The sequence below is a fragment of the Streptococcus sp. SCPM-O-B-15294 (M123) genome (genome assembly GCF_058200455.1).
Genome location: NZ_JBYQGU010000015.1, coordinates 1 through 42356, shown reverse-complemented (window position 1 = coordinate 42356; position 42356 = coordinate 1). Strand labels below are relative to the sequence as shown.

Genomic DNA, 42356 nt, shown 5'->3' with positions numbered 1-42356 from the left:
CAAGTAAAACTTTACAACCCATTCGGCTCGCAGCAAGGGAGGCTTCTACCCCAGCATGCCCCGCTCCGATTACAATAATATCGTATTCTTCTATAAAATTATAAGTCATTTTTTCTCCTATTCTTTAAGATGGATGTGTCGTAATTGTCCGTCCCAATCTGGTAAGGCGGTTTTTAAAAATGACGGCTTCAGATTAACAGTATGTAGATCATCTAAAGCAAGCCACCGGCAAGGTAAGGGCTTCGCATCTTCTTGCATGGTTAACGGTGCATCTTCCAGTAAGTCTACTAAATAATGGAACTCGATATTATGATAGTGGACCCCAGCTTGTTCAAATCGATTTTCAACAATGAAAGCTAACTGAATAGCTCTAGATGCGACCCCAAGTTCCTCTTTTACTTCTCGAACTACGGCATCCTCAGTAGCTTCATCCACTTGAATGGCACCTCCGATTGTATAAAAACCATCCTCATCTTCAACGACTAACAAACGATTGTCTTTTACAATCAAAGCAGTCGCTCTCACACCAAAAACCATTTGGTTTAACTTTGTCCGAAAATCCTTTTCTTGCATGTAACTTCCTTTCGAAACGACACAAAAATAGTCAAAACTCTGAGAAGTGCAGGACAAAAAAGCCTGCAACATCCATGAGCTTTGACCATCATTTCTATTGCTTTTATTATTGTAGCAAATTGAGAAAATTTGTCAATTTAAATATACTGACAAACTTTTCCATCCCGATAAGCATTGTCAATCAAGCCACCGCCTAGACACTCTTCACCGTCGTAAAAGACAACAGCTTGTCCTGGTGTAATGGCTCGTTGAGGTTCTGCGAAAATCACTTCTGCCTTGTCACCTTTAACGTGTACAGTCACCTTGGAGTCAGGCTGACGATAGCGGAATTTAGCTGTACACTCTAATGTAAACTCTTCTGGCATATCTCGTGTAAAGTGAACTTGACTAGCCTGTAAACTTGTTGACATGAGTGCTTCATGATAGAATCCTTGACCGACATACAGAATATTTTGACTCAGATCTTTACCAACGACAAACCAAGGAGCATTGTCCCCACCTTGTTGGCCACCGATTCCAAGTCCACCCCGCTGACCGATCGTATAATACATCAAACCGGCATGCTCACCCATATCCCGTCCATCTACGGTCATCATTCGGCCTGGTTGGGCAGGGAGGTAATTCCCTAGAAACTCTTTGAAATTCTTTTCTCCAATAAAGCAGATCCCAGTGGAGTCTTTCTTTTTAGCTGTTGCCAATCCAGCCTCTTCTGCCAACCGGCGAACCTCAGGCTTTTCCAAATTTCCCAATGGGAACATGGTTTTTTGAAGTTGTTCTTGTGACAGCTGGCTTAAGAAATAAGTTTGGTCCTTCCCGTTGTCAACGCCGCGTAACATATGAACAATGCCATCTTCATCACGCGCCACACGCGCATAGTGCCCTGTCGCTACATAATCTGCACCGAGTGTCATAGCATAATCTAAAAAGGCCTTAAATTTGATTTCCTTATTACACATGACATCCGGATTTGGTGTTCGACCAGCTCGGTATTCGGCAAGGAAATATTCAAAGACACGATCCCAGTATTCTTTCTCAAAGTTGACAGAATAGTAAGGAATGCCAATTTGGTCTGCAACCGCTGCTACATCTTTGTAATCTTCTGTAGCTGTACAGACGCCATTTTCGTCTGTGTCGTCCCAGTTTTTCATGAAGATGCCGATGACATCGTAACCTTGTTGCTTTAATAATAAAGCTGTTACAGATGAATCCACACCACCACTCATACCAACAACAACACGTGTTTTCGAGTTATCACTCATAGATTTCTCCCATCTTTTCGTTTCTCACGATTGAAGGTCGTGGTTTGCTTCAACGATTGAAGGTCGTTTTGAGCATTATCAATTGTAACACGCTTTATAGTAGAAAACAAGCATCTTGCCATCCTTCTTATTGGCTATTGTATCTATATGTTTACAAGTCTGTAAATCAAAAAAGAGTCCAATTGCTGAACTCTTTCATCTACTTTAATACCAGCCATTGGCCAACCAGAAGTTTTTAGCCGCCGACCATGATCCATATCGGTTGACAACATATTGATTGGCTACTTTTTCCTGGTTTTCTGCCGACAAGTCACCGTTTAAATAAGAAAGGGATAACTGGTAACGACCATAGTATTGGCCATTTTGTGCTGTATAACTGCCATTTGATTCTTTCTGGGCAATCCATTCTTTAGCTGCTGCATCTTCGGCACTCAAGCCATCAGAAGCAGATGCCGTAGTTGTTGCTTGTGTAGTGGTAGCTTGCTCTGTTGTATTAGTTGTTGACTTCTCATCTTCAATCTCTAAAACTTGACCGACTGTAATGAGGTTGACATTGCTAATCTTATTTTTCTTAGCAATCGAATCAACCGTTGTATTCTTCTCTTTAGCAATAGCTGATAAGGTATCACCCAACTTTACAGTGTAAGATTCTGCACTGGCAAGGACGGGAATAAACATTCCTGATAATAAGCTCAATCCGATTACACGTTTTACAAAGATTTTTTTATTCATGGTTTTACACTCCTTTTCTGTATGTTCTTTATCTTACAGAAGAAATGTTTCAGAAACTTTATGAAATCACGTCAAATGTTTCAATAATATGTTAGCAAGAATAAAAAACACCTCAAATAAACTGGTTTTAAGTATCTTTTAAGGTTAAAACAAAATTTCCCTCTTAAAATAGAAGAAAACATGCCTTAGATTTGTTATAATGAAAGAAAAGAAACCCTAAGGAGCTGACTGATGAATTCGCTTAAATTCCAATCCGTATTTGATATTATTGGACCGGTTATGATTGGACCTTCTAGTAGCCATACTGCTGGAGCTGTTCGTATTGGAAAAATTGTCTCTTCTATTTTTGGAGAGGATCCGACAGAAGTTGAATTTCAGTTGTTTAATTCCTTTGCCAAAACCTATCGAGGTCATGGGACAGACTTGGCGCTTGTAGCTGGTATTTTGGGTATGGACACAGATGATCCAAGAATCCCCAATAGTCTTGAAATTGCTCATGAAAGAGGAATTCGAATCGTCTGGTCTATTCAAAAAGAGAGCAATGCACCTCATCCAAATACGACGACTATCACGGTGAAAAATGAGCACAAAACCATCTCCGTCACAGGAATTTCCATTGGTGGGGGAAACATACAAGTTACCGAGTTAAATGGCTTTGCAATTTCTCTAAACATGAACACCCCAACTATTATTATTGTTCACCAAGACGTTCCTGGGATGATTGCCCATGTGACAGAAGCCCTTTCCCGGTATGATATCAATATCGCCCAAATGAACGTAACCCGTGAAAAAGCCGGTGAAAAGGCTATTATGATTATTGAAGTGGATTCTCGTAATTGTGACGAAGCTATTGAGTTAATCCGTCAAATTCCCCATTTACACAATGTGAATTTCTTTCAATAAGGAGACCCCATGTTTTATTCCATTACCGAACTAGTTGAGCAAGCGACCCTCCACTATGAAGGAAATGTCGCAGAATTAATGATTGCAACTGAGTTTGAACTAACTGGTCGCGAGCGCGAAGAAGTTCTGACTCTTATGACACGAAACCTTGAGGTGATGAAAGAATCCGTTCATCTTGGACTCAATGACCAACTTTCTCGAAGTGGCTTGACCGGAGGAGATGCTGCAAAATTGGATCGCTATATTCGATCTGGAAAAGCCCTCTCCGACTATACTGTCCTAACCGCAGCCAAAAATGCTATCGCTGTCAACGAACACAATGCAAAAATGGGCTTAGTCTGTGCTACTCCCACTGCTGGATCGGCCGGTTGCTTACCTGCTGTTCTTACTTCAGCCATCGAGAAACTCCATTTAGATGAGCACCAACAATTGGAGTTCTTATTGGCCGCAGGAGCCTTTGGCCTGGTTATTGCCAACAATGCATCGATTTCAGGAGCTGAAGGAGGCTGTCAAGCCGAGGTGGGTTCCGCGGCAGCCATGAGTGCAGCTGCCTTGACGTTGGCTGCTGGGGGAAGTCCTTACCAAGCTAGCCAAGCCATTTGTTTCGTCATCAAAAATATGTTAGGCTTAATTTGTGATCCCGTTGCAGGACTGGTAGAGGTCCCATGTGTCAAACGAAATGCTATGGGTGCAAGCTATGCCTATATTGCAGCGGATATGGCTCTAGCAGGAATTGAATCCAAAATCCCTGTCGATGAGGTCATTGACGCCATGTATCAAGTTGGATCTAGCCTACCAACTGCCTTTAGAGAAACGGCTGAAGGTGGTCTAGCAGCGACTCCAACTGGGAAACGACTACAGCAAGAAATATTTGGAGACTAACCTATGAAGTACATATTTTTCGACTTGGATGGGACTTTAGTCGATAGTTCCGAAGGAATTGAAACCACCTTTCTACACACTTTCAAGGTGCTAGGAGTTCCTGCTCCTGATAAAGAGACTATTCGAACCTTTATGGGCCCTCCACTCGAAGTTACATTTACAAACCATCTTCCAAAAGAACTTGTCACAAAAGCTGTAGAAATCTATCGCGCTTATTACAAAGAAACTGGCCAACAACAAACCTATCTCTACCCAGGTATCAAAGAACTCCTTCAACAATTGAAGGAATTGGGTTATCACTTATTCATCACCACCTCTAAGAATCAGGAAGTGAGTCTCGAAATAGCCCATTCACTAGGAATAAGTGATTGCTTTGAAGGGATTTATGGTTCTATCCCGGGATCTATGCACAAAGCTGATATCATTCAGCGTGTACTAGTGGACCATCAAATTCCAAAAGAGAAAGCTTGCATCGTTGGGGATACTAAATTTGATATCATTGGGGGAAAAACCATTGGTATTCACACAATTGCAGTCAGTTGGGGATTTGCACCTTTAGACCAATTAAAAGAACAATTGCCTGATACCATCCTAGACTCTCCTCTAGAGTTAATCGCTTATTTAAATTCATAAAAGAGGTTTACAATTTTGTAAACCTCTTTTATGTATGAAATCACTCATGGGTAAGAGTATCCATGGTTCACCAAGGTTGACTGACACAGTCATTTTTCTTTACAAGTCTTTACAATCCTTATCAAGGTAAGAAACAAAATAAAAAGAGGGTTTCCCCTCTTTTTTAGTATCCCCAAGCTGAAAGTCCTTGGTTTGAATAGGCATTATAAGCTGATTGGATTTGATCATCAACTGTAGCAGTTGAACCCCAACCTGGCATTGTTTGGAAAAGACCACTAGCTCCAGATGGATTTGCTGCGTTCACTTGACCATTTGATTCGCGGGCAATAATGGCTTCCCAAGTTGATGCAGGAACACCTGTCATTTCAGCCATTCGAGCCGCTGCATAGGATCCAGTTTCTCCAGCAGTATTCCCATTAGCAAGTACAATCCCATTTCCTGAATTTGTAACAACTGGTGCTGCATTATAAGTAGCATTAGCAGTAGTTGTTGATGTTTCAGCCGCTACTTGATTTGTAGAAGCTTCAACTCCTGGTTCCTGACTTGCTGTAGCAGTATTCACTTTGTTAATCAATGAGTTTGAACGTTCACCCAACTCAATAATTTGACCTGCGTGGATTAAATCTTGATTGCTGATTTGATTCAATTCAACAAGCTTTTCGATAGTAGTGTTATTCTTAATCGCGATTTCTGATAAAGTATCACCATTTTTCACTTCGTATGTTTCAGCATTCACTACCACACCAGAAACAAAAAGTGAAAGAGCTGAGATAATAGAAGTTAATGTCCATTGGACTTTTTTTGTGTTCATCAATACATTCTCCTTTCGAACATAATACTATCTTACACATTAAATGTTACAGTTAGTTATAATTTATGTTACAAAGGTTACAAAATCATGTATTTTTCATGCAAAAAACGCTATAAATAGCGTTTTTCTTCATTTTTTTAGAAAAATTCCCCTACATGTAGTGGTGGTATTCTAATATTTCAACCAAAAAATGATAGCACCAACTGCTACTACAGACAGAATAGCTACACTATCTAAAACTTGCCATTTTAACCGCCTATAACGGCTTCTTCCCTCTCCACTTTTATAACCTCTTGCCTCCATAGCAATTGCAAGAGCATCTGCACGTTTAAAACTTGATGCAAACAAGGGAATTAAAATTGGTATAAAAGAGCGGATCTTCTGAAGGAGATTCCCTTCTCCAAAATCAACCCCTCTAGCTCTCTGTGCATTCATAATGCGAATCGTATCATCCATTAGAGTGGGAACGAAACGAAGGCTCATAGACAACATGAGTCCAATTTCATGAGCAGGAACTTTGATGATTTTAAATGGAGTTAACAACTTTTCTACGGCATCTGCTAAGCTTAAGGGCGTTGTTGTCAGTGTTAAAATCGTTGAAAATACAACAATGAGAATAAAACGACAAAAGATCACACCAGCTTGAGCAAGTCCTTTATCCGTTACAGTCAAAAAATAAAATTGAAATAAGGTCTTACCGCCAGTCGTCGCAAACAACTGAAAGAGTGTGGTGAAAGCAATGATAAAGACCATAGATTTCAGGCCATTAATAAAAAAACGGAAGGGGATCTTGGCACTCAAAATCAACGCAAAGGCCAATAAAAATAACAGGACATTCGTCATCACATTATTGGCCCAAAACAAAATAACAATTAACAAGAAAAGTCCTAGTAACTTTGCTCTTGGATCCATACGATGGAGAATGGAGTTACCTGGTACATATCGTCCTAAAATCATACTATTCATGTCCAATTAACTCCTTAAACTCCTGTAAAGTGATTGGTAAATTTGGTAAAGATAGTCCTTTTTGACGTAAGCGCCAAGCAAATTTCGTCACTTTCGGTACACCTAAATGTATGTTTTCTAGTCCTTCTACATCCTGAAATACATCCCTTGGATGCCCAGACCTCACAATTCGACCTTTTTCTAAAACATAAACAAGATTTGCGTATTCAGCCACATCTTCCATAGAATGACTGACAAGAACGATGGTCATCCCAGCTTGATGCAGTGAAGCAAATAGCTTCATTAATTCCCGTCTGCCTGACGGATCCAAACCAGCTGTTGGCTCATCCAAGACCAAAATTTCAGGTTCCATCGCTAAAATGCCTGCAATAGCAACCCGTCTCATTTGCCCTCCAGACAATTCAAAGGGACTCCGTTCAAACAACTCTTCAGAAAGACCGACTAAGCATAATTTTTCCTTGGCAATGTTCTCAGCTGACTCTTGGTCTACTCCAAAATTTTGAGGCCCAAATGCGACATCTTTTACAACAGTCTCAGCAAAGAGTTGACTTTCTGGAAATTGAAAGACGAGACCCACTTTTTTCCGAAGATCCTTTAGCTCTTTTTGAGAAGACTCAGAACTAATGCGCATATCATTCATTTGCACTTCCCCTCGACTGGGCAAAAGCAAACCATTTAATAATTGGAGGATGGTTGATTTTCCACTTCCAGTATGCCCAATTAGAGCTGTATAAGAACCGCTTGGGATTTCTATATTCACATCAAAAAGAGCCGCTCCTTCAAAAGGAGTACCTTCTTGATAGGTATAACTAAGCTGTTTTAAAGCAATTCCCATAATAGTTTCTCTAGCTCTCCTTCAGTCTGATAGGTTTCTCCAACTGGAAAACCTTTTTGATGTAACATGCTACGCAATCGATTGGCGAAAGGTTCTTCTAGTCCTATTTCATCCAGATCATCTCGAGAAAAGAGTTCTCTTGGAGTCAGATCCAAGGTCGCTTTTCCTTTTTCAAAAAGAATAACCCGATCACTTAGGGAAACTTCTTCTAAATCATGGGTAATAGAAATAACGGTTAACCCATATCGTTCTTTGACTTCTCGAACTGTCCGAATTAGTTCTAGACGCCCTTCAGGATCCAACATACTGGTTGCTTCATCTAAAATGATGATTTTAGGTCGTAAAGCGATAATCCCAGCAATGGCCACTCGTTGTTTTTGTCCACCGGATAACCTAGCGGGTTCTCGATCTTTGAACTCATCCATGCGGACCATCTTCAAAGCTTCATCTACTCGTTGCACCATTTCGTCTCTTGGAATTCCTTGGTTCTCCAACCCAAACGCCACATCATCTTCAACTGTAGCCCCAACAAACTGGTTATCTGGATTCTGGAAAACCATCCCAATCTCACTACGTTTATCCCAAACATTTTCAGGAGTTAACAAATCTCCGGAAATATAGATTTGACCAGATTCCGGTTCCAACAAGCCATCAATCAAGCGGACCACTGTTGATTTACCACTTCCGTTATGTCCAATAATGGATAACCATTCACCATGTTTCACGTGAAACGATATATCATTTAACTGATGGTTCTCATCTGTTTTTTGGTATTTAAATGTAAGATTTCGAACTTCTATAATATTATTCATTTATCTAAAGGTATCTTTAAAGAGGTAGGCACTGCCTTTAAAGTATTCATATCCAGAGTAGACTGTAAAGATTAGCGCAACATAAAGCGTAATTTGACCCAATAAGTCCCAATGGAAGAGAAGGAAGATAATAGCAAACATTTGTGAGAAGGTTTTAATTTTTCCAGGCATAGCTGCTGGCAAAACAACTCCTCCTGTTTCAACCAATAACAGACGGAGGCCAGTTACGGCTAATTCACGGCAAATTATAACTGCAGTAATCCAAGCCGGAACCATCTTTAATTCAATCATCATGATAAAGGCAGACATGACAAGGAGCTTATCAGCCATAGGATCCGCAAATTTTCCAAAGTTACTAACAACTTTCCATTTACGAGCTAAATAACCGTCCAAATAATCGGTGATACTAGCAACTGCAAAGACAATAGCTGCTGCTACATGCCAACCATAACCTTTACCAAATATTAGCATCAAAATAAAAATAGGAATAAACACAATTCGAACCAGTGTTAAGGCATTTGGGATATTTTCTTTTTTCATTCTAGTCTCCTTACTAGTTTACATGATCATTTACATCTAATTGACAAAATCAACGTCGATTTAATTCGACAAAAACATCATTCCACTATTATCCCGTTATTTAGGGAAAATGATAAAGTCCGTCATATCACAAGCATTGACAAAATCTCGCCCAACCTTTACAACATCTTGTAAAGAAATACTCTGTAAAATTTTTGGAAGATCAAATAAGTTTTCACCTGTCTCAATTGGATTAAATTGAGTCGCAATATAATCCAAGGAATTCAAACCGTGTAGAAAATCTCCAAACATTTCACTTTTAATCGTATCCAAATGCTCTTGAGTCACATCAGGATCTTTCTCAAAATTCTTAACGGCCGTTCTGAACTGATGGGATATACTGACAGGTTCCGAGGTGTCCATCGTTAACATCACAAAGTGAAAAGAAGACTCTACTTCAATTTCTAGCGTCAAGGAGTTGTCAAGTTTACCAACTTCATAAAGTGACTGAAATCGTTTAGATGTCCATCCAAACATCATTGCAAACAATAATTTGAGGATAATCTTATAGCGATACTGGTAAAGAGGAGGAATCTGATTTCTTCCACGAATTCCAATTGCTAATTTCGGTGAGGCAACTTCCATCCGACTTGTCTCATTTTGAACAACTGGATTTAAGTCCACGGGTGAGATATGAGGAAGAGGATTTGAAGAGGTCTTCATCTCAAATTCAGAAACAAGGTTAACAAGACTGTCAAGGTCAAAATTTCCGACAACCACTAGCTGCATATTGGATGGTTGGTAGAAATAATCGAAATTATCCTGTAAACTTTTTTCATCAATTTGGGAGAGAGAAGATACAGTACCTGCAATATCTTGGGCTAAAGGTGTTTCTGGATAGAGATTTGCCAACGCCCTAAAGAATAATTGGTAGTCAGGACTATCTTGGTACATTTCGATTTCTTGTTGAATAATCAATTGTTCCTTCTTTAGAGAATCCTTTGAGAGATGAAGAGATTGTGTCATCTCCAGTAACAATCTCAGATTTTCATTGACATTCGAGGTGGTCGAAAAGAGATAGCTAGTTTGTGTAAAGCTAGTAAAGGCATTACTTTCAGCTCCCAGCTTTACAAAATGCTGTAAATAATCTTGACCGTCTTGATCTTCAAATAATTTATGTTCAAGAAAATGTGCAATCCCTGCTGGAAATTCTTTTATTCCCTCTACTCCATCCACTGTAAATCTTGTGTCAATAGAACCGAATTTAGTAGAAATGATTGCATAGCTTTCATTAAAATCCGCTTTTGGAATTAAATATAACTTCAATCCATTTTGGAGACTTGTCTGATAAACACATTCTCCAACAGCTGGATAATCTATTTTCTCCAAATCTTTCTTTATCATTCTCTTCCTTCCATAAAATAGACCGCTTGTAATTTGAGTGATTTGGCAACAGCCATAATTTCTTCTTTCGTCACCAGTTGAATAGCTTGGATCCAATCATCAATTGACAAGAACTGTTTTCCTAAAGTAGATTGTAGATAAGCTCTTTCAATCAAGGTACCAGGTCGATCCTGCGACAATTTTGCAGCATTTATAATCATTTCTTTTGTCAAGCGCAGCTCTTCACTTGTAAACTTCCCTCTCTTCAAGTCACTTACTTGACGACTCATTAGAGTCATGGTCCGGGTTCTATTTTTTCGATCAATCCCTGCATAGATCCGCATAAAATGAGAAAAAATATCAAAATGGCTAGAGATAGTATAAGCCAATCCTTCTTTTTCTCGAATGACTGTAAACAATTTTGAGTGAGAGAAAGCACCCAGTAAACCATTTAAAACAATCAAAGCAAAATGCTCTTTTTCTCCATACTGAACAGGAAAATGATAACCTAACTCTAAAATAGATTGATGAGTTTCTCTTTGCTCAAGTCCTTCTCTGACAACATTTGAAAAAGATTGGGCATAAAATAGATTGACATGAGATTTACGAGGTTGTAAACCAAATTCACTAATCTTTTCAATGACCGCTAGTTCATTGAAATCACCCATAAAGAAAAAGTCAATCAGATTTGTTTGAAGCATTTCTTGAAATGCTTGATAAGTTGACCCTTCATCCTCATTCTGAATCTGCTGGACACTTCCATACTTGCTCAGTTTCATATCAGCTTGATCATAATACAACCGATTCAATTGTTGGTGGGCATAATAATAATGATTTTCAATTTCTGCTTCTAGTTCTGTAATGAGATTTTTTTTCTCTACTGAAAAAGTTTCTGAATGAAAGCACCCGTTTTCGGCAAGAGGAGCATTAAGAGATACCTTTAATAAATCCAACATCTGGTCTGTCAGGACATTTTTCTTGCTCAAAAAAGAATCACGGACATAAGATAAATTAATATCAATGTAGTGCATTTGACCGCGTTTTGAAACAGAAGTAGAGAAATTGGCCCCATACAAGTTCGCCAACTGCTCTCTAAATTGCTGTGAAGTTGGGTAAAGTTGATTGGCTGTTTCGATCATGCGTGAGGCTAGAACCCGTCCTGCTATTGTTTCTTCAGAAAGAGGGGCTGAGAACCGCACTTTTATCTCATTGGTCTTAAATTTTTCTGATTTCATAAAATGGATTCGAACACCAGTAACTAATTCCATCGTCATCCTCGTTCTAACAAATATTACTCTTCATTATATCATGAAATCCCAGTAAAATCTTTCCCAGACAGATTAAAAAACGTTTACACTGACTCGCCCTATTTTAGGTTTTTCATCCTTTTGTGGTATAATAACTATCATTGAGGTGAACTATGAACTATAAACTTTTTGATGAATTTATCACACTACAAGCCCTATTTAAAGAACTGGGTATCATCCAAAGCGGTGGAGCTATCAAAGCCTTTTTACACGAAAATCAAGTAGAGGTCAATGGAGAAGTGGAAACCAGAAGAGGACGTAAGTTACGAGTCGGAGATACAATCGAAGTAATTGGTGAGAAGGAAGTCATAACACTGACAGAACCTAGTCCAGAAGAGATTGAAGACTATCAAGCGGACAAGCTGGAAAAAGAACGCGTTGCTCAATTGGTAAAGAAATTAAACAAAGAACAAAAACAAAAAAAAGATTCTAAACCTAAAAAAGAAGAGAATAAGCGGAAGCCTGTTCGTTTCCCAGGAACATAATATGTGGCTTAAATCCATACACATTCAGAAATTTCGAAATTATAAAGAAGTAGATCTTCAATTCCACTCTCGTTTGAATATTTTCTTAGGCCAAAATGCTCAAGGAAAAACCAATCTCCTCGAATCCATCTACTTTTTAGCCTTGACCCGCAGCCATCGGACCCGTTCCGATAAAGATCTAATTCATTTTCAAGAGGAACAATTTACTGTTTCAGGGGTCCTAGAAAAAAAGACCGGCTCAATCCCTTTAGAAATTTCCTTATCCTCAAAAGGACGAGTCACTAAAGTAAACCACTTAAAACAAAGCAAGTTATCAACCTATATCGGTAACATGAATGTGGTTCTCTTTGCTCCAGAGGATTTACAACTTGTTAAAGGCTCACCCGCTCTTCGCCGCAAGTTTATTGATATTGATTTAGGCCAGATGAAACCTGTCTATCTATCGGATTTAACAGCCTATCATCATGTTTTAAAGCAGAGAAACAGTTACTTAAAAACGGCAACTACCGTAGACCCAACCTTTTTAGATGTTTTGGATGAGCAATTAGCAGATTATGGTAGCCGGGTCTGTATCCATCGGAAAGATTTTCTTAAAAAATTAGAAGACTTTGGACAAGAGAAACATTTTGAAATTTCGAATCAAACTGAAAAACTATCTATTCGGTATGATTCCTCCATTCCTTTTCAAGATGAGGAGACACTTCGCCAAACCTTTATCACCTTGCTTCGAGAAAATCGGACAAGAGATCTCATCAAAAAAACAACCAGTGTTGGTCCTCACCGAGATGACATTAGCTTTTACATCAATGATATGAATGCGACTTTTGGTAGCCAAGGGCAGCACCGCAGTGTTGTTCTTTCCTTAAAATTAGCAGAGATTTCATTAATTGAATCCTTGACAAATGAAAAGCCGATTTTACTCTTAGACGATGTCATGAGTGAACTTGACAACAATCGTCAACTACATTTGCTAGAAGTTATCTCTCGTGACATCCAAACGTTTATTACAACTACAACCCTAGATCACCTAAAAGACTTGCCAGAAGACTTAAAAATCTTCAATATTCAATCAGGTCAAGTTGACGAATAATTAACAATGTTGTCAATCTTGATTGACAACATTTTGACACAATAAAAGTGTGAAATCATAAGATTTCACACTTTTATTTTTTATTGAACTGAGTAGTTTGGTGCTTCATTGGTAATTTGAACATCGTGTGGGTGGCTTTCTTTCAAACCTGCCCCAGACATTTCAACAAATTGTGCATTTTCGTGCAATTCTTGAAGGTTGGCAGCTCCAACATAGCCCATACCAGAACGGATACCACCAATCATTTGGAAGACGATATCGGCTGCTGAACCCTTATAAGCAACCCGACCTTCGATTCCTTCTGGAACCAATTTGTTGGCTTCATTAACAGAACCTTGGAAGTAGCGGTCGCTTGAACCTTTCTTCATTGCTGCAATAGACCCCATACCACGATAAGTCTTGAACTTACGTCCTTGGAAGATTTCAGTTTCACCTGGTGCTTCATCTGTTCCTGCAAACATAGATCCAAGCATGACTGCATGACCACCAGCTGCAAGGGCTTTTACAATATCTCCAGAATACTTGATCCCACCGTCAGCAATGATTGTTTTTCCATATTCACGCGCAACAGCTGCTGCGTCATAGATCGCTGTAACTTGAGGAACCCCAACACCTGCAATCACACGAGTTGTACAGATAGAACCTGGCCCAATCCCAACCTTAACAACATCAACACCTGCATCATAGAGAGCACGCGCTCCCTCAGCTGTAGCAATATTACCTGCAATCAAGGTGCGATCTGGGAAATGAGCACGAATTTCAGCAATTTTACGAAGAACCCCTGCAGAATGACCATGGGCTGTATCGATGACAATGGCATCCGCACCAGCTTCAAATAATGCTTCCGCACGCTCAAAAGTGTCAGATGTAACTCCGACAGCACCTGCTACTAAAAGACGACCAAATTCATCTTTCGCTGCATTTGGAAACTCAATAACTTTTTCGATATCTTTAATGGTAATCAAACCTGACAAACGACCATTCTCATCTACCAACGGCAATTTTTCAATGCGGTGTTCTTGGAGAATCCGTTCAGCGGTCTCTAAATCAGTACCGACTGGTGCAGTTACTAGATTCTCGCTAGTCATATGATTTGAAATTGGTTGATCATAATCAGAAATAAAACGTAAGTCGCGGTTGGTCAAAATCCCAACTAGTTTACGATTTTCCAAGGTTTCAACCACAGGAACACCACTGATACGGTACCGTCCCATGAGTTCATCGGCTTCAGCAATGGTATGCTCAGGTGTTAAGAAAAATGGGTCAATGATAACGCCGTTTTCAGAGCGTTTTACTTTACGAACTTCATCTGCTTGTTGGGCAATGGACATATTTTTATGAATAACCCCAAGTCCTCCAGCACGGGCAATGGCAATAGCCATTTGGCTTTCAGTGACTGTATCCATCGCAGCTGTGATGATTGGGATATTCAACACAAGGTTATCCGCCAATTTTGTACGAAGATCTGCATCGTTTGGTAATACATGACTTTCAGCTGGAATGAGCAATACATCATCGAAGGTATAACCTTTTTTCAAAAATTTAGTGTCCCAATTTGACATTCCCATTTTCCTCTTTTCTTTCTTTTTGAGCCAAGCTCGTCTTTTTTGATTGATAATATCATACCATTCTAAGATAATTTGTCAATCATTTGTACAATATTTCAAAAAGAGGTGTTGGTACCTCTTTTGAATCATTTATTTTATTGAATCATCTCAATATCAAGCACTTACTTGAAATAGTTTAATCCCATGGCAGACTTGACTTGATCAAGCGTTTCTGCTGCAACCGAACGGGCTACTTCACTACCCTTTTGAAGCATATCATAAACTTGACCCATATCTTTAGCAAATTCAATCCGCCGTTCGCGAATAGGACCCAACTCTCTCTCAAGAATTTCTAACAAATAGCGTTTGGTTTTAACATCACCTAAACCACCCCGTTGGTAATGGTCTTTCATGTTTTGAATGGTCGCCTGATCTTCTTCTTTGCCAAAAACATCCAAATAATGGAAAACCATATTTCCTTCAATTTTCCCTGGATCTTCGACACGAATATGCTCAGGATCTGTATACATACTCATGACCTTTTTCTTCAAGGTGTCCATATCATCCGCTAAATAGATACCATTGCCAAGAGATTTGGACATTTTGGCATTCCCATCCAAGCCAGGCAAACGACCCGCGGCCTCATTTTCTGGGAAAATTCCTTCCGGTTCAACCAAGACATCGCAATGATACGCATGATTAAAGGAACGAACAATTTCACGAGTTTGTTCAATCATGGGCTTTTGGTCAGTTCCAACAGGCACGAGATTGGCTTTAAAAGCGGTAATGTCTGCAGCTTGGGAAACAGGATAAACCAAAAAACCAGATGGAATAGACTCACCGAACCCTTTTTGGGAAATTTCTGTCTTAACGGTTGGGTTTCGTTCCAAACGTGAAACAGAGACCAAATTCATATAATACATGGTCAATTCCGCTAGCTCAGGGATTTGACTTTGAATAAAAATAGTTGATTTCTTTGGATCTAAGCCAGCTGCTAAATAATCTAGAGCAACATTTCCAATAGATTCAACAATGGTTTGCGGATCTTTAGCATGATCCGTTAGGGCTTGCTGATCGGCTAAAAAGACAAACATCTGATACTTGTCTTCATTTTGCATAAGAACTCGATTCTTCAACGAACCGACATAGTGTCCAATATGGAGCTTCCCAGTCGGGCGATCTCCAGTTAAAATAATCGGCTTGGTCATTTTTCTTCCTCCCTGAAGTACAAAATAAAAGCCCACGCATAGCAAAAACTATGCGAGGGCGTCTGAGACACGGTGCCACCTCACTTAGAACAGCATATGCTGTTCTCTCTGACTCATCACAAATGAGCTGCACATAAGGCCTGCTAGCCGAATCTCTATTGGTTAAGATTCTATTTGAACATCAGTCCATTTCATTCTGTTTCGTTGCTTATTTTCAGCAACCATAAGCTCTCTAAAAAACGAATACAGATTACTCTTCTGATTGCTTTTCATTATATAATGACATCAAAGGAAAGTCAAGTTCTTCACCCTTTTCTATAGACTAAATGACTTCCTCCAATGCATAAGGGTATTCATTGAAAAATCAAGCATTTTCTAGTAAAATAGGCTTATATAGACAGAAAAAGAGGAGAACTATACGTGCTAACAGTTACAGACGTCTCACTACGTTTTAGTGATCGTAAACTTTTTGATGATGTCAACATCAAATTTACAGAAGGAAATACATATGGTTTGATTGGGGCCAATGGTGCTGGAAAATCAACCTTTTTAAAAATCTTAGCTGGGGATATTGAACCGACAACTGGTCATATTTCTCTTGGACCAGACGAACGTCTTTCTGTTCTTCGTCAAAATCACTTTGACTACGAAGATGAGCGTGCCATTGATGTCGTTATCATGGGAAATGAAAAACTTTATAGCATCATGAAGGAAAAAGATGCTATCTATATGAAGGAAGATTTTTCAGATGAAGACGGTGTACGCGCAGCAGAACTCGAAGGAGAATTCGCTGAACTAGGTGGTTGGGAAGCGGAAAGTGAAGCTTCACAACTCCTCCAAAATCTGAATATTCCAGAAGAGCTCCACTACCAAAATATGAGTGAACTAGCAAATGGGGATAAAGTAAAAGTCCTCCTAGCAAAAGCTCTCTTTGGTAAACCAGACGTCCTTCTTTTGGACGAGCCAACCAACGGTCTTGATATTCAATCCATTACCTGGTTAGAAGACTTCTTGATTGATTTCGAGAATACCGTTATCGTTGTATCCCACGACCGTCACTTCTTGAATAAAGTCTGTACCCACATGGCCGACCTAGACTTTGGAAAAATCAAACTCTATGTTGGTAACTATGATTTCTGGAAAGAATCATCTGAACTGGCTGCCAAGTTGTTAGCAGACCGTAATGCTAAAGCAGAAGAAAAAATCAAACAATTACAAGAATTTGTGGCTCGTTTCTCTGCCAATGCGTCAAAATCGAAACAGGCAACGTCACGTAAAAAGATGCTTGACAAGATTCAGTTAGAAGAAATTGTCCCATCTAGTCGTAAATACCCATTTATCAGCTTTAAAGCGGAACGAGAAATTGGGAATGATCTGTTGACAGTAGAGAACTTATCTGTAAAGATTGATGGTGAAACTATTCTTGACAACATCAGCTTCATCTTACGACCAGGTGATAAGACAGCTCTTATCGGACAAAACGACATCCAAACAACTGCCTTGATCCGCGCTATTATGGGTGAAATCGAATATGAAGGAACTGTCAAGTGGGGAGTTACAACTAGCCGCTCTTACTTACCAAAAGACAATTCAGCTGACTTTGCAGGTGGCGAGTCAATTCTTGACTGGCTCCGTCAATTCGCAAGTAAAGAAGAAGATGACAATACCTTCCTTCGTGGATTCCTCGGACGCATGCTCTTCTCTGGAGATGAGGTTAACAAGCCTGTCAACGTCTTGTCAGGGGGAGAAAAAGTGCGCGTGATGCTTTCAAAACTCATGCTTTTGAAGTCAAACGTTCTTGTACTTGACGATCCTACAAATCACTTGGACTTGGAATCAATTTCAAGCTTGAACGATGGATTGAAAAACTTCAAAGAATCGATCATCTTTGCCAGTCACGACCATGAGTTTATTCAAACTCTTGCCAACCATATCATTGTTCTTTCAAAAAATGGTGTCATTGACCGGATTGATGAAACCTATGATGAATTCTTAGAAAACCAAGAAGTTCAAGCAAAAGTTAAAGAACTTTGGAAAGACTAAAAATCACTCCAAATGATCAAAAACCCTGGAACCTTTGTTTCAGGGTCTTTCAATAGACTATATGAAATTTAAAAAATATCTATCACACCCCATCATTGTTTACTTTACAGCTTTTTTACTTCCCTTTACAATCTTATTTTTCGTCTACCTCAGTCAGGGCATTTACTGGGGGAGTGAAACTTCTCCTTTATTAGGTGATGGCTTTCATCAATACGTTATTTTCGACGTTACTTTACGAAATATTTTACACGGAACCGACAGCTTCCTTTACAGTTTTACAAGTGGGCTCGGCTTAAATTTCTACGCTCTTTCCAGCTATTACTTAGGAAGCTTTCTATCTCCCTTTGTCTTCTTTTTTGACAGTTTATCCATGGTTGATTCCGTCTATCTCTTTACACTAATAAAAATAGGCTTGATTGGGTTGTCAACTTATTATTCCATTAAGGAAATCTATCCTAAACTCCAACAATTCTTAATTCTTTCACTGTCAACTTTATTTGCGTTAATGAGTTTCTCCATAAGTCAGATTGAAATCAAAACCTGGCTCGATGTCTTCATTTTGGCTCCGCTCATTCTCTTAGGTTTACACCGTTTAATGACTCAAAAGAAGCGAGTTCTCTACTTTATAAATCTGACCATCCTCTTCATCCAAAATTATTATTTTGGTTTTATGATGGCTCTCTTCTTAACTTTATGGTATTTTACTCAGCTTTCCTGGGACTTTAAAGAAAGAAAATCTTCTTTCTTTGACTTTACAATTGTGTCAATTTTAGCAGGGGTCACTAGCTTGATCATGATTTACCCCACCATATTGGATTTACGAACTCATGGGGAAAACTTTACCAAGATTACAAGAACCTTTACAGAAAATAGTTGGTACTTAGACGTTTTTGCAAAGAACTTGATTGGTAGCTTTGATACAACAAAATATGGGGCTATCCCTATGATCTATGTTGGTCTGTTCCCATTTTTACTTGCCTTTCTATTTTTCTTTGTCAAATCGATTCGGTTTCACGTGAAACTAGCATATTTGACCTTATTAGTCATTCTTATTGCAAGTTTCTATTTACAAGCTTTGGATTTATTCTGGCAGGGCATGCATGCTCCTAATATGTTTCTTCACCGTTATGCCTGGCTCTTTTCATTGACTATTTTGTTCATTGCAGCAGAAGTCCTCAATCGGTTAAAAGAAATTAATTGGCAACGACTCTGCCTAGCTTTCAGTTTGCTTAGCATTGGATTTATCCTTACCTTTCTCTATCGCAAGCACTATCCTTTCTTGACAAGCAGTCATTTTGTCTTGACACTAGAATTCCTTCTTGTATTCTTTACTGTGACACTTGCCTTTACAGTTCGTAAACTTTCTTATCCAATTTTTTCTGCTGTTATTCTTTTCTTCTGTCTATTTGAAATTGGTATAAATAGCTATTATCAAATGGATGGGATTGCAAATGAATGGGTATTTGCAGCTCGTTCTTCTTACCAAGGAAAGATTCCAGCAATTGATAAATTGACATCAAGTTTACAGAATGATCAAAATTTTTACCGAACAGAGATTCTCCAACCTCAAACAGGTAATGATAGTATGAAATACAATTTTAGAGGGATCTCCCAATTTTCATCTGTCAGAAATACAGATACCAGTTCGACCCTAGACAAACTAGGTTTTAAATCAGATGGAACCAACTTGAACTTGCGCTATCAAAACAATACATTACTAATGGATAGTCTGTTCGGGATCAAATACAATATTTCAGATAGGAATCCCCAAAAGTTTGCTTTTCATAAATTGGAAACGCAAGGAAATCAGACCTTGTATCAAAATGAAAAAGCTCTTTCACTAGCATTTCTAACAGCAAGTCCCTACAAGGATATCCCATTTTCTAATCTAACCTTAGATAACCAAAAGAACTTTCTCAATCATCTAACGGGTCAATCGTTGACTTACTATCAGCGATTACATCCACTGAAAACTGGTGCAGACGATCCTTCTCAAGGACCTCAAAAGGCTAAAGTTGAAGCAGATAGTTTTCTGACTTATGCCAGCATCGAATATGAGCTCTATGTTCAAAACGATAGTCAACTTTATGTAAACCTTCCTTCTTTAGAATTTGAGAATGAAGATTATACCGATGTGGAGATCATTACGAATGGCCAAGTCAACCGCTATACAACAGACAATGTCTTTCCATTCTTCACCATTGGTCACTTTACAGCAGGAGAAACTGTTAAGGTTCGAATTGCCTTCCCTGAAAATTCTACAGTAACCTTCCAAACTCCAGAATTTTTTGCTTTGAACCTTCAAGCCTACCAGGAAGCCTTTGAAAGGTTGCACCAACAAGAAGTTCATGTGCAAACCAAAGGAAATACCGTTACTGCAGATTTTTCAGCAGACCACCATACAAGTCTATTTTTCACCCTTCCTTATGATAAAGGATGGACAGCGACGATCAATAATCAACCTGTCCCTATTCGAAGGGCTCAAAAAGGATTTATGGCTGTTGATGTCCCTAAAGGAAAAGGACAAGTTGTTCTACAGTTCGTTCCACATGGGTTAAAAGAAGGAACCATCGCTTTCCTACTCGGAATTCTTTCCTTCGCTTGCTACAATGCTATTCGAAATAAATCTCAATCCTCAAAAAATCAGTAAATTTGCATCATAAAGAGCCCCTTCAGTTGGAAGGGGCTCTTATTTTATACAAAAAAAGCATCCCTTAGGATGCTAGTTTAGCTCCGCCAGTAGGACTCGAACCTACGACATCATGATTAACAGTCATGCGCTACTACCAACTGAGCTATGGCGGAATGAGATATAGTCCGTACGGGATTCGAACCCGTGTTACCGCCGTGAAAAGGCGGTGTCTTAACCCCTTGACCAACGGACCATGTCATTAACAGAACATATCCCATTATACCATCGATTCAAAAATTGTCAAGCCTTTTTCTGTATTTTATTTAATAATTCTTCGACCCTTTTCACCTGTGTACGAGAAACAGGGCAAGTCGTCTCCTCTTCTAACATCAAGAGTCTCTTGCGACGATCAAAATTGACAATCATTCTTTGATTCACTAGATAAGACTGATTAGGACTGAAGAAATGATTGTCTACATCTTTTTCAAGTATATCCTTGATAGTCCCTAAAAATTCCTTTTGAAAATTCTTTCCAACAAGTCGCAATTTGTGGGAAACTCCAGTTGTTTCAATGTACAATATATCTCGATATGGAACTCGAATTTCCATATTTTTGAAACTATACTCAAAGAAATCAACGATATTTTTATTTTCAATCACATTCTTCTTCAAGTAAAGAATGCATTCTCGAATTTTTTCTTTAAATAAGTTTTCATTCAAGGTTTTTTCAATAAATTCAAGAGCTGATACCTTGTAACGATAGGTAATGGTAGCAAATTCCGATTTCGTCGTGATAAAGGCAATAATCGCAAAAGGATTGACCTCACGAATCATTTGAGCTGCCTTGATACCAGCTTTTTCATCCCCTTTGATATCAATATCAAGGAAGAAAAGCTGATGAAAATCACCATTGGTTAGATATTCCTTTAGTTCAGTTATTTTACTGGTGGAAACAATATTTAATCGTAGACCTTCCTCCTCAGCGATAGCTTTCACATGTTTCTCTACTCGAACTTGTTGAGAAATTTCGTCCTCTAGCAATACAATATTCATCTATCTTCCTTTCTCTCCAATAACTAAGCTTTGCGTAAATCTTCCATTGATCAACTCTGTCTCTAGAAAAATAGCAGCATATTCTCCAATAAGCTCTTTTACAATCGCAAGGCCCATTCCTCTACGATCCCCTTTAGTTGAAAATCCCTTTTCATAGAGCTTATTCCAATTAATCGGTTCATCAGAAATAGAGTTTTTTATAATCAGATGCACTCCATTTGGCATATTAAAAACCGCTATTTGAACTTCTTTTTCTTGACTCATTTTAGCAGCTTCAATAGCATTATTGACTAAAATTCCAACGGTTCGTACGAGATCCAACAATCTCATTGGAACCTTTTCAATAATATCTTCTGTTTCAAAGGTTAGTTTGACACCCATTTCCTCTGCATAGATCCATCCCCTACTTAGGATACTTCTCAAAGCAGAATCTCGAATATTTCCTAGGTCAAATCCTGTATATTCTTCTTTTTGGAGTTGACCGTAGCATTCTTCAAGAACATCTCTTTGAATTCGTTTAATATCCTCAATATTTTCTTCCTCAATCGCTAAATTTAAGGAAGTGATAATATTGCCAAAATCATGACGAAAACCTTTTAATTCTAAATAGAGGCCTTGAATTTTATTCATATACTGCTCCATTTGGCGTTGTTCGAACCTCTTTTGCTTCAACTCCATTTTCTTTTCATAACGATCTCGAACCGTCTTCATTTGAACTAAGGTTCCGATAAACATCAAGAAACAAATCGTTGCTACCATGCTACCAAAACTATTGAAATGAGCAATATCACTTATCCAATGAGAAGCATTCAATACTAAGGTTAAAATAAGATAACTAACAATCAATTGTTGGACAAATTTCTTAAAAACCCGCTCTTTAAAATAGAGAAGATTCACTTCGAGAATAGAAATAATTCTCGTAATGATAGCAATCGATAAAATTGAAATAAGAGTAACAAAAAATATAGAATAATAAGTTGCTATGTAATCTCCAGTTATAGACGATAAAATTACTGATAAAAAAGTATCTGTTGTTTCAAAAGCTAGATAAATAAACAGAGAATATAAAATGGCAAAATAATGATCATATCTACAAAAGAATCTATAGTATGAGTAGAAAAATATAGGATAAGCTAAAATAAAGAAAGCATATAATAAATCTAAGTCAAAATATCCTAAAATAAAAGATATCACATGAAGTAAAGTAGAAATAATTAAAATTAAATAGAATTTTGAATGCTTATGTTTTAACTGTCTATCAATTAATGGATAAGATAAAATCAAGGGTAATCCAATGAGAATAAAATACACATAATTCATCGACATTATTTTTTACCTTTTTTAAACAAATCTCTAATTAAAATTTTTGTATGTTTATCCCCTCCACAGATTTGCTGCAATTCTTTTTCTGTAAGAACCTTAAATGCCTTAGAAACTGTTGATGGATTGTTTTTCATAAAAAAATCTCCTTATAATTTATTTGATCATTAAATTATTAAATTTAATATACATAAATTTTAGTAAAAAATCAAAGACTTTTTTAACATTTCCGCTATTTGGTTCATTTTTACAGCTATTTGGAACAAAAAATCTAGTTTTTACAATTTTTTTATCCTATCTGTTTAGAAAAACTCTAGTTTTTTTAAAAACTAAGTAATAAAAAAAAAACGTGATTTCTGTAAAAATCACGTTTTTATTTTGATCCCAGCAGGATTCGAACCTGCGACCGTTCGCTTAGAAGGCGAATGCTCTATCCAGCTGAGCTATGAGACCAGATGCTTTTTATTCTATCAGAAAATAGGAGGAGCGTCAAGATTCATTTATGGTAAGGACTTCCTTGTTGAATCATAAATGCCCGGTAGATTTGTTCGATTAAAACAAGCTTCATCAATTGATGGGGAAGGGTTAACTTTCCAAAACTCATAAGTAAATTCGCTCGTTTTTTAACTGCTGGAGACAAGCCTAGGCTCCCTCCAATCACGAAGGTAATTTCAGAATACCCTCGTACAGTCACCTCATCTAAGGTTTGACTAAACTTCTCAGATGGAAATTGTTGCCCTTCAATCGCTAAGGCAATCACATATTCACGATCTCCAACTTTAGCTAATATACGATTTCCTTCTTTTTCCAGGATTTGCTGGTTTTCTAAATCACTGGCCCGATCAGGAGTTTTTTCATCCGGTAATTCTATCATTTCTAGCTTCGTAAACCGCCCCAAGCGTTTTGTATACTCGGCGATTCCATCTTTTAAATACTTTTCTTTTAATTTTCCAACTGTTACAATCTTAATTTTCATATTCATATTCTAACACAAATGAACTTATACACAAGTCTTCAACAAATAAGACAGAATCTATCTTTCAAAAAATGGCTCTATTCTCACGTTTTTCACACTTATACACAGTTTTCCACAAGTTGTGGAAAAAATTTCCATTTTAAGTTATAATTAAGAAACCAGATCTATACTTTTCCATAATTGGAACAAATAGGAGAAAACTATGAAACAACCATCAAATTTTCTAAAAAAAACTTTGCAACTTTTGCTTGTTCTTGTCATTGGTTTTACTGGAGGAATCTTAGGGACCTTAACCTCTTTCCAGTTTACTAAAGGGAATTCTACAAATTCTAGCCAAGAAATAAAATCTACCAAAGTCAATCGTGCTTATAAGAATACAACATCAACTAGTGAAGCCGTTGATAAGGTTAAAAATGCTGTTGTTTCCGTTATTACCTACGCTGAAACCTCTGAAAAAGGCTTCATCAATGGAGAAACAGATTCTGATCCAGAAGTAGCTAGTGAAGGTTCAGGTGTTATCTATAAAAAAGACGGTAAAGACGCTTATTTAGTAACAAATGCCCACGTATTAATGGGAGCAACAAAAGCCGATATTCTCTTTGCAGATGGAAATAAAGTTTCTGGAGAAGTTGTTGGTTCTGATACTTTCTCAGATATTGCGGTTGTTAAAATCAGTTCAGATAATGTTACGACCGTGGCTGAATTTGGGGATTCATCTAAGTTGACTGTTGGAGAGACCGCAATCGCTATTGGTAGTCCTTTAGGAACAAAATTTGCCAATTCCGTTACCCAAGGGATTGTCTCTAGTCTCGGACGTACTGTGAAGCTCAAATCAGAAGACGGCCAAAATGTATCTACAAAAGCGTTGCAAACGGACGCTGCCATCAACCCAGGGAATTCTGGTGGTCCCCTTATCAATATTCAGGGACAAGTCATCGGAATTACCTCAAGTAAAATCTCTTCAAATGGCCAAACTGCGGTTGAAGGAATGGGATTTGCAATTCCTGTAAATGATGTACAAAATATTATTGAACATTTAGAAAAAGATGGTAAAGTCATTCGTCCAGCTCTTGGAATTACCATGATGGACCTGGCTAACCTATCCTCTTCTGATCTTAGCCAATTAGACATTCCAAGCAAACTCAAAGGTGGGGTTCTTGTCCGCTCAGTTGAAAATGATATGCCGGCATCCAAATATTTGCGTCGATTAGATATCATTACAAAAATCGATGACACAACCATTGAATCAACTGCAGATTTACAATCTGCCCTCTATTCTCATCAAATTGGTGATAAAATTAAAGTCATTTTCTATAGAGATGGTAAGCAAAAAACAGCTACCATTGAGCTGACAAAATCTACAGAAAATCTTGGAAATTAAGTAAATTTACAACAGTGTCAACACACCTTTACGAAATTGTAAAGGTGTGTTATGCTATATACATCATGGAAAAAATTGATATTATTGACGTAAAGCAAATACGAACCAATCCTTTTCAACCTCGTCAAACCTTTGTACAAGAGAAATTAGAAGAACTCGCAGCTTCAATCAAAGAAAATGGATTAATCCAGCCCATTATTGTTCGAAAATCTCCTATTGTTGGTTATGAACTACTTGCTGGAGAAAGACGCTACCGAGCAGCTCAAATGGCTGGTTTAAAAGAAATCCCTGCGATTATAAGAGAATTATCAGATGATGACATGATCAAACAAGCCATTATCGAAAATTTACAAAGGGAAGATTTGAATCCAATTGAAGAGGCAGAATCCTACCAACATCTTATTGATAAAGGGGCTACCCATGAAGAAATTGCACAATTTATGGGCAAATCTCGTCCTTACATCAGCAACATGGTCCGTTTACTTCATCTCTCACCAGCTGTCAAAGAAGCCATCAAAAATGATCAAATTTCACAAGGACATGCCCGCATTTTAGTTCCTTTAAAAGAAGATCTACAAATCTATTGGTTAGAACGAACTCTGAAAGAAGGGCTAAGCGTTCGTAGTTTGGAAGAAAAGGTTGGTCAAAAAAAGAAAAAGCCAAGTAAAAAAGAGAAAGAACTCTTTTTAGCACAGGAAGAAAACAGATTAAAAAAAATGCTGGGAACCGAAGTAGAAATCCGTCTGACAAAACAAGAAAAAGGTAGTATTCATATTTCATTTAACAACCTTGATGAATACCAGCGAATTATTAACAGTCTCAAATGAGGCTGTTATTTTTTATAGAACAATTAACAGATTTATCCACTTCTTTAAAACTCCTCCTTACTTGATATTCCTACTTTCTTCTTTCTTATCCCCAAGTTGTGGAAAACTTCTACACACATTGGGGATAACTATTCACATATTGTGGAAAAAACTCTTTTTTATTCCCTTAGAACAAGTTGTGGAAAACTCCCTCCTTTTATGATAAAATAAGAAAAACATAGCAAGTAAAAATGAATAGGAGGGCGATAAGTGTCAAGAGAAGAAACATTCTGGAATCGTGTGATTGAATTAAGTAAAAAGACATTTAAAAAAGAAATCTTTGACTATTTTGTCCTTACTTCAAGACTCATCAAAGTCGATCAACAAGAAGCCATTATTTATTTAGATGCGGAAGTAAAAAAATTATTCTGGGAAGAGAATATGACAAAGGTAATTTTGACTGCTGGATTTGAAATTTATGCAGTAGAATTAACCATTTCCTATCAATTCAATCTTGAAGAAGAGGAAGAAGAAAAAGAGTTTATTCCCCTTTCAGAAATGAATAGAGACTATGCAGTGAGCCATGCTCCAATAGTAGATTTGCCTCCTATCCAAACAGGATTAAGAAAGAAATACACCTTTGATAATTTTGTAAGTGGAGACGGAAATCAATGGGCTTTGGCTGCCGCTTTAGCAGTTTCTGAAAATCTTGCTACCACTTATAATCCTTTATTTATCTATGGAGGACCCGGTTTAGGTAAAACGCATTTACTCAACGCAATTGGGAATCAGATTATGGAAAACTACCCAAATGCTCGAGTAAAATACATCCCAGCAGAATCCTTTATCAATGAATTTTTAGAGCGTCTTCGCCTCAATGATATGGATACCTTTAAAAAAACCTATCGAAACTTGGATCTGCTCTTAATTGATGATATTCAATCGCTTGGAGGAAAAAAGGTTACAACTCAAGAAGAGTTCTTTAATACCTTTAATGCTCTTTATGGAGATAATAAGCAGATTGTCCTAACCAGCGATCGTAGTCCTGATCATTTAGATAGCTTAGAAGAACGTCTAGTCACGCGCTTTAAGTGGGGCTTGACGCAAAATATTACACCACCAGATTTTGAAACTCGAATCGCTATTTTGAGAAATAAAATCGAAGACCTGGACTTTACTTTCCCGGATGATACACTCGAATACCTAGCAGGTCAATTTGATTCTAACGTCCGAGATTTAGAGGGTGCGTTGAATGATATCTCTCTTGTGGCAAGAGTTAAAAAAATCAAAGATATTACAATAGATGTCGCAGCTGAAGCCATTCGAGCTCGTAAGAATGAAGCATTACAAATTACGGTGATTCCTATTGAAAAGATTCAAACGGAAGTTGGAAAATTTTACAATGTCAGTGTCAATGAAATGAAAGGCTCTCGACGAGTTCAAAATATTGTCCTAGCTCGACAAGTAGCTATGTACCTCGCCCGCGAGATGACCGACAATAGTCTTCCTCGTATCGGTCGTGAATTTGGAGGAAAAGACCACACAACGGTCATGCATGCTTATGAAAAAATCAAAGGGATGATCGAAATTGATGACAATCTCAGACTCGAGATTCAAACCATCAAGAAAAAATTAAAGTAATCCCATGTGGACAATCCTAGAAAAACTCGCTTCTTTTTCCACATGTTGTGAACAAGGCACTTTTCAATTCCTGTCTGGCTTTAGAAGAGTTTTCCACATGTTCCACACACTCTACTATTACTATTAACTTACTAATACTAAAATAATAAAAGGAGATCTCATGATCAATTTTTCTATTAACAAGGCTTATTTCCTACAAGCTTTAAATACGACAAAAAGAGCCATTAGTTCAAAAAATGCAATTCCAATCTTATCCACTATTAAGATTGATGTCACTTCTGAAGGGATTACTCTCATTGGATCAAATGGACAAATTTCAATCGAATACTTTATTTCTGTTAAAGATGAAAATGCAGGCCTTCTAGTAACGACACCAGGTGCTATTCTTTTAGAAGCAACTTTCTTTATCAATGTTGTGTCCAGTCTACCAGATGTCGTTTTGGATGTGAAAGAAATCGAACAAAAACAAATTGTATTAGTTAGTGGAAAATCAGAAATTACCCTTAAAGGAAAAGATGCAGAACAATATCCTCGCATTCAAGAAATTTCAGCCAGCAACCCTCTAACGCTCCCAATTCAAACCTTGAAGAAAATCATTTCTGAGACAGCTTTTGCAGCAAGTACTCAGGAAAGTCGTCCGATTTTGACAGGAGTTCATTTTGTTCTTTCTGATCATAAGGAATTAAAAACGGTGGCAACGGATTCTCATCGAATGAGTCAAAAAAATATTACCCTTGAAAAAAATGGGGATAACTTTGATGTTGTGATTCCAAGCCGTTCTTTACGCGAATTAACGTCTGTCTTTTCAGATGAGATTGAACAGGTTGAAGTCTTCTTTGCCAATAATCAGATTTTATTTAGAAGTGACAATATCAGTTTCTATACACGCCTGTTGGAAGGAAACTATCCAGATACGGATCGCTTGATTCCAACAGAGTTTAGTTCGGAAGTAACCTTTAAAGTTGCTCATCTTCGCCAAGCCATGGAACGGGCCCGCCTGTTGTCTAATGCTACTCAAAATGGTACTGTTAAATTAGAAATTGCTAGTGGAGTCGTTTCTGCCCACGTAAATTCTCCTGAAGTAGGGCGCGTGAATGAAGAAATTGATACAGAAGCAGTTTCAGGAGATGATTTAAACATCAGCTTTAATCCAACTTATTTGATTGACGCTTTGAAAGCCATTGAAAGTGAAAAAGTCGTCATTCGCTTTATCTCTGCAGTTCGTCCCTTTACTTTGGTACCAGCAGAGGAATCTGAACGCTTCATTCAATTAATTACACCAGTTCGGACCAATTAAGGGCCAAAAGCTAGCATTGAACAGGCTAGCTTTTCGTCTTCTATGTTGATGAAAGGAAAATCCATGTATCAGGTCGGTGATTTTGTAGAAATGAAAAAACCCCATGCTTGTATCATCAAAGCAACAGGGAAAAAAGCCAATCGTTGGGAAATTCGGCGAGTAGGAGCAGATATCAAAATTCGTTGTAGCAATTGTGATCATATGGTCATGATGAGCCGTCATGATTTCGATCAAAAATTGAAAAAAGTATTGTAAAAGGTTCAGTCATCTAGGTGACTGAACCTTTTGTATTATTTTAATTCTTCAAATTTTCCATCTTTTACTTCTTTGAAGCCATTAGATTTAAAGGTTTTAAGTGTTGTCTTGTAGCCAATGTAATCAACATTTTGATTTTCTTGTGCAGCAATTAACTGATTTTCTTGTAATTCTTTTAAATCTGCCTTGGTATAATCAATCTTTGTTTTCTCAACAACATAGTCATCCTTATATTCTGCAGAGTGTGAGAATCCTTTGACATCTTTGAATTTTTTATCGTATTCATCAATAACTTCTTTTAATTGTTCTTTTGGCAGACCAGTTCCTTCGTAGTAAATAACACTTGTAGAATCTGTACTTAGAATTTTATCACCCTGATATTCAACAATGACACGAATGTCTGTTTTCTTATCTTGGTTAATTAATTGAAGGTAACCTTTTTTTGTACTTTGTCCACAAGCTCCCAGAAGAAAGAGGGTAAAGACTGCTAAAAGAGGAAGAAGGATCGATTTAATTGATAGTTTTTTCATGACGAAAACTCCTTTATTATTGTTGGTTTGATTATACCATATTCTTATGGAATTTGACAGGTGACTGTTAGTTTTAAGGGAGAGCATTTTTTCATCATCTTGTGCTTTGAATTATGTTATAATAAAAGGGATTGAAATGTGAACGGAGAAGAAGAAAAATGGCTTTAACAGCAGGTATCGTTGGTTTGCCAAACGTTGGTAAATCAACCCTATTTAACGCAATTACAAAAGCAGGAGCAGAGGCTGCAAACTATCCCTTTGCGACCATTGATCCAAACGTTGGGATGGTAGAAGTTCCAGATGAACGCCTCCAAAAATTGACGGAAATGATTACTCCTAAGAAAACAGTGCCAACAACCTTTGAATTCACAGATATTGCAGGGATTGTAAAAGGTGCGTCAAAAGGAGAAGGTCTCGGTAATAAATTCTTGGCCAACATCCGTGAAGTAGATGCCATCGTCCATGTGGTTCGTGCCTTTGATGATGAAAATGTCATGCGGGAGCAAGGCCGTGAAGATGCCTTTGTTGATCCACTAGCAGATATTGATACCATCAACCTAGAGTTGATTTTGGCTGACCTAGAATCTGTGAATAAACGCTATGCGCGTGTGGAAAAGATGGCCCGTACGCAAAAGGACAAGGATTCCGTTGCAGAATTTAATGTCCTCCAAAAGATTAAGCCAGTTCTGGAAGATGGGAAGTCAGCTCGTACCATCGAATTCACAGACGAAGAACAAAAAGTTGTCAAAGGTCTCTTCCTCTTGACCACTAAACCCGTTCTGTATGTAGCGAATGTGGATGAGGATGTGGTTGGAGACCCAGAATCGATCGATTATGTGAAGCAAATTCGTGAATTTGCAGAAACAGAAAATGCAGAAGTAGTAGTGATTTCTGCGCGTGCGGAGGAAGAAATCTCAGAGTTAGACGATGAAGATAAAAAAGAGTTTCTTGAAGCCATTGGTTTGACAGAATCAGGTGTGGATAAGTTGACGCGTGCAGCTTATCACTTGCTCGGACTTGGTACTTATTTTACAGCTGGGGAAAAAGAAGTTCGCGCGTGGACTTTCAAACGTGGTATGAAAGCTCCTCAAGCAGCTGGAATTATCCACTCAGACTTTGAAAAAGGATTTATCCGTGCTGTAACCATGTCCTATGATGATTTGGTCAAATATGGATCTGAAAAGGCTGTAAAAGAAGCAGGACGTTTGCGAGAAGAAGGAAAAGAATATGTCGTTCAAGATGGCGACATCATGGAATTCCGCTTCAATGTATAAAGAAAACAAGTAAATAACCAAAAGGTTGGAAAAAAATTCCAACCCTTTTGGCTTTTGAAAGGGAAAGTAAATGACAAAATTAATCGTCGGATTGGGAAATCCGGGAGATAAATATGTGGAAACCAAACACAATGTAGGCTTTATGTTAGTGGATCAGCTGGCAAAATCTCTCAACCTCACCTTTTCACATGATAAGATTTTTCAAGCAGATGTGACCTCCACATTTATAGATGGAGAAAAGGTCTTTTTGGTCAAGCCAACCACTTTTATGAATGAGAGTGGCAAGGCCGTACACGCGCTTTTGACCTATTATGGTTTAGAGGTGGAAGATTTGGTCGTTATTTATGACGACTTGGATATGGAAGTCGGCAAGATTCGCCTTCGGGCCAAAGGATCAGCTGGAGGCCACAACGGAATCAAGTCGATCATCAACCATATTGGCACTCAGACCTTTAATCGCATCAAGATTGGAATCGGAAGACCCAAGCATGGCATGTCAGTAGTCCACCATGTCTTAGGAAAATTCGATCAGGATGATTATGCCACCATCCTCCTTGCTATCGACAAATCAGAGGAAGCTCTTCGCTTTTATTTAAAAGAAGGGCAGTTTGAAAAAACAATGCAACAATACAATGGATAAATATAAGACACTGGTTGATCTATTTCAACAGAATAAAGATATCAGAAAATGGCAACAAGACCAGCAAAAAAGAAGTCGCTCTCTTCTACTAGGTCTGTCTTCGTCTACAAAAGCTATTACCATGGCGACAGTTGTCGAAGACGGACACAAAATCTTGGTCTTGACCTCTTCCCAAAATGAAGCAGAACGGCTCGCCAGTGATTTATTGGGATTATTAGGCGAAGAAAAGGTCTATCTTTTCCTCGGAGATGACAATCCTTTGGCAGAGTTTGTCTTTGCTTCCCAGGAACGAGTCTTTTCTCGTCTGGAAGCTCTGAACTTTCTTTTAGCTCCAGAAAAAGAAGGAATCGTCATTGCCAATGTAAGTGGTAGCCGTTTGCTCTTACCTAATCCAAAGACTGTCAGCTCTATGATTCAGTCTTTCTCTGTTGGAGAAGAACGAAATCTGACAGAATTGAAAGATACCCTCCTGGCCATGGGCTATCAAAAGGTTTCACAGGTAAGCCAACAGGGGGAGTTTAGTCTTCGAGGGGATATTTTAGATCTTTTTGAAGCCAGTCAAGATTTCCCTTATCGCCTGGAATTTTTTGGAGATGAGATTGATGGTATTCGGACTTTTTCTCCAGAGACTCAACGTTCACTAGAAAATCTAGATGCGGTAACGGTTCATCCAGTTAGTGATATGTTACTAACTAAAGATGATTTTCTAAGAGGGCAGAAGAACCTAGAAAATCTGATTCAAAAAATTCCTCATCCAGAGCTAAAATCCTATTTGGGTGAGATTCTCACAGAAGCGCATCACCAGCGTCTCCATGCAGATAGTCGCAAATTTCTCTCTCTTTTTTATCAGCAAACCTACACTCTTTTTGATTACCTCCCTAAACATGCTCCTCTTTTTTTGGATGATTACCATAAAATCATGGATCAGGAGGCGCGGTTTGATGTAGAAGTTGCCAACCTTTTGACAGAGGACCTACAAAAGAGTCGCTCTTTCGCTGAAGCCCAGTATTTTGCGGACAATAGCGCACTCTTACGCACTTATAAACCAGCTTCTTATTTTTCAAATTTCCAAAAAGGCTTGGGAAATCTGCGATTTGATGACCTCTATTCTTTTAACCAATACCCCATGCAGGAATTCTTCAGTCAGTTCTCTCTTTTAAAAGATGAAATTGACCGTTTCCGTAAGCAAGACTACACAGTCATTCTTCAGGTGACGAGTAAACAAGGCTTCCGCCAGTTACAAGAGCACTTAAGAGACTATGGAATTCAACTGGATTATCTTGCACCTGATCAGCTTCATCCAGGACAGAGCCAGTTGGTCATCGGTGGGTTGGCGCGTGGTTTTCACTTTGTAGATGAGAAGATTGTCCTGATTACAGAGACAGAAATTTTCCAGAAAAAGGTTAAACGAAAGATTCGTCGGCAAACCATTTCCAACGCTGAGCGGTTAAAAAACTATAATGAGTTGGAAAAGGGAGACTACGTTGTTCACCAGGTTCATGGAATTGGTCAGTATTTGGGACTAGAAACCATTGAAATTTCTGGTGTCCACCGAGATTATGTCTCCATCCAATATCAAAATGGAGACCGGATTTCCATCCCTGTGGATCAAATCCAGATGCTGTCCAAGTATGTTGCGAGTGATGGCAAACCTCCTAAAATCAACAAACTCAACGATGGTCGCTTCCAAAAGGCTAAACAAAAGGTCCGTCAGGAAGTAGAGGATATTGCAGAGGATCTGATTCAACTTTATGCAGAGCGAAGCCAATTGCAAGGCTTTGCCTTTACTCCAGACGATGAGAACCAAGAAGCTTTTGATCAGGCTTTTCCCTATGTTGAAACAGATGATCAGATTCGTTCTATCCAAGAAATCAAGAAGGATATGGAATCTTCAAGCCCTATGGATCGCCTCTTGGTCGGTGACGTGGGCTTTGGAAAGACAGAGGTAGCCATGCGAGCAGCCTTTAAAGCTGTCAAAGACCATAAACAAGTAGCCGTATTAGTCCCGACAACGGTCCTAGCTCAACAGCATTATGCCAATTTCAAAGAACGCTTCGAAGCCTTTCCAGTAGAAGTTGATGTCTTGAGTCGTTTCCGTAGTCGTGCTGAGCAAAAAGAAACCTTGGAAAAACTAAAAAAAGGCCAGGTCGATATCCTGATTGGTACCCATCGCCTCTTATCTAAAGATGTAGAATTCGCTGATCTCGGTCTTATCGTGATTGATGAGGAGCAACGGTTCGGTGTCAAACACAAGGAAACCCTCAAGGAGTTAAAGAAAAAGGTCGATGTTTTAACCTTAACGGCAACGCCCATTCCTCGGACCCTTCATATGTCTATGTTGGGGATTCGGGATTTGTCTGTTATTGAAACCCCGCCGACCAATCGTTATCCTGTTCAAACCTATGTCTTAGAAACCAATCCAACCATTATCCGAGATGCTATTCGTCGGGAGATGGATCGGGGAGGTCAGGTTTATTATCTCTACAACAAGGTAGACACCATTGAGCAAAAGGTTTCAGAGTTACAAGAATTGGTACCGGAAGCCTCTATTGGGTTTGTCCATGGACAGATGAGTGAGGTGCGGTTGGAAAACACCTTGATGGATTTCATTGAAGGTGAGTATGATATTTTAGTTACGACAACCATTATTGAAACAGGGGTGGATATCCCTAATGCCAATACCCTCTTTATTGAAAATGCCGACCATATGGGCTTGTCTACCCTTTACCAATTGCGAGGCCGGGTCGGACGAAGCAATCGCATTGCCTATGCTTATTTGATGTACCGACCGGATAAAACCTTGACAGAAGTTTCTGAAAAGCGTCTTGAAGCCATTAAAGGATTCACTGAATTGGGATCTGGTTTTAAGATTGCTATGCGAGATTTGTCTATTCGAGGTGCCGGGAATATTTTAGGGGCTTCTCAATCTGGTTTTATCGATTCCGTCGGATTTGAAATGTATTCACAGTTACTCGAAGCTGCTATTGAGAAGAAACAAGGAAAAGAGAAAAAACGCCAAAAAGGAAATGCGGAGCTCAATCTCCAAATTGATGCCTACATTCCAAGTGATTATATCTCCGATGAACGTCAAAAAATTGAAATTTACAAACGTATTCGAGAAATTCAAGTCCAGGAAGATTATGAACTGCTGCAAGACGAATTGATTGATCGTTTCGGAGAATATCCTGATGTGGTAGCCTATCTCCTAGAAATAGGGTTTATCAAATCTTATCTGGATCAGGTCTTTGTTAAAGTGGTTGATCGAAAAGACAATCAACTAACGGTGAAATTTGAGCCAATTACCAAGCAACTTTTCTTGACTCAAGATTATTTTGCTGCCTTATCAGCAACTAATTTAAAAGCTCGTATTGCAGAAAGCCAAGGATTGATTGAATTAATCTTTGATGTGCGAAATAAAAAAGACTTCGAAATTTTAGAAGGCTTGCGACAATTTGGGGAAAAATTACTGGCCATCAAGCAGGAAAAAATGGAAAAACAAGACTAGAAAGAAAGATTTTACTGGGCTCTTTCTAAAAAAATGGTACAATAATACATTAGAGGTGATACGATGAGATTAGATAAATATTTAAAAGTTTCCCGCATTATCAAAAGACGCCCTGTAGCTAAAGAAGTAGCTGATAAGGGGCGGATCAAAGTCAATGGGGTCCTAGCAAAAAGTTCAACTGACTTGAAGGTGAATGACGAAATCGAAGTTCGCTTTGGAAATAAGCTCTTGACAGTAAAAGTGCTGGAAATGTTAGATAGTACTAAAAAAGAAGATGCGTCTAAAATGTATGAAATCATTCGTGAAACAAGGATAGAAGAAGATGCCTAAAAATATTGTACAAATGAATAATCGGTATATTCAAGACGAACATCAGCGTCGCAAATACCAGAATGAGGAGCGAAAAAAACAGAACCGTTTTATGGGTTGGGTTCTCATTTTAATTATTTTATTGTTTATCCTCCCAACCTACAATCTGGCTCAGAGTTACCAGACGCTTCAAAAACGCAAACAACAATACGTTCAATTGCAAGAACAATATCAGCAAACCCTTGAGGAAAAAGAATATCAAAAGGATATCGTAGAGAAGTTGAAGGATGACGAATACGCTGCAAAATATGCACGCGCAAAATATTCCTTCTCTAAAGATGGCGAATATATTTATACGATACCTAATTTATTACCGAAATAATGGAAAATATTGTAAAAACCGTTCAACAATTTCTAGAATATTCTGATACAAAATTAGAAGAGTTAGCTAAAAAAAATCAAGCCTTAAAATTGCAAGAAGAAACTCAGGAAAGGAGCAAGGATGAATAAGTTAGTTTATTGGATGATTTTTCCTACTTTCTTAGTCACCCAACCCTTATCTGATTCATCCCAAGTCCAAGTTCCACTGACTGCTGATTCTTCATACACTAGTCAAATAGGGACTCAGGATCATTTCTTTGTCTCCATCCCATCCAATCCGAATGTTTATCAGCCAATCGTGACCTATTCGGATCCAGAATTGCGTCAAAAAGCTGGGGAAATCAAACCTGATACTCCCTTTACTGTTGATCAATTGTTTGTGAACGACCAAGGGAAATCTGTTTTTAAATTATCGAATAAACAGTATGTAATAGCTGATCAGGATCAAATTTACGAAGATTCGATTTTGGAATTAACAGAAGAAAAAAAGACCATGTGGCTGACATCCTCTTTTACAGTTTATGATCAACCCTTGGTAAATGGCGCAAAAAGCAAAAAAACAAGTCTGACTCCTTATAGTAAGGTTGAAATCACCAAGACTGCCAAAACTTTAAAAGGGACCTATCTAGAAATTTCTGGCCAGGGGTGGATTGCAAAAGATGAACTTTCTGCTACAGACAATCGGATGGAAAAAGTCCAAGAGATTCTCAATCAGAAGTACAACAAAGACGGAATTGCAGTTTATGTGAAGCAGGTGGATACTGGAAAGACTGCTGGAATACATGAAGACCAGGAAATGTATTCTGCTAGTATAGCCAAGCTCTTGTATTTGTACTATACTCAAAAAGAGATAAACGAGAACCGTTTAGATTTGCAGACTCCTTTAAAATATACAAAAGAAGTCAATGATTATCAGGGAGCTTATGAACCGGAAGGCAGTGGAAGTATTTCAAAAACACCGGATGATAAGGAATACACCGTCGCTGATTTGATTAACCGGGTGGCCAAAGAATCTGATAATGTTGCGCAAAACATTTTAGGCTATTATGTAACGCACCAATCAGACAAAGAATTTCAAAAGGTGACCAATAAGATTGCAGGAAAAACGTGGAATGTAGAAACTAGAATGGCATCTCCAAAAATGGCGGGGAATGTCATGGAAGCTATCTACCAACAAAATGGTGGAATCATTGATGCTCTGTCAGAGACTCGCTTTGATGATCAACGAATTTCAAAAGATATCCCAGTCAAGGTTGCTCACAAGATTGGAGATGCCTATGATTTTCGTCATGATGTCGCCATTGTTTATACAGATTCACCATTTATTTTAGCTATTTTTACGGATCACTCTGATTACGAGACTATCTCAGCAATTGCCAAAGATATTTATGAGGTCTTACAGTAATGAAAGAAAAATTTCTTCAGTTCTGTCAAAAGGAGGGGCTTTTTGAATCTCATCAAAAAGTCCTTTTGGCTTTATCAGGAGGGGTGGACTCCATGACCTTGCTGGATTGGCTCTACCATTATCGGCACCAATTAGGAATTGACCTCGTTCTTGCTCATATCAATCATCACCAACGCATTGAAGCTGACCAAGAAGAAAGAGGAATTCGAGCAATAGCTGAAGCAAAACATCTACCGCTGAAGGTTGCCCATTTCTCTGGTCCTTTTTCTGAAAGCCGAGCTAGACAATTCCGCTATGACTTCTTTGAAAAAGTTATGAAAGAAGAAGCTTGTAGCGCTCTCGTCACCGCTCATCATATGGATGATCAGGCAGAAACGATTTTGATGCGTCTGATTCGTGGAAGTCGTCCACGGCATTTAAAAGGCATTCCTTTAAAACAATCATTTGGACAGGGTGTGTTGATTCGTCCCCTCTTACATTTCAAAAAAAAGGATTTTCCAGAAATTTTTCATTTTGAGGATAAGAGCAACCGGTCTTTGGACTATTTCCGTAACCGTATCCGCCATCGTTTTCTCCCACTCTTTGAAAAAGAAAATCCCCAAGTGACGAGTGCTTTGGTCAACTTAGGAGAAGATCTCAGTCATTGGCACCAGGCTTTAAAAGAGTTGACCAAAGATTTGAATCCACAAGACGTGACACAGTTTCAAAAGCAATCACCAGCTGTCCAGATTTATTTGCTGGAAGAGTATCTAGCTAGTTTTCCAGATTTGCAATTGAGTCGGGCACAATTTGAACAATTACACAGAATAGTAGTGACTAAGTCCAATACGCAACAAGTTCTAAAGAATGGTTATGAACTTTACAAAGACTATCACTATTTTGAAATTCGGAAAATCAGTCGTAGGACGGATGACCGAATGTCAGAAGATTTGTTACAATTTGGAACCATAAAGACAGTAGGTGCTTATCGCTTTTTATTTGGAGTGGAACCAAGCGATTCATATATGGAGGTTGTCCCACTACCAAATAACCACCCAGTTTTTATTCGACCCCGTAAAAGGGGAGATCGTATTCTGACGAACGGTCACTATAGAAAAATTAGCAGATTGTTGATTAACCAAAAAATCCCTTTAAATCAACGAAACAATCTGGTGGTTTTAGAACAAGATAAACAAATACTGGCTATTCCTGAAATTGCGATCAGTGATTTGAGTAAGGAATTAAAAAATGGTATAATGAAGGATACAATTTATATCCAGAAAATAGATAGGTAAAAAAGATGTTAGAACAAGATATCAAAAAGATACTCATTTCCCACGATGAAATCGTGACTGCAGCACGTGAACTTGGTCAAAAACTGACAGAAGATTACCAAGGGAAAAATCCAATTTTAGTAGGGATTTTAAAAGGGTCAGTCCCATTTATGGCAGAATTGATCAAACATATTGATACGCATATTGAGTTGGATTTTATGCTAGTGTCTAGCTATCATGGTGGAACATCAAGCTCAGGCGTGATTAATATCATCAAAGATATGGACCAAGACATTAAGGGTCGAGATATTCTCTTTGTTGAAGATATCATTGATACTGGTAAAACTCTTAAGAGTTTGAAAGAATTGTTTGAAGGACGTCAACCAGCATCTGTTAAAATTGCTACCTTGTTGGATAAACCTGAAGGACGCTTGGTTGAGATTGAAGCAGATTACACTTGCTTTACCATTCCAAACGAGTTTGTTGTGGGCTATGGTTTAGACTACGATGAAAACTATCGAAACCTTCCTTATATCGGAGTGTTGAAAGAAGAAGTGTATTCAAAATAGAGGAAACTAGATGAAAAATAACAAAAACAATGGTTTTGTTCGAAATCCTTTTCTGTACTTATTGATTATTGTAGCTGCTGTTACAGGTTTTCAGTATTTCTTTGCTGGAAATAGTATCGGACAAAGTCAGCAAATCAATTATACAGAATTGGTAAAAGAGCTTAAATCAGACAACGTCAAGGAAATTAGCTATCAGCCAAACGGTAGTGTCATTGAAATTTCCGGTACCTATAACAAAGCAAAAACCAGCAAGGATGATACAGGGGTTCAATTTTTCACTCCAAGTCCAAGTAAGGTGACTCGCTTCACAAGTGTAATTTTACCGTCTGATTTGACTGTTCAAGAATTACAAAACTTAGCATCTGAACATAAGGCTGACATCACTATTAAACGGGAAAGCTCAAGTGGAATGTGGATTACCATTCTAACTTCCATTGTTCCATTTGTCATCGTGATGTTCTTCTTCTTCTCCATGATGAATCAAGGTGGTGGCGGTGGCGCCCGCGGTGCTATGAACTTCGGCCGTAACAAAGCGCGTGCTACCAATAAAGAAGATATCAAGGTTCGTTTTTCAGATGTTGCAGGGGCTGAAGAAGAAAAACAAGAACTTGTTGAAGTGGTTGAATTCTTAAAAGATCCAAAACGCTTTACAAAATTAGGTGCCCGTATCCCAGCAGGTGTTCTTCTTGAAGGCCCTCCAGGAACTGGTAAAACATTACTTGCTAAGGCAGTCGCAGGAGAAGCTGGCGTACCATTCTTTAGTATTTCAGGGTCTGACTTCGTAGAAATGTTCGTCGGTGTCGGTGCAAGCCGGGTTCGTTCTCTATTTGAAGATGCTAAAAAAGCAGCTCCAGCCATTATCTTTATCGATGAGATTGATGCTGTTGGACGTCAACGGGGAGTTGGCCTTGGTGGGGGAAATGATGAACGGGAACAAACCCTCAACCAGCTCTTGATTGAGATGGATGGTTTTGAAGGAAACGAAGGCATCATCGTGATTGCAGCTACTAACCGTTCAGATGTTCTGGACCCAGCCCTCCTTCGCCCAGGTCGTTTTGACCGGAAAGTTTTAGTTGGTCGTCCAGATGTAAAAGGACGCGAAGCTATCTTGCGTGTCCATGCTAAAAACAAGCCATTAGCCAAAGATGTCGACTTGAAACTAGTTGCCCAACAAACACCAGGATTTGTTGGTGCGGATCTTGAAAATGTCTTAAACGAAGCAGCTCTGGTAGCGGCTCGTCGCAATAAGAAGGTTATTGATGCATCTGATATTGATGAAGCAGAAGACCGTGTGATTGCTGGTCCATCTAAGAAAGACCGAACCGTTTCTCAAAAGGAACGCGAATTGGTTGCTTACCATGAGGCAGGGCATACCATTGTTGGTTTAGTCTTATCTAATGCTCGTGTTGTCCACAAGGTGACCATCGTTCCACGTGGACGTGCTGGTGGTTATATGATTGCTCTTCCAAAAGAAGACCAGATGCTTCTTTCTAAAGAAGATATGAAAGAACAATTGGCTGGATTGATGGGGGGACGTGTTGCAGAAGAAATTATCTTCAACGTTCAAACCACAGGAGCTTCTAATGACTTTGAACAAGCGACCCAAATGGCGCGTGCTATGGTAACGGAATATGGAATGAGTGAAAAACTTGGTCCAGTTCAATACGAAGGCAACCATGCTATGTTTGGAGCTCAAACGACTCAAAAATTCATTTCAGAACAAACAGCATATGAAATTGATGAAGAAGTAAGAAGTCTTTTGAATGAAGCTCGCAATAAAGCAGCTGAAATCATCCAAAACAATCGTGAGACCCACAAGTTGATTGCAAAAGCCTTGTTGAAATACGAAACCTTGGACAGTGTTCAAATCAAGTCATTGTATGAAACAGGTAAAATGCCAGAAGATACTGATTTAGAATTGGAAAAAGAATCTAAACCATTATCTTATGAAGAAATTAAATCTAAAATGGAAGAAAATAAGTAATAAACTTTATAGTCTTCTAAAGTATTTAGAAGGAATCCGAAAATTTCGGCTCCTCAGATTGAAGATAAAGTCTTCTAAAAACTTTCCTTAGGTGAGATCGGACGTCAGCGAACTTCTAAGAAGTTCCATGACTAATTATTGAGCCTAAGGTCTCAATAATTCCGAGTGCCTGAAACTATTACGTTTCAGGCACTTTTCTCACGGCGGAAAAGTTTCTAATCTTCCTAAATGACTAAAAATAAAAGTAATTTTTTGAAAAGCATCTTGATTTTTTATGTAAAACAATAGTTTGACTACATTCAAGGGAGCCGAAAATTTCGGCTCTTTTTTTAAAAAAAAGTGTTGACAGATGAAAATGAACTGATATAATAGATTACGTTGTAAAAATGGTCCGTTGGTCAAGGGGTTAAGACACCGCCTTTTCACGGCGGTAACACGGGTTCGAATCCCGTACGGACTATCGCAAAAAGTTGTTACATTCGTAGCAACTTTTTTTGTTTGATAAAACAATTATTCTGACATTCTTATCAAAATAATGACCGATTAGAGTTAGAAAAGATCCCAAATAGAAAATAAGCCCAAATAAATCATAACCTCCTTTAAAATGAAGACAAGTTAGAAAGGAGGTCCAATGAACTTTAAAAAATCATATGAAAAAGTAAAATGGATTGTATGGAAATGTGAAAAGGAATTTTATATTCATCTTTGGGATCACGCAGATTGGGAGCAAGAAGGTAGACTGGTCTTATACGAGCTACAAATAAGTAATCCTGAAGTAGAAGAAAATGAAGAAATTTTATTAACCTACTTCAAAACAAAGTTTCGCAATCATATAAAAGATAAAGTTAGAAAACAAGAGAGTGATAAAAGGAAGTTAAATAAGGTACCTTATACAGAGATTGGAGAAATTAGTCATCGACTTCGATCAAAAGAACTCTTTTTGGATGAACTAGTCCTGTTAAGAGGAGCACTAAAGGAATTCCGGGAAAACCTAACCGATCAAGAAAAAGAGGACTATGATAAACTTCTGATGAATCAACGTTTTTCAGGAAGAGCAAAAATGCGGAGAAGACTCCAAGAATACTTGAAAGAATTCAAGGATCATCATTTATGAAAAAGGATGTAAAGAAGCATCCTTTTTTCATAAAAAATAAAAA

At 38.3% G+C, this 42356-nt stretch carries 41 protein-coding genes, 4 tRNA genes and 1 other annotated feature; of the genes, 24 read left to right on the top strand and 21 right to left on the bottom strand.

Translation table 11 applies throughout. The features are described from left to right. The 4 genes from AC3E8G_RS08915 to apf all read right to left on the bottom strand — a co-directional run. The coding region (locus AC3E8G_RS08915; RefSeq protein ID WP_490677533.1) for an FAD-dependent oxidoreductase at positions 1–109 on the bottom strand (109 nt) is incomplete at its 3' end. An 8-nt stretch (positions 110–117) separates the two neighbouring features. Continuing rightward, entirely contained in the window at positions 118–573 is a 456-nt protein-coding gene (locus AC3E8G_RS08910) for an NUDIX hydrolase (protein ID WP_490677530.1), read from the bottom strand. A 137-nt stretch (positions 574–710) separates the two neighbouring features. After that, positions 711–1832 carry a tRNA 2-thiouridine(34) synthase MnmA gene (gene mnmA / locus AC3E8G_RS08905; protein WP_490677529.1) on the bottom strand — a complete coding sequence of 374 codons (1122 nt, stop codon included), beginning with the start codon at positions 1830–1832 and terminating at the stop codon, positions 711–713. A gap of 204 nt (positions 1833–2036) precedes the next feature. Beyond that, complete coding sequence (apf, locus tag AC3E8G_RS08900; RefSeq protein WP_490677528.1) at positions 2037–2564, bottom strand: aggregation-promoting factor; 528 nt, start codon at positions 2562–2564, stop codon at positions 2037–2039. Positions 2565–2795: 231 nt separating this feature from the next. Between apf and sdaAB the strand changes: the two genes are divergently transcribed. Genes sdaAB through AC3E8G_RS08885 form a run of 3 tightly spaced genes read left to right on the top strand, consistent with a single transcriptional unit; the run spans position 2796 to position 4982 of the window. Further along, a complete protein-coding gene (gene sdaAB / locus AC3E8G_RS08895) occupies positions 2796–3467 on the top strand; it encodes an L-serine ammonia-lyase, iron-sulfur-dependent subunit beta (protein ID WP_023024775.1) in 672 nt (223 codons plus the stop codon). Positions 3468–3476: 9 nt separating this feature from the next. Beyond that, a complete protein-coding gene (gene sdaAA, locus AC3E8G_RS08890; protein ID WP_125329311.1) occupies positions 3477–4349 on the top strand; it encodes an L-serine ammonia-lyase, iron-sulfur-dependent, subunit alpha in 873 nt (290 codons plus the stop codon). A gap of 3 nt (positions 4350–4352) precedes the next feature. Then, positions 4353–4982, top strand: a complete 630-nt coding sequence (locus AC3E8G_RS08885) for an HAD hydrolase-like protein (protein ID WP_490677527.1) — start codon at positions 4353–4355, stop codon at positions 4980–4982. Between the two features lie 163 nt (positions 4983–5145). Here the strand turns inward: AC3E8G_RS08885 and AC3E8G_RS08880 are convergent, their stop codons facing one another. The 7 genes from AC3E8G_RS08880 to yfmF all read right to left on the bottom strand — a co-directional run bounded on the left by AC3E8G_RS08880 (position 5146) and on the right by yfmF (position 11576). After that, complete coding sequence (locus AC3E8G_RS08880) at positions 5146–5793, bottom strand: LysM peptidoglycan-binding domain-containing protein (protein ID WP_154856975.1); 648 nt, start codon at positions 5791–5793, stop codon at positions 5146–5148. A 171-nt stretch (positions 5794–5964) separates the two neighbouring features. Beyond that, the gene (locus AC3E8G_RS08875) at positions 5965–6759 is read right to left on the bottom strand and encodes an energy-coupling factor transporter transmembrane component T family protein (protein ID WP_490677526.1); all 795 of its coding nucleotides are present in this window, start codon (positions 6757–6759) and stop codon (positions 5965–5967) included. Next, on the bottom strand, positions 6752–7594 hold the full coding sequence (locus tag AC3E8G_RS08870; protein ID WP_490677525.1) for an energy-coupling factor transporter ATPase: 843 nt from the start codon (positions 7592–7594) through the stop codon (positions 6752–6754). The genes AC3E8G_RS08875 and AC3E8G_RS08870 overlap by 8 nt, the downstream gene beginning before the upstream one ends. Beyond that, complete coding sequence (locus AC3E8G_RS08865; RefSeq protein WP_006595344.1) at positions 7579–8406, bottom strand: energy-coupling factor ABC transporter ATP-binding protein; 828 nt, start codon at positions 8404–8406, stop codon at positions 7579–7581. The genes AC3E8G_RS08870 and AC3E8G_RS08865 overlap by 16 nt, the downstream gene beginning before the upstream one ends. Next, positions 8407–8946, bottom strand: a complete 540-nt coding sequence (gene pgsA, locus AC3E8G_RS08860; RefSeq protein ID WP_490677524.1) for a CDP-diacylglycerol--glycerol-3-phosphate 3-phosphatidyltransferase — start codon at positions 8944–8946, stop codon at positions 8407–8409. It lies immediately after the preceding gene. Positions 8947–9042: 96 nt separating this feature from the next. Next, the gene (gene yfmH / locus AC3E8G_RS08855) at positions 9043–10329 is read right to left on the bottom strand and encodes an EF-P 5-aminopentanol modification-associated protein YfmH (protein ID WP_490677532.1); all 1287 of its coding nucleotides are present in this window, start codon (positions 10327–10329) and stop codon (positions 9043–9045) included. Further along, entirely contained in the window at positions 10326–11576 is a 1251-nt protein-coding gene (gene yfmF / locus AC3E8G_RS08850; protein WP_154856966.1) for an EF-P 5-aminopentanol modification-associated protein YfmF, read from the bottom strand. Before yfmF ends, yfmH begins: the two co-directional genes overlap by 4 nt. Positions 11577–11728: 152 nt before the next feature. Here yfmF and yaaA point away from each other — a divergent pair, with 152 nt between their 5' ends. Both yaaA and recF read left to right on the top strand, forming a co-directional pair. After that, complete coding sequence (gene yaaA, locus AC3E8G_RS08845) at positions 11729–12100, top strand: S4 domain-containing protein YaaA (protein ID WP_048691002.1); 372 nt, start codon at positions 11729–11731, stop codon at positions 12098–12100. 1 nt (position 12101) lies between these two features. Further along, positions 12102–13190: a DNA replication/repair protein RecF gene (gene recF, locus AC3E8G_RS08840; protein ID WP_154856964.1), complete on the top strand. Its 1089-nt coding sequence runs from the start codon at positions 12102–12104 to the stop codon at positions 13188–13190. An 80-nt stretch (positions 13191–13270) separates the two neighbouring features. Here the strand turns inward: recF and guaB are convergent, their stop codons facing one another. Beyond that, positions 13271–14752: an IMP dehydrogenase gene (guaB, locus tag AC3E8G_RS08835; RefSeq protein WP_048691005.1), complete on the bottom strand. Its 1482-nt coding sequence runs from the start codon at positions 14750–14752 to the stop codon at positions 13271–13273. Between the two features lie 167 nt (positions 14753–14919). Beyond that, positions 14920–15945 carry a tryptophan--tRNA ligase gene (gene trpS, locus AC3E8G_RS08830; protein WP_061454648.1) on the bottom strand — a complete coding sequence of 342 codons (1026 nt, stop codon included), beginning with the start codon at positions 15943–15945 and terminating at the stop codon, positions 14920–14922. Positions 15946–15996: 51 nt separating this feature from the next. Beyond that, positions 15997–16222: a binding site (T-box leader), on the bottom strand. 143 nt (positions 16223–16365) lie between these two features. Here trpS and AC3E8G_RS08825 point away from each other — a divergent pair. Continuing rightward, positions 16366–17988: an ATP-binding cassette domain-containing protein gene (locus AC3E8G_RS08825; RefSeq protein ID WP_006595336.1), complete on the top strand. Its 1623-nt coding sequence runs from the start codon at positions 16366–16368 to the stop codon at positions 17986–17988. Positions 17989–18049: 61 nt separating this feature from the next. Then, positions 18050–20638 carry a YfhO family protein gene (locus AC3E8G_RS08820; protein WP_154856956.1) on the top strand — a complete coding sequence of 863 codons (2589 nt, stop codon included), beginning with the start codon at positions 18050–18052 and terminating at the stop codon, positions 20636–20638. 81 nt (positions 20639–20719) lie between these two features. Here the strand turns inward: AC3E8G_RS08820 and AC3E8G_RS08815 are convergent. The 7 genes from AC3E8G_RS08815 to rlmH form a co-directional block, all read right to left on the bottom strand. Continuing rightward, positions 20720–20793: transfer RNA gene (locus AC3E8G_RS08815), tRNA-Asn, on the bottom strand. A gap of 8 nt (positions 20794–20801) precedes the next feature. After that, positions 20802–20873 (bottom strand) — tRNA-Glu (locus tag AC3E8G_RS08810). Positions 20874–20920: 47 nt separating this feature from the next. Beyond that, positions 20921–21673 carry a response regulator transcription factor gene (locus tag AC3E8G_RS08805; RefSeq protein WP_154856954.1) on the bottom strand — a complete coding sequence of 251 codons (753 nt, stop codon included), beginning with the start codon at positions 21671–21673 and terminating at the stop codon, positions 20921–20923. Continuing rightward, positions 21674–22999, bottom strand: a complete 1326-nt coding sequence (locus AC3E8G_RS08800; RefSeq protein ID WP_490677523.1) for a sensor histidine kinase — start codon at positions 22997–22999, stop codon at positions 21674–21676. Further along, positions 22999–23130 carry a bacteriocin gene (locus tag AC3E8G_RS08795; protein WP_490677522.1) on the bottom strand — a complete coding sequence of 44 codons (132 nt, stop codon included), beginning with the start codon at positions 23128–23130 and terminating at the stop codon, positions 22999–23001. The genes AC3E8G_RS08800 and AC3E8G_RS08795 overlap by 1 nt, the downstream gene beginning before the upstream one ends. A gap of 242 nt (positions 23131–23372) precedes the next feature. After that, positions 23373–23446 (bottom strand) — tRNA-Arg (locus AC3E8G_RS08790). A gap of 43 nt (positions 23447–23489) precedes the next feature. Beyond that, complete coding sequence (gene rlmH, locus AC3E8G_RS08785) at positions 23490–23969, bottom strand: 23S rRNA (pseudouridine(1915)-N(3))-methyltransferase RlmH (protein WP_490677521.1); 480 nt, start codon at positions 23967–23969, stop codon at positions 23490–23492. 202 nt (positions 23970–24171) lie between these two features. Here rlmH and htrA point away from each other — a divergent pair, with 202 nt between their 5' ends. From htrA to AC3E8G_RS08760, 5 genes are all read left to right on the top strand, one after another. After that, a complete protein-coding gene (gene htrA, locus AC3E8G_RS08780; RefSeq protein ID WP_490677520.1) occupies positions 24172–25350 on the top strand; it encodes a serine protease HtrA in 1179 nt (392 codons plus the stop codon). 65 nt (positions 25351–25415) lie between these two features. After that, positions 25416–26177, top strand: a complete 762-nt coding sequence (locus AC3E8G_RS08775) for a ParB/RepB/Spo0J family partition protein (RefSeq protein ID WP_272080753.1) — start codon at positions 25416–25418, stop codon at positions 26175–26177. 249 nt (positions 26178–26426) lie between these two features. Next, positions 26427–27797 (top strand): chromosomal replication initiator protein DnaA, encoded by a 1371-nt coding sequence (gene dnaA, locus AC3E8G_RS08770; protein WP_485761814.1) that lies wholly within the window; start codon positions 26427–26429, stop codon positions 27795–27797. A gap of 160 nt (positions 27798–27957) precedes the next feature. Continuing rightward, positions 27958–29094, top strand: a complete 1137-nt coding sequence (gene dnaN, locus AC3E8G_RS08765; RefSeq protein WP_006595327.1) for a DNA polymerase III subunit beta — start codon at positions 27958–27960, stop codon at positions 29092–29094. A 63-nt stretch (positions 29095–29157) separates the two neighbouring features. Then, complete coding sequence (locus tag AC3E8G_RS08760) at positions 29158–29349, top strand: DUF951 domain-containing protein (RefSeq protein ID WP_129822612.1); 192 nt, start codon at positions 29158–29160, stop codon at positions 29347–29349. Positions 29350–29384: 35 nt separating this feature from the next. Here the strand turns inward: AC3E8G_RS08760 and AC3E8G_RS08755 are convergent, their stop codons facing one another. Next, positions 29385–29879 (bottom strand): DUF1307 domain-containing protein, encoded by a 495-nt coding sequence (locus tag AC3E8G_RS08755; RefSeq protein ID WP_233331856.1) that lies wholly within the window; start codon positions 29877–29879, stop codon positions 29385–29387. A 158-nt stretch (positions 29880–30037) separates the two neighbouring features. Between AC3E8G_RS08755 and ychF the strand changes: the two genes are divergently transcribed. The 12 genes from ychF to AC3E8G_RS08695 all read left to right on the top strand — a co-directional run bounded on the left by ychF (position 30038) and on the right by AC3E8G_RS08695 (position 42313). After that, entirely contained in the window at positions 30038–31153 is a 1116-nt protein-coding gene (gene ychF, locus AC3E8G_RS08750; RefSeq protein ID WP_195324276.1) for a redox-regulated ATPase YchF, read from the top strand. 70 nt (positions 31154–31223) lie between these two features. Then, positions 31224–31793: an aminoacyl-tRNA hydrolase gene (pth, locus tag AC3E8G_RS08745; RefSeq protein ID WP_048690437.1), complete on the top strand. Its 570-nt coding sequence runs from the start codon at positions 31224–31226 to the stop codon at positions 31791–31793. Then, positions 31786–35298 (top strand): transcription-repair coupling factor, encoded by a 3513-nt coding sequence (mfd, locus tag AC3E8G_RS08740; RefSeq protein WP_490677531.1) that lies wholly within the window; start codon positions 31786–31788, stop codon positions 35296–35298. The genes pth and mfd overlap by 8 nt, the downstream gene beginning before the upstream one ends. A 63-nt stretch (positions 35299–35361) precedes the next feature. Further along, positions 35362–35628, top strand: coding sequence for an RNA-binding S4 domain-containing protein (locus AC3E8G_RS08735; RefSeq protein WP_023027435.1), 267 nt, complete (start codon positions 35362–35364; stop codon positions 35626–35628). Beyond that, positions 35621–35989, top strand: a complete 369-nt coding sequence (locus tag AC3E8G_RS08730; protein WP_485761807.1) for a septum formation initiator family protein — start codon at positions 35621–35623, stop codon at positions 35987–35989. The genes AC3E8G_RS08735 and AC3E8G_RS08730 overlap by 8 nt, the downstream gene beginning before the upstream one ends. After that, a complete protein-coding gene (locus AC3E8G_RS08725) occupies positions 35989–36117 on the top strand; it encodes an SP_0009 family protein (protein WP_260469288.1) in 129 nt (42 codons plus the stop codon). The genes AC3E8G_RS08730 and AC3E8G_RS08725 overlap by 1 nt, the downstream gene beginning before the upstream one ends. Continuing rightward, positions 36110–37393 (top strand): serine hydrolase, encoded by a 1284-nt coding sequence (locus tag AC3E8G_RS08720; protein WP_490677519.1) that lies wholly within the window; start codon positions 36110–36112, stop codon positions 37391–37393. The genes AC3E8G_RS08725 and AC3E8G_RS08720 overlap by 8 nt, the downstream gene beginning before the upstream one ends. After that, the gene (gene tilS, locus AC3E8G_RS08715) at positions 37393–38667 is read left to right on the top strand and encodes a tRNA lysidine(34) synthetase TilS (protein ID WP_490677518.1); all 1275 of its coding nucleotides are present in this window, start codon (positions 37393–37395) and stop codon (positions 38665–38667) included. The genes AC3E8G_RS08720 and tilS overlap by 1 nt, the downstream gene beginning before the upstream one ends. Positions 38668–38672: 5 nt before the next feature. After that, on the top strand, positions 38673–39215 hold the full coding sequence (gene hpt, locus AC3E8G_RS08710; RefSeq protein WP_048690450.1) for a hypoxanthine phosphoribosyltransferase: 543 nt from the start codon (positions 38673–38675) through the stop codon (positions 39213–39215). A 10-nt stretch (positions 39216–39225) separates the two neighbouring features. Then, the gene (ftsH, locus tag AC3E8G_RS08705; RefSeq protein ID WP_490677517.1) at positions 39226–41199 is read left to right on the top strand and encodes an ATP-dependent zinc metalloprotease FtsH; all 1974 of its coding nucleotides are present in this window, start codon (positions 39226–39228) and stop codon (positions 41197–41199) included. A 388-nt stretch (positions 41200–41587) separates the two neighbouring features. Then, a tRNA-Glu gene (locus tag AC3E8G_RS08700) sits at positions 41588–41659 on the top strand. Between the two features lie 171 nt (positions 41660–41830). Next, positions 41831–42313, top strand: coding sequence for a sigma-70 family RNA polymerase sigma factor (locus tag AC3E8G_RS08695; RefSeq protein WP_490677516.1), 483 nt, complete (start codon positions 41831–41833; stop codon positions 42311–42313). Positions 42314–42356 lie beyond the last annotated feature (43 nt).

What these genes read in the sequence shown, in the direction of transcription:
- guaB (WP_048691005.1), bottom strand. Translation starts at nt 14,752, where the DNA reads ATGTCAAATTGGGACACTAAATTTTTGAAAAAAGGTTATACCTTCGAT.
- ychF (WP_195324276.1), top strand. Translation starts at nt 30,038, where the DNA reads ATGGCTTTAACAGCAGGTATCGTTGGTTTGCCAAACGTTGGTAAATCA.
- AC3E8G_RS08760 (WP_129822612.1), top strand. Translation starts at nt 29,158, where the DNA reads ATGTATCAGGTCGGTGATTTTGTAGAAATGAAAAAACCCCATGCTTGT.
- sdaAA (WP_125329311.1), top strand. Translation starts at nt 3,477, where the DNA reads ATGTTTTATTCCATTACCGAACTAGTTGAGCAAGCGACCCTCCACTAT.
- AC3E8G_RS08695 (WP_490677516.1), top strand. Translation starts at nt 41,831, where the DNA reads ATGAACTTTAAAAAATCATATGAAAAAGTAAAATGGATTGTATGGAAA.
- AC3E8G_RS08795 (WP_490677522.1), bottom strand. Translation starts at nt 23,130, where the DNA reads ATGAAAAACAATCCATCAACAGTTTCTAAGGCATTTAAGGTTCTTACA.
- rlmH (WP_490677521.1), bottom strand. Translation starts at nt 23,969, where the DNA reads ATGAAAATTAAGATTGTAACAGTTGGAAAATTAAAAGAAAAGTATTTA.
- AC3E8G_RS08730 (WP_485761807.1), top strand. Translation starts at nt 35,621, where the DNA reads ATGCCTAAAAATATTGTACAAATGAATAATCGGTATATTCAAGACGAA.
- AC3E8G_RS08880 (WP_154856975.1), bottom strand. Translation starts at nt 5,793, where the DNA reads ATGAACACAAAAAAAGTCCAATGGACATTAACTTCTATTATCTCAGCT.
- ftsH (WP_490677517.1), top strand. Translation starts at nt 39,226, where the DNA reads ATGAAAAATAACAAAAACAATGGTTTTGTTCGAAATCCTTTTCTGTAC.
- AC3E8G_RS08875 (WP_490677526.1), bottom strand. Translation starts at nt 6,759, where the DNA reads ATGAATAGTATGATTTTAGGACGATATGTACCAGGTAACTCCATTCTC.
- AC3E8G_RS08800 (WP_490677523.1), bottom strand. Translation starts at nt 22,999, where the DNA reads ATGTCGATGAATTATGTGTATTTTATTCTCATTGGATTACCCTTGATT.
- AC3E8G_RS08720 (WP_490677519.1), top strand. Translation starts at nt 36,110, where the DNA reads ATGAATAAGTTAGTTTATTGGATGATTTTTCCTACTTTCTTAGTCACC.
- AC3E8G_RS08820 (WP_154856956.1), top strand. Translation starts at nt 18,050, where the DNA reads ATGAAATTTAAAAAATATCTATCACACCCCATCATTGTTTACTTTACA.
- dnaN (WP_006595327.1), top strand. Translation starts at nt 27,958, where the DNA reads ATGATCAATTTTTCTATTAACAAGGCTTATTTCCTACAAGCTTTAAAT.
- recF (WP_154856964.1), top strand. Translation starts at nt 12,102, where the DNA reads ATGTGGCTTAAATCCATACACATTCAGAAATTTCGAAATTATAAAGAA.
- AC3E8G_RS08735 (WP_023027435.1), top strand. Translation starts at nt 35,362, where the DNA reads ATGAGATTAGATAAATATTTAAAAGTTTCCCGCATTATCAAAAGACGC.
- AC3E8G_RS08885 (WP_490677527.1), top strand. Translation starts at nt 4,353, where the DNA reads ATGAAGTACATATTTTTCGACTTGGATGGGACTTTAGTCGATAGTTCC.
- trpS (WP_061454648.1), bottom strand. Translation starts at nt 15,945, where the DNA reads ATGACCAAGCCGATTATTTTAACTGGAGATCGCCCGACTGGGAAGCTC.
- hpt (WP_048690450.1), top strand. Translation starts at nt 38,673, where the DNA reads ATGTTAGAACAAGATATCAAAAAGATACTCATTTCCCACGATGAAATC.
- pth (WP_048690437.1), top strand. Translation starts at nt 31,224, where the DNA reads ATGACAAAATTAATCGTCGGATTGGGAAATCCGGGAGATAAATATGTG.
- sdaAB (WP_023024775.1), top strand. Translation starts at nt 2,796, where the DNA reads ATGAATTCGCTTAAATTCCAATCCGTATTTGATATTATTGGACCGGTT.
- mnmA (WP_490677529.1), bottom strand. Translation starts at nt 1,832, where the DNA reads ATGAGTGATAACTCGAAAACACGTGTTGTTGTTGGTATGAGTGGTGGT.
- AC3E8G_RS08910 (WP_490677530.1), bottom strand. Translation starts at nt 573, where the DNA reads ATGCAAGAAAAGGATTTTCGGACAAAGTTAAACCAAATGGTTTTTGGT.
- AC3E8G_RS08865 (WP_006595344.1), bottom strand. Translation starts at nt 8,406, where the DNA reads ATGAATAATATTATAGAAGTTCGAAATCTTACATTTAAATACCAAAAA.
- tilS (WP_490677518.1), top strand. Translation starts at nt 37,393, where the DNA reads ATGAAAGAAAAATTTCTTCAGTTCTGTCAAAAGGAGGGGCTTTTTGAA.
- htrA (WP_490677520.1), top strand. Translation starts at nt 24,172, where the DNA reads ATGAAACAACCATCAAATTTTCTAAAAAAAACTTTGCAACTTTTGCTT.
- AC3E8G_RS08870 (WP_490677525.1), bottom strand. Translation starts at nt 7,594, where the DNA reads ATGGGAATTGCTTTAAAACAGCTTAGTTATACCTATCAAGAAGGTACT.
- yfmH (WP_490677532.1), bottom strand. Translation starts at nt 10,329, where the DNA reads ATGATAAAGAAAGATTTGGAGAAAATAGATTATCCAGCTGTTGGAGAA.
- AC3E8G_RS08805 (WP_154856954.1), bottom strand. Translation starts at nt 21,673, where the DNA reads ATGAATATTGTATTGCTAGAGGACGAAATTTCTCAACAAGTTCGAGTA.
- yfmF (WP_154856966.1), bottom strand. Translation starts at nt 11,576, where the DNA reads ATGGAATTAGTTACTGGTGTTCGAATCCATTTTATGAAATCAGAAAAA.
- AC3E8G_RS08775 (WP_272080753.1), top strand. Translation starts at nt 25,416, where the DNA reads ATGGAAAAAATTGATATTATTGACGTAAAGCAAATACGAACCAATCCT.
- mfd (WP_490677531.1), top strand. Translation starts at nt 31,786, where the DNA reads ATGGATAAATATAAGACACTGGTTGATCTATTTCAACAGAATAAAGAT.
- yaaA (WP_048691002.1), top strand. Translation starts at nt 11,729, where the DNA reads ATGAACTATAAACTTTTTGATGAATTTATCACACTACAAGCCCTATTT.
- pgsA (WP_490677524.1), bottom strand. Translation starts at nt 8,946, where the DNA reads ATGAAAAAAGAAAATATCCCAAATGCCTTAACACTGGTTCGAATTGTG.
- apf (WP_490677528.1), bottom strand. Translation starts at nt 2,564, where the DNA reads ATGAATAAAAAAATCTTTGTAAAACGTGTAATCGGATTGAGCTTATTA.
- AC3E8G_RS08725 (WP_260469288.1), top strand. Translation starts at nt 35,989, where the DNA reads ATGGAAAATATTGTAAAAACCGTTCAACAATTTCTAGAATATTCTGAT.
- AC3E8G_RS08755 (WP_233331856.1), bottom strand. Translation starts at nt 29,879, where the DNA reads ATGAAAAAACTATCAATTAAATCGATCCTTCTTCCTCTTTTAGCAGTC.